The organism is Slackia equolifaciens (assembly GCF_003725995.1).
GTDB lineage: Bacteria > Actinomycetota > Coriobacteriia > Coriobacteriales > Eggerthellaceae > Slackia > Slackia equolifaciens.
Genome location: NZ_QIBX01000002.1, coordinates 173,015 through 225,197 on the forward strand (window position 1 = coordinate 173,015; position 52,183 = coordinate 225,197).

The window sequence follows — 52,183 nt, forward strand, 5'->3', positions numbered from 1 at the left end:
TGTTCGCGGAACTTATTCCCCAGCTCAAAGAGGAACTGGGGAAATAAACCAGAACCCACGGCCACCCCGAGATATGCGATTCGTGCCGCATGTGCGGGAACTGGGGAAATAAACCAGAACCCGCGGCGGCCTCCCCTTCCGCTCTTGCACTCTTTTGGCGCAGAAGGCCGCGCGAAAAGGCTATGCCTCCACGCTCTCGCCGTACGCCTGCACGACGCGCGCCTCGAGCGAAGAGAGGTCGCCCGCCGTGAAGCGATAGTTCACGCATTGAGGTTGACCGGGATATTCGCGATCCTCCTGCTCGACGCGAACGAACGTCGCATCCACCGTCTCAAACCCTTGCAGAAGCGCCGCATACGCATAGCAGCTCGCTTGAAGCTCATGCTTCGCCCGCAGCGCGTCTGCGCTCTCGTCCGGAGAGCCGCCGGTCTTGTAATCCACGATATACGCGACCCCCTCGCCCCACGCGTCGCACGCAAGGAGGTCGATCGAGCCTTCGAGATAGAACGGCTTGGGGCACAGATCGGCGCCCATCTCTACGAAAAACGGCACTTCAGCGCGCACGATAGGATGAGAGGCAACATCGGAGGCCGCCTCACTGGATGCCCAGCGATGCAGCGAGACGCCCAAACGATTTTTCGCATTGCCGCCCAATCCTAGACGCGCGGAGATGCAATCGATAGCGTTTTCGTCGGGGACGACAAGCGCTCCGCCCTGCCTGCCTTCGACCATCCGTTGCGCGAGAAGATGAAATGCCGTTCCCACGTCGGTCGCCTTATCCGCATCGGCAGCGAGGCTCGCACACAGCGCGTCCCAAAACGCGTCGTCCTCATCGCGTGCAAAGCCGCTCTCGGCGCAGGCTTCGCCCTTGCCGGCCACGTGCTCTTCGCCTTGAGCAATGGCGGAATAGCTTGTCACATCAACCCGGCTCGACCGCCATGGCGCCTCCGCGAGCGAACCGCGGCAGCAAGCATCGAGGTCGGGAATGGCGAACGAAGTCGCAAGCGACTCCTCTGAACAATCGGAGGTAGCCGCACCGCCCTCGACGCACCCGTCAACCTGGGCGTTCGGCATCAATTCGTAAAGGGCGCCTTCGCCTAGATACTCAACGATGTCTGCCTCGGTCGCATCGATCCTGCTCACCAGCGCCGGAGCAGAGCCTCCGAATTCGATCAGGGTATCCCCCGCCGCGAAATCCTCCACGCCGCACAACGCGCTTCGCACATCATCGTACACGCCGAAATCGGTGCCGGATGTAAAGCCCGATGCCCTAGACGTCGTTGTCATAGCGAAGACGAGCGCCTCCTTGGCACGCGTAAGCGCTACATAGAGAAGCCGCCTGCGCTCCTCGGCCTCCTGTTGCTCCGCATACGCATTCATGGCGCAAGCGCGCGTGAGGGGATCGGGTGCATCCTCGACATCCGAGGGCGAGGCTCCATCGATGTAGGTGGGAAGCGCCTCGTATCCCTCGGGAGCCTTCTTGGGCTTCCACAATCCCTCGCGACCCGCAACGCTCTTATCGGGAAGAAGCGACACGTATGCGTTGCCCTCGATCACCTCGCAGGCAAGGCCGCTCCCGCCGCGCATTTTTCCGCGCTCCATCTCGGCAACCGCCACGATGGGGAACTCGAGGCCTTTGCTCGCATGTACGGTCATGATTCTCACGAAATCACCGCCCTTTGCCGAGAGGGCGCCGGGGGCCTCCTTGGACAGCGCAAGCCTATCCTCGAACGCTTGCGCCGTCTTTGACGGACCGTATGCGTTGTCGTTTTCGATTGCGCCTACAATGCGAATCGCCTTCATCACGTTGCCGGCAATGGAGAGGCCCTCCGCGCCTTGCGCATCGAGACGCGCGAGCCAGCCGGAGTCACGCACGGCATCCTCCATGATGCGCGCCATGGGTACGCGACCAGCGCGCGCCGCGAGAGAGCGCACCACGTGCACCGCATGCGCGAGGTGAGGGCTTACCTGGGCGCCAGACGCAATCGACCGCTCTAGCTCGACGAAGCCCTCGTAGAGGTCGCGCCTGCGCGGCGCATGAGATCGCTCGTCGATCTTCGTGGAAAGCTCTATGAAATCGTCCGCCGAAAGAGCGAACATATCGCTTGCCAAAAGCTCGAAGAGTGACGACGTGGCGCGCGGGTTGGCGATGACCTGCGCCAATCGCAGCATGATTTTCGTTTCCGGCGCCGAGGCGAATACCGAGCCCCCCGCGATTACGCAAGCAAACCCTTCTGCACGAAGCGCCTCGGCGTAATCGCCCGCGTTCACCATGCGCCCGAGCAGAACCGCCATGTCGCTAGGCCTGTGCCCGATTTCGCGCAATTCGGCAAAGCGGCGGGCAATGCGGGCAGCCTCGATGCGACGCGCCGCCGCGCTGTTCACGCCGCCGCGAGACGGATGCGTGGTCAAGAGGACGTCGATGCGCCTGTCCCCTTTGAACGGAACCTTGACCGGCTCTTTTCTCGACGCAGCAAGCGACATGAACTCGTCGCCGAACACCTGAGGCTGACCGAAGATGCAGTCCACGAACTTCAGCACATCGGCGTGACTGCGAAAATTATCAGGAAGGGTAATCATGCCCGAAGGATTGGATGCCTTGACCGCATCGAGGCGCCGCCTGTACACCGAGATATCGGCTCCGCGGAACCGGTAAATGCTCTGCTGCGCATCGCCCACCGTGCACAGGCGACATGCGCCTGGGCCGGAAAGCCTCGTGATCATGTCCACCTGGAGCTGATCGGTGTCCTGGAACTCATCGACCATCACGAGCTTGAACTTATCCGCAAACTCACGCGCAATGTCCTCGCGCTCCAGCGCACGAGCCGTTTCGATGAGAAGATCGTCGTTATCCATCATGCCGATGGCGCGTTTGCGGCGGCAATACCCCTCGTATGCTCGCCCGGCAAGCGCCATCAGCTCATCCAAAAGCGGCATCGCAATGAGATGGCGCGCTTCCGCCACAAGCGCCACGCACACGCCCTGTGCCTCCTTGGCGCGCTCCTTGAACTCCTTTGCCCCGAATGCTGCAGAAGGATGCGGGCACTTTTCGAACAGGTCGATAAGGGTTGACGCCTCTATATCGCCTTTTGCGAAGGCGGCTTCGGCATCCTCGAGGAACGCCTCGGCATTCTGAAGCCAGGCATCACGTGTTTTGCCGGACTTTTGCGCCAGCGTTAGGTCATGCAGCTCTTGAATCGTGTCCACCAAACCGCGCAGGAGCGTGCCGGCAGAGCGCGTCGGAGGCTGGGCGGCATAGCACGAGAACCCTTGCGGACTCGCCACGGCACACCGAACGAGCATGCGGACCATGCTCTCCACCGAAGAGGCGTCGAGCCCATCGTTCGCCCTCGCTTTGAATTCTTTGAACAGCGCATCCGTCCCGCACGGCTCGACAAATTCGTTCGTGCCCGACAGGGCCTCCTCCACCGCCTCGTCCATAAGGCGCTCCGCCTGGGCTTCGTCGATCACGCCAAAAGACGGATCAAGTCCAAGCTGCACCGCATGGGAATGAAGGATGCGCGAGCACATCCCATGAATGGTAGAAATCCACGCCGCATCGACCTTGAGCGCCTCAGGCGCCATTCCCTCGGCACGCAAGACGCTCTTTACGCGCGCCTTAATTTCGCCCGCCGCCTTCTCGGTGAAGGTGATGGCAAGCACCTCATCGATGCTGTTCAGGTATCTTCCGCCGTCTTTGGCGGAGCCCTCCATGAGCGCCCAGGCGATGCGCTGAGTGAGCGTAAACGTCTTGCCGCTGCCCGCGCCCGCAGACACGGCGACGGGTGCGTCGAGCGTAGTCACGCATGCGAGCTGTCCCGGTTTGAACGTACTGAAATCCATAGCGTCTATCCTCGTCGTTGCGGGCAGGAAATTTCTGGACAATGCTTGCACGACTCTTTGCGCGCAGGACGCGGGGCCACCTCGCCCGAAAGGAGCTCGTCAAGCGCATGCGCCACACGAAGCTCAGTGGCATCAAGCAGATCCGATAAAGGTCCCTGGGCGAACGTACAGGCTTTGGCTTTTATGCCGGGAAGGTGACGCGGCTCGAGCCGCACGTCAATCGCGCCCGAAATCTGCGCCGCACGCCCGTAGCTCACATAGATCGCGCCTACCACGTCAAGCCCGAGCAGACGCTGCACCGCCTGCGCATAAATGAGCGCCTGAACTTTGCCGCCGCGTTCCTTTCCCTCCGAATCGTAGAGATCATAATCGTTCGAAAGGCTGCCTTTGTAGTCAATGATCACTGCGTGACCGGCATCGTCCATGTCAATGCGGTCTATGGAACCGATGAGCTTATAGCCAGCGTAATCCACCGCTCCAGACACCGGAATCTCGTACTCGAAGTGCGTCGGATGAAAGCCCGGCAAAAGACGCGACTCAAGATCAAGGTAGCCCTCGAGGCGCGCCATGAGCTCCTGCACCTGGCGTCGCTCCAGCTCCTGGACCGGCACCAGTCGGTTATCCGAGGGATTGCGGGCTTCCTGCTCAGCGGCAAGATCGGCGGTAACCTCATGCATGATGGCACGCGCCGCCGGAAGAAGCTCGCCGGTGACCTTGGGCGCCACCTCCTCCCGGAAGCGCTCGTAGAACCTTTTGAGCGCATGATGAGCGAAATCACCCATCTCCAAGGCGCCGAATCCTTCGTCAAGGTCGTCAAGCCGCAACCTGCGCTGAGAGAACCACTTCTGCGGACATTCCAAATAGCTCTCGATCTGAGACGCAGAGAAACACGGCACCTTGAGAACCCCGCCGTCGGGAAGGAATCGAGGAAGCACAAGATGCGGCAGCTTGCCCTCGCTGACATGGGCAAGAGAGGGCTCCTCGTCAACCAACGACGCGGGTTGCTCGCCATGCGAAACCGCACTGTTTTCGTAGAGGCTTTCTTCGCCGCGCTCTATGATGCTGCTCAAAAAACATGACGGTAGAGCGTATTGATTGTCTATCTCATCGGCATCGGTCGGATCGTTTCGATAAAGATCGACGAATTCCTCCACAACGGCAGCCGGATACGTTTCGGCGGCATCTTCGTTTTTCAGGCACCGCTCGATGACAAGCTCCCGAGCAGGCAGCGCCACCGCAGCAGCGAAAACGCGCCGTGCGTCGGCGAGAGTGGAATGCCCGACATCGATGCCCACCGCCTTGAGCAGCGCCGCGGCCGCGTCGGATCGTTCGTTGAGCGGATACGCCGCACTGGTCATATCGCACAGAATCACGCCACCGAATGAACCCGACTCAAGCAACGCGGCTCGACGCGAATCCATAACGCGCACGAGCGGATCGCTCTCGCCCGCAATGCGCGAAGACGGCACCTGCGCCCCCTCGAGCGCCGCAAAACAATCGTCCATGCTTGCATCGAGGCGACGGGCATCTTCGGCCACGGAGCGAAACATAGACAACGCCGCAAGCTGCTCCGCACGGTACGCCCCACTGACGCCCCCGGCGGCACGCACGCGATCCTCGACCACCCCGCTCAGCACGCTTGCATCGGGCGACGAGATAAGCTCTTCGAAGTATTCGAAGCTGCTGCTCATTGCGCGCATCTTGTCGATGCATGCCTCCTTGGACGTGAGGCGGTCGGCTCGCGCCCATGCATCGAACGCATACGCCGCATCGCTCGAGACGCCCGAAAACGGATTGAGCAGGAAATCGGTGCAACATGCGACAACCGAATCGGACGTCGAGATATCGCGCACACGTAAAAGCGCCCTGCCAAAATCGGTCGCAGAAAACGGGACACCGCCCTCAAAGGCAACCGAGACAGATGCCTCGGCCAACGAAGGGGCGATTGATTCGTACAAAACACGAGGGTTGCGCGCGGCGACCACGACACCGCCCTCGGAACAGCCGCTCTCGAGCATCTCCTTCAGCAGGTCGCACAACAACAGCGAACGGGCATAGCCGCCTGCGGGGAAGGCGAATCGGACACGCACGCCGGCAGGTGCGGGGAAGATCTGCGCGGAGCCCTCCCCCTCAAGCTCGATGCCGGGCTGAGAGTCGCAAAACGCAGTCAACGAGTTCGAGGCCTCCATGCCCAAGACGCTCACGCGCATCGGGCGCGAAACCAGCTCACGACGCGCAAGAACGCCCCACGCACGTCCGGGGTCTACCAAATTTGCCCCCGCAAGGATGGCTTCGTAGGCACGCAGGGCATCAAGCAACGGCCCAAACGACTCCTCGAGAACGCATTCGCCCTGAAGGGCGGCATCGAGCTCGCGGCTGCCAAGCCCCCCATTGGCCAAACGCATGAGCATGGATGCCATTCCCGACGATGAAGAAAGATCCGGCGTGTTGTCCAACGCCTTGAAGAACCCGAGCAGACGCTGAGACCTTGTAGCAATCGCTCGCCCATCGCCCCATACATCCCAAAGTTGCTCGAGCCACGAGGCGGGAGTGGTGACCGTTGCCCCGAACGAAAGCGCATCGTGCCGCCGCGCCGCTTTTTTTCGGAACGCCTCAACCGCCGACTGCCCCGGCATCAATATCACGTGATCCACGCTGCCTCCTAGAAAATCTTTGAGACATTGTATCGCAGATTTCCGTCAAGTTGCTCAAAAACAAACATTTGTTCTCAAATAATGAATATCATCGAACATGCGAAGGGCCCCATCCTTATCGTTCAATTCGCCCCATCCACCATTTCGCAACCTCGCCTCATCTTGCGCCCCATCGCCTCGCGGCCCCGCCGCCATCTCGCGGCGTCCCACAACGCAAAAGGGCCGCCTCTCGGCGACCCAGGATGACAGTATCGACAATGCCCGCACGCAGCGCGTCCAAAACCTCAAAGAGCATGCCTGCTCGCAGGCTACTGGCGATAATGCGCGAAGAAATCGGCCAGGTCCTCCATCGCTTCGTGCAGGACCTCCATACGAGGCAGGTACACGATGCGGAAATGGTCGGGCTCGTGCCAATTGAAGCCGCCGCCGCGCGTGATCAGGATGCGCTTCTGATGCAGAAGATCGAGCGCGAACTGCTCGTCGTCGGTGATGTTGAACTTCTTCACATCGATCTTGGGGAAGATGTAGAACGCCGCCTTAGGCTTGACTGCGCTGATGCCGGGAATGGAATTGAGCGCCTCATACACATAGTTACGCTGTTCGTAGACGCGACCCCCGGGGCGAACGTATCCCTCCACGCTCTGATGGCCCCACAGCGCCGTTTGCACGATGGACTGCGCCGGCACGTTGGAACACAGGCGCATGTTGGAGAGCATGTTTACGCCGTAGGTGAAATCCTCCATGCAGCGCCGGTTGCCCGAGAGAATCATCCAGCCGATGCGGTAGCCCGCGATCATGTGGCTCTTGGACAGGCCCGAGAACGTGACACAGGGCAGGTCGGGTGCGAGCGAGGCGATGGAGATGTGCTCGTGGCCGTCCATGCACAGACGGTCGTAGATTTCATCCGAGAAGATCATGAGCTGATGCTTGCGCGCCACCTCCACGATCTGCTCCAGAATCTCACGCGGATACACTGCGCCCGTGGGATTGTTGGGATTGATGATGACGATGGCCTTGGTGCGCGAGGTCACCTTGGATTCGATGTCGGCGATATCGGGACACCATTCGGCCTGCTCATCACAAATGTAGTGCACGGGCACGCCGCCCGAAAGCGTGGCGCAGGCGGTCCACAGCGGATAGTCGGGGCTGGGAATCAAAATCTCGTCGCCGTTGTCGAGCAACGCCTGCATGCACAGATTGATGAGCTCCGACACGCCGTTGCCGGTATAGATGCCATCCATGCTCACATTGGGGATATGCTTGATCTGGGCGTACTGCATGATGGCTTTGCGAGCCGAGAACAGACCGTGCGAATCGGAGTAGCCCTCGCAGTCGGGCAGCTGGAGGCGCATGTCCTGAATGACCTCATCGGGCGTGCGGAACCCGAACGGAGCCGGATTACCGATATTGAGCTTCAAGATGCGCAGGCCTTCGGACTCCATGCGGTTCGCCTCGTCGGCCACGGGGCCGCGCACGTCATACAACACATTGTCGAGCTTGGAGGATTTCTTGAACTGACGCATGATGGGACTCCTTTGGGGTTGAGCGGCCGCAGCAGACGGTGCGGCATCAGTAGCAAGAGCAGCTGCATCGGCACGATTGGAGCCGGATGCAACCACGGATTCGGCAACGGGGAAAGCGGACGAAATCCGCTCGGATGCTCGCTCGCCCGGCGTTATCGCACCGTGGCCCAAGGCGCCTTGAACGGAAGAAGCCGATTCCGAAGGCGAGACGACGGAGCTTGCTACCGATGGTGCATCATCGTGCTGCGGTGAGACCCCTCGCTGCCCCTCTCCCTCGGCGAGCCATGCAACGTTCACGCCCAGAGCGTTTGCGAGCGCGCTCATCACGTTGGCGCGCGGCACCGTTTTACCGCTTACGTATTGGCTTACTTGGCTTTTTCCCAGCTTCACGCCGAAATCGGCCGCCGCACGTATGAGGTCGGCTTGCTTCATGCCGGCCGCGTCCATCGCTTCATGCAGACGGTCGGCGAATTCTTTCTGGAGCATCTCACCCTCCTTAGGGTTCAATTCGCCATAAATTGAACCAATGGTTCAAAGTTCAATTTTCGGCAGTATACCATTGATGCAAATTGAACCAATCATAGTTTTCCAAAGGTTCATTTTTCTTGCGAGCGGGAAAGACGAAACAAAAATGACGTGCCCTCCCTGGAATACCGCATGTTAATCCACGGCATTGATAAAACCGACGGGTAATGCCCCAAAACGCAAAGAAGCCCGCCATCGTGCGGGCTAAGAATGACAAGGCCCGCACGATGGCGGGCCTTGTCTGCTTTTTGCTTAAAGATTGGGTGCGCTATGCGCAGATGCCACTATTCAGCGGCCTGCTCCTCGGCAGCGGGAGCCTCAGCGGTCTCCTCGGCGGGAGCGGCCTCCTCGGCCAGCTTGGCAGCCTTAGCGGCCTCGGCCTCAGCCTTCTTGGCATACTCAGCGGCACGAGCGGCCTTCTCGGCGGCCTTCTTCTCGCGCTCGGCCTTCTTGGCGGCCTCGAGCTCGGCAGCCTTAGCGGCCTTAGCGGCCTTCTTGGCGGCCTCGCGCTCAGCAACGGCAGCGGAAGCGGAACCGAACTTGTCGGCGAAGCGCTGGACGCGTCCACCGGTGTCGATCAGCTTCTGGGTGCCGGTGAAGAACGGATGGCACATGTTGCAGATGTCAACCTTGAGCTCCGGCTTGGTGGAGCGGGTAACGAAGGTGTTACCGCAGGTGCACTTAACGGTGCACTCCATGTACTCGGGATGGATACCCTGTTTCATATTGGTTTCTCCTTTTCAGAAGGTCTTGGTTTCCGACCAAGACAAGACAGCCTGTGAATCTTACCACGCAAAACGCCCTCCGTGAAGAGGGCGTTTTATGGATTTATGGCGAACCGCTATTTGAATTGCGAAGGGTGCTTTGCGAAGAAATCGGTCCTGGGCGGCAGCTCCTTCACGGCGTGGCGGCCGGCCGCAACCTCGTCGGCCTCGCACAGCTCCTCCATGCCGTCGAACGGCGCATTCCAGCTGAACACGCGCTCGGGAGCGATCTGCAGGTACTCCGCGATCATCTCGCAGCCTGCAGGCGCAATCGGATGCATGAGCAGCGCCGATATGCGCAGCGCGTAGAAGCTGTCCAGCAGCACCTGGCGGCGCAGCTCGTCGTCGCCTTCCTTTTCGGCGCGCTTGATGCCGTCCGACCAACCCTTCTGGGCCCAACGAATAAACTCATCCGCGCAGGTGAGCGCCGAATGCAGCTCGGCTTTGTGCATGATGGCCTCGAAATCGGCCAACGCCTTCTGCGCGCGAACCACCATCTCCTCGCTCACCGCGCCCAGAGGCATAAAGCCTTCGAAGTTCTTCTGCGCCTCATAGAAGCAGCTGCGCGCCAGACGGTTGAAAACGTTGGTAAGCAGCGCGCCCTCTTTGAGCGCCGGATCGGCCACGCGCGGATCGGTGCGCATCTTCTCATCGGGGTTGAACGGCTTCGGGCTGAATCCCACAGACTTTTGGTCAAGTCCCAGCGCAACCCAGTGCGCGCGCAGCTGCTCAACCGTGTAGTGCTCCAGCAGGTCGTCTGCCGAAGGCGGCTTCACCGCTCCCGACGACGATGCCTTGGTCTTGCCAAACAGGATGTGATGGTTGGCTATAAGGCGCGTTTGCTGCAGCTGCCCCGCCTCGGGCTTGGCCTGCATCGCGTTGCCGTCCTCAAGCGCCATCCACAGCGCCGGCTGCGCCACTCCGTAAAAATACAGGTTATCCTGCCCGATGAACTGATACACGCAGGCATCGGGAGAGCACCACCAGTCGCGCACGTCGGACAGGTCGCCGCCGCGCGCCTCGAGCGCCGCCGCGCTGAAGCTGATGGGCGCCCACAGGCTCTCGGGCCAGCACCACACGGTAAGGCCGTCCACGCCGTCCATCGAAGGCACCTTGACGCCCCATTCGACGTTGCCGGAAATGCGGAACGGCACGAGCGCCTTACCGGTGCGGAACCGCACGCCTGCCTCCGTGAGCACATCGCGCGCCACATCGCGGTCTTCGATGCACGTGAACTCGATTTCGAAGGACTGCTTGCCGCGTTCGGCCTCGCGGAACGTGTGAGCGGGCAGCTTGTCGGCCACTGCGCGATAATCCTCTTCAAGCTCATTCTTGATGAAGATGACGGGCGCACCCAAAAACTCTTTCACCGTACGCCACACCACAGGACGAAGCTCGGCATCATGCTCCATCTCGCCGGTCAGCTCGCACAGAGGCTCGCGGAAATTGGGCAGGTCGAAATACCAGTTTTGCACCGGACGCATCTCGGGCGTTTCGCCGGTGAGCGTGCTCTTTGGGGCAATCAGATCCTGCGGGGCAAACTGATGGCCCAGATCGCATTCGTCGGCGTATGCCTTCTCCGACTTGCAGCCCTGCACGGGGCAATGCCCCAGCACCTGGCGACCGTTGAGGAACTTGCCCGCCTTGGCGTCGTAGAACTGCAGCGTGGAGTCGAGGCTCAGATGCCCGTTCTCATGCAGGCGCTCGAGCACTGCGTTGGTAACCAGCTGATGCACCTCGCCCGCACGGCCAAGGCCGCTTCCTTCATAAATCGAAAGCGAGATATCGTACGCGTCGAGCGTGGCCTTTTGCTTGTCGTGGTTGCGCTGCACGTAATCCGAAATGGTGCCTTCGAACCCCTCGTTTTCGCACGCCTTGCGATAGCCCTCTTCGATAGGCGAGCCAAAGCAGTCGGTGCCCGATACAAACAAGACGTTTTCCGCGCCAATTCGGTCGCGCAAAAAGCGCGCGTAGGCGTCGGCCGGCACGAACACGCCGGCCACATGCCCAAAATGCAGGGTCTTGTTGCCATAAGGCATGCCCGCCGTTACCACGGCGCGCGAAGGCCAAGATTGCGTAGATGTGTAGCTCACGAAAGAACTCCCTCTTCCTTCAACAGATTAACCAGGTCCTCAGCGGAAAGCTGCGACAGGTCGATGTTCTCCGCCGCGCTGCCCGAATCGGCGCCCAGCAGATCCATAAGATAGCTCAGGTCGCTTGAAGTGGAGGTCAGATTTACCACCTCGTAGCCATCCCCGGTAATGCCGCCCAGCTCGGCAGCCTTGCCAAGCGCGTCGTCATAGGTGCCGATCTCATCGGCGATGCCGTTCTCCACGGAGGTCTTGCCGGCGAACTGCATGCCCGTGGCCAGCTCGCGCACCTCCTCCACCGACATCCCGCGGCCGTCGGCCACGTTTTGGATGAAGGTCTCGTTGATCTCGTCCACCAAATCCTGGTAGTACTGACGCTCTTCATCGGTCAGCGGGCGCGTGCCGTAACTGGAATCCTTCGAATCGGCACTGGCGATGTTCTCGATATTGATGCCTAGCATATCGAGCAGGCCAGAGATGTCCTGCACCTGCATGATGGTGCCGATGGCGCCAATAGCCGTGGTCTCGTTCACGTAGATGTAGTCGGCCTGGCTTGAAATCTCATAAGCCGCGCTGCAGTTCATCGATGCGCTGGACACCACGATAGGCTTGGAGAAGTCGCGCACGTAGGCCGCCATCTCTTCACCTGCCGTAGCCGTTCCGCCGCCGGAATCAACACGTAGAACCACCGCCTTGATATCGGGGTTCTCCTCGGCCTCTTTGAGCAGCTCGCGCAGACCCTCCGGGCTGCAGGAGCTGCCGTCGTACTGGATGGTGCCCATCATGTCGATCACTCCGACGCTATCGCCCGAAGTAACGACCTCCTCGCTCATGCTCGAGAACGCATCGGCCCCCGACGTCAGGCTGGACACGGTGTGCGAGCACGAAAGTGCGCCGATGGTAAACACGAACACGATGGCGAAAAGGATGATGCCGAGCGCGATCCATCCGCCCTTGCCGCCCTTCTTGGGCTGGGCCGCCTGTGCCGACGCATACGCGTACTGTGGCGCGGCGTAACCGCCGGCATAAGGTTGCTGCACATACGGCGGCTGCGGGGCGCCCTGGCTCGAGTAGCCCTGCGTCGAGCCGAATGAAGAAGACGCCGCCTGCTGGGGCTGCCCCTGCGCCTGCGACTGCGCGGGTTGAGCGGCCTGAGGCTGCGCCTGCTGGGCGTTCGTGCACCCCGCCGCCTGGGGCTGCCCGGATTGAGAAGCCTGGCCTTGCGGCGAAGAAGGCCCAAGGGGCGCCGCCGAGCCGTTCGGCTCAGGGGTTCCCGGAATCATGCTGGGGTTGTCGGACATATTCGATCCTCTCTCCTCATGTCCTCGCATCGAAAACGCCGGTCGCCCGCGAATAACGCCCCTCCCATCGTGCAAGGGCACTCGCAAACGTCGAGCGGACGCGCCTGCATTTTCGCATGCGCACGCATTCCTCATGCGAACGCACGATGAAGACATGGTAGCGGAAAGAACAGGCGGCGGCATGCGGCAGAGGGATTTTGATACAATCCGCTGCTATGAAATCCATCGCACAGACACCCGAAAGCGCTCATCGCCGCACCGCATACGTCGCCCTCTCCTGGGTTGCCGCGGCTGCCATGGCGATCGTCATCTTTTGGATGAGCGCCAAAGACGGCATCACGCTTGATGAGAACTCGGGCATCATCTCGCTCGTAAAGACATGGCTCGCCGCCGCCGCACAGGCCGCCCTCGGCCATCCGGTGGATGTGTCGCCCGTGGGCCACTTCGCCGAATACCTGGCGTTCGGCGCGCTGCTGGCGAACGCCCTGCGCTGGCACGTGCCGCTACGCCGCGCCGCCCTATTCGCCGTCATTATCGCGAGCGCCTACGGCGTGACCGATGAGATCCACCAGATTTTCGTGCCCATGCGATCGTGCGACCCCGCCGACTGGGCGGTAGACACGGTTGCCGCTGCCATTGGCGCGCTCATCGCCTTCGCCGCCTTGAGCAAGGGCAACCGCAATCAACCAGAACGCTAGACGAGGACCTTGAACACGGCCTTCTTGACCGGAGCAGACTCGCCCACCGCGATGCCCGGTTTGTGGCCATCGCCCGGGAAGCACGCCACGAACAGCCCCGGGGCCATGACCACCGAAGCGTTGGCGTGACCGCCGAGGAACATGTTGTCAGCCGCCTCGTCGAACGGCTCGGCCTCCAGTTTTCCAATCGGCTGCACGTCGATGCGCTCGGCGCCCCGCACCACCATCTGCACGTCGATATAGCGCCTATGCGCCTCAAACTTGCACTCCTCGAACGGCTTGGTGGCATACTCCGACACGTTCACGAACAACGCATCGCCATCAATGGCATGGCGGCCGGGCTCAAGCGCCGCTAAATCATGCGTGCGCGCATATTCGACAGCACGACGCACGCCTTCATGACCGATCTCGTTAAGGTCAATTTCATGTATCGAACCGAAAATCATGGGTTTCCCTTGCCTCCTGGAATGAAACTAATTCAAAAGCTTGCGGCCTGCCGCCTCGAGCGCATCGAGCAGGGCTTCCGCTCCGTCGCGGCTCTCATCCTTGGCGAACAGATACAGCTTGATCTTGGGCTCGGTGCCGCTGGGACGCACGATGACCTTGCAATCGCCCTCCAGGCGGAACTCCACCACGTTGGCACTCGGCAGACCCGTTTTATCGTGGGCGTAATCCACAACGCCTGCGACTGCGCGACCGGCGATCTTTGCCGGCGCCTCGGTGCGCAGACGTGCCATGATGTCTTTCATGCGCGCATCGCCATCGGCTCCGGGATACGCGATGGATACAGTACGGTTGAGCCACCAGCCGTACGCGGCATACAGGTCGCGCATCGCATCTACGAGCGTTTTGCCCTGAGCGCGCCAATAGCGCGCCATCTGGCAGATGAGCATGCTTGCCACCACGGCATCCTTGTCGCGCACATGCGTGCCGGCCAGATAGCCGTAGCTCTCCTCGAAACCGAACATGAAGCGGTCGGCCTCGCCCGCCGCCTCAAGGCGCCCGATGACCTCGCCGATATACTTGAAGCCGGTGAGCACGCGGCGCAGCTCGAATCCGTATTCGGCGGCGATCGAATCGGCCATGGCGGAGGAAACGATGGTGGTCACCGCCACGCTACGCGAGAGGCTCTCGCCGCGTGCCGCCTTCTTGCGCGCGATGAAATCCATGAGCAGAATGCCCATCTCGTTGCCCGTGATGAGCGTGTAGTCGTCGCCGTCCTCGCAGGCTACGCCCACGCGATCTGCGTCGGGATCGGTGGCAAGAAGCAGATCGTGGGGCCGCCCGGCAGCCTTGGCAGCACGGCACGCGTCGATGCCCGGCTCGAGCGCATCGCGCTCCTCGGGATTGGGGTATTCGCACGTGGGGAAATCGCCGTTGGGCAAATCCTGGCCAGGCACCACGTTCACGTAGGGGATGCCGATACGCTCAAGCGTCTGGCTTACGCACTCAAGACCGGTGCCGCACAAGGGCGTGTATAAAACCGAAAGCGGGGCTTCCGAATCGCCGGGCTCCTCCTGAGACTGGGCAAGAACCGCGTCGATGAAGCGAGCGATGGTGTCCTCGCCGATCCACGAGATGGTGCCATCGAAAGACGCCTGCTGAAAATCGACGGTCTTGGCGCATGGAGCGCCCTCGCCCTCGAAATACGCCAGCCGCGCGATGCGCTCGGAAATCTCGGATGCGGCCTCGCTGGTGATCTGGCAGCCATCGGGGCCATAGACCTTGTAGCCGTTGTACGCAGCGGGGTTGTGGCTCGCCGTCATGTTGATGCCGGCCGAACATCCCAGATCGCGCACGGCGAATGAAAGCGCCGGCGTGGGCTCAACTCGAGGATAAATAAGCGCTCGAATGCCGTTCGCCGCCAGCACGCTCGCCGCCACGTCCACGAACAGCTCGCCCTTGTGGCGCGAATCGCGCGCAATGGCCACGCTTGGGTTCTCGAAATGCGCATTCAGGTAATCCGCCAGCCCCTGGGTGGCTCGCGCCACCGTATACACGTTCATGCGGTTGGTGCCTGCTCCGATGACGCCGCGCAAGCCCGCCGTGCCGAATTCCAAATCCTTGAAGAAGGCGTTCGTCACATGGGACGCATCCCCTGCCTCGAGATTCCGCGCCATTGAGGCAAGCTCAGACGAAAGCTCCTCGAGCTCTGCAAACTGGGGAGCGAACCCGCATTGTAGCGTTTCGCCTTCCACGTTGTCGCGCCACTCCTGCAGCATTGATTCAATGCTTTTGTCGCTCATGCCTAACCTCTCTCTTCATACGATTATGGGCCAACGTGCCCACTCCGAATTCATACCCAAAACGCTCGACCGGCGCCGATACCCGCTTTGCAGCCCCCTCGGCGTCCCTACTCCCCTGCATCCAGGAAAATCTTGCGGGTGACGAAGTTCCACACCATCACAATAGCGGTGGCCCCTATCTTGGTAATCAGGTAGTGAACGCCCAGAAGCTCCACGCCCGCCCACATGCACAGGTTGTTGATGATAAGACCGATAACCGACAGCACCACGAAGATGACGAACTCGCGGCGCCGGCTCATGTCCTCCTTATGAGTGAACACGTAGCGCATGGATGCCACATAGTTGAATATCACCGAAACCGTGAACGAGATCGTGGCGCTCACCAGATAGTTTACGCCGAACGCCTCGGTGAGCAGCGCAAGCAGACCGTAGTCGATGACGAACGCAATCGCGCCCACCACGCCGAACTTCATGAATTGTGCGATAAGGTTTTTCATGGCCGCCTTTCAATCAGAGCTTCCAACCATGGGCTCAACGTTATTCCTCTCCGAACAGCAGAGAGCCGTGTTACGTCCAGAATTGGAACACCTCCAGCAGCGCCTGATACGCCCACGGATACGCCTGGCTCCACCATCCGGCCTCATCGACCAGGCACAACAGGCATGAATACACCACGCCCACCGCAACCACCAAAGGCAGCACGCCCACAAATAAACGCTGCGGCGTCGATCCCGGCTTTAGGTTCTCGTTGAGAATGAATGCCAGAAGCACCGCCGCCATCAGAAGCATGATGCTGAAATCGGCGAAATAGCGCTGCAGAATGCCCGCCACCTCGGCATCGGCGATGCCTATGATCACGCCCGACGCAATAAGCACGCCGATGACGCCCGCCACGGTACGCGTCTTACGCTGGGCCGTGCGCATCTTGAGGATGCGGCGAGCAAACACCAGAATCCACAGGATGGGGAAACAGGCGAAAATGCCCCCGAACGTAGCCTCTTTAACCGTTTGGCCCAGATACGTGGTGTCAAACGGCACGGCCTGCAGGTATGGGAACACCCCGCTCGTAGAAGGCGTCTGGAAAAAGTACGCGAACAGCGCCGGAGCGATGCGTCCTACCGCCATGCCGCGTTTGGTCATGTCGTTTACTGTAAGGTTGTAGTTGGCGCCGAAATCAAGGGGGCTCCCAAAACGAGCGTAGTTGTACCACATGATAAACGCCAGCACGATGGCATATGGCGCAATCAGACATGCGAACTGGCGCACACCCGCGGCAGTCTTGATGTGGCCCTCGGTAATGAACAAACGCCAGAACAGCGGGAACGCCAAAAAGCTCAGCATCACAATCTGAGGACGACAGCCAACCACGAGCGCCATGCACAGCGACCCCGCGAAATACCACCCTTCAGGACGCTTGCTGGAGCGCCCCACCATCCAAAAGTACAAACCCCATACGGAAAACGCCAAGGCCAGCATGATAGGAAGCGAATAGAACGTGGGGAATTTGAGCAAATACAGCACGCCGCAGCATGTGACGAGCGCCACCTGGAGAAGCAGGTACACGCCTACGCTCACGCGCTTGAAGTGATACCGCGCAAAACGGTCAAGCAGCGCCGACACGCCCGCCACGAATGCAGCCATGCCGATAATCACCCCGATTGCCGTGGGGAAATTCGCCCCGGTGAGCAGATAGAACGGAAGATAGAACACAAGCATCGGCACCACTCCGAAATACACGTAGTAGTGCCCCTCGTAATACGCCACGTCCCACAGGTAGTTCTCGCCCGTCTCCTTGACGGCCTGGTCGCGCGCGCCGCGGTCGTAGGGGTCTTCCATATTCTGAAGCCAGTTGGGCGGCTCCTCCTCAAGATACAGCTTGCCGTTTGCCATGCTCTTCGCAAGCTCGGCGTACTGCTGGGCGTTGTCGCCTCCGGCTTCGAACGTGTTCACGACGCTCACGCCGTCCCACGACCCGCTGTTGTACGTGGCGGTAGCAACCCCCACCAGGTTGGATCCCATGAGGGTGAACGATGCAGCAAGCCAAATCTCCACCACCGCAGCGCCGATGACGGCAATCTTGGAGCGGTGCGGATGCTCTTTGATATAGGTGCGATAGAGGCTGCTCTTGGGGCGGAACGCATAGCACAACACCAGGACGAACGCTGCGAGCCCGAAACGCATCATGTTAAAGGAGAACGGCTCGGGCGCATTGATCTGGATGCTGTTCAGGTATACCGGATATACCGTTTCGTCGTCGCCAATCTGGATGCGGAGCATGCCCATCTCGCCCGAAGCGTTCAGGTTGAGATACTCGCTCTCGTCGTTGTTGGTAGCCACATAGGTCACGGGCACGCCGGACGTGTATTCGGTATCGTCGAAATAGGTGGAATGCGCGTCGTCGGTGAACCAGATTTTCACGGGCACGTTCTGGGCCGATTGCCCACCGTCGAAATCAAGGCGCACATTATGCACCTCAACGCCTAAATAATCGAATTCGACCGTATTATCGGATGCCGCCACACGGAAGCGTCCGTCTGAAGTCTGGGCAAGGTCGATTTTGGCATCCAACGTGACCGTCTCCCATGAGAGGGAGCGCCAGTGGTTGAAGTTGAAAACGAATGCCTCGCACAGGGCAGCGCATGCCAAAATAACGCAGACAACCTTGGCGAAATGCCGCATCTGCGGGTGATGGGTGGCGATGAACTCGCGCAGCAATGTGAAAAAGGCACGCATGGGGGATATTATACCGTCGTTCCGCCAATCGACAGCAATTCTCAATGAAACGCTACGACCGAGGCCGCAGCGCATCGTCTCATGGACGAATCGTACGAAGGTCTTCCAGACATAAAAGAACCTCCCGTTTCTCATGTCCAAGAAACGGGAGGCAGTTCACGCACGGGGCGTTGTTCGCTTTAAGCCCTTTTGCCCTAAAGCTTGAGGAGCTTCTTCACGTCGGCATACACCGTGTCAACGGGGCGATCGCCATCGACGTCGACCAGAACGCCCTGCTCCTTGTAGTAGCCGATGAGCGGAGCGGTGCTCTTCTCGTACACAGCGAGGCGGTTGCGCACAGTGGCCTCGTTGTCATCGTCGCGCTGGTACATCTCGCCGCCGCACTTGGGGCAGGAGGCGTCGGCGGTGGTGCCGATATAGCCGCATTCCTTGCAGCAGCGACGCTCGGTCAGACGCTTCACGATGACTTCAAAGTCTACGTCGACCAGCAACGCGGCATCCAGCGGGCGCTCGATCTTCTTGAGCAGCTCGTCCAAGGCCTCCGCCTGGGCGGTGGTGCGAGGGAAGCCGTCCAGAATGAAGCCCTCGGCGGCATCGGGCTGCTGCAGGCGCTCGTTCATCAGGTCGATGATCAGGCTGTCGGGCACAAGATCGCCCGCATCCATGAATGCCTTGGCCTTCTTACCCAGCTCGGTCTGGTTTTTCACCGCGGCGCGCAGGATGTCGCCCGTGGAAATGTGCGGAGTACCGAACTCCTCGACGAGCTTGGAGGCCTGGGTGCCCTTGCCGGCGCCGGGAGCGCCCAACAACACGATGTTCATAAACCGGTTCCTTTCGTTTTGTTCACAGTGTTTCTATTGTACGACGCGAGTAGCAAAAATGACAGCCTCGCCAGGCAAGCGGTACAGAAGTCTCAAGGCTGGCAGACCCTCAAGGCAATGCGTTCGTACAGACATCTGCAGCATTTCGGCCGTTACGCTGAAACGCTGTTAAGCTCATGAAGATCCCAAAGACCTTTCAGCAGCAGATCGGGGTCATGCACCGCCGCCCCCCGACAGGCGGGCACGATGAGCTTCGACACACCGCCCGTGACAACGGCAGTCACCGGCTCCCCGAGCTCGTCGGCGATGCGGGCGGTAAGCCCGTCGATAATCGCCGCATTGCCATACACCATGCCGCTGCGCATGCAATCCACCGTTTCGCGGCCGACAAGACGCTTCGGCTGCTCGAATTTGATGAACGGCAGCTGCGAAGCCTTCGCGGTGAGCGCGTCCTGCGAAATCACTACGCCCGGCATGATGATGGATCCCATGTACACCTTGTCGGCGCTCACCACCGAGCAGGTGGTAGCGGTTCCCATATCGTAGATCGCAAGCGCGCCGTCGTAGTCGTTCACGGCACCGGCTGCATCGGCGATCATGTCGGCGCCAAGACGCTCGGGCGTATCCATGTCGATGGAAAAGCCCAGATTCATATCGTGGCGCACCACCATGGGGTCCTTCCCCGCCATCGCATGCACCGACGCCACCACCGAATCGGTGAGCTCGGGCACGACGGAGCTCACTATGGCTCCGTCCACGCTGGAGAAGTCAAAATGCTGCATGGCAACCAGCGCTTCAAAGCTCTCCATGAATTCTTCCACCGTGCGACGCTTATCGGTGGGAAAGCGGATATGCGAGGCCAGCTGACCGCGCTGAGGCATAAGCCCCATGACCACGTTGGTGTTGCCTATGTCTACCGTGAGAAGCATTGAAGTCTCCTTGTCCATGCATCCATGCGCCCGGCTACGCCAGGGGCTCAATCGAGAAAAGCTCGGTTAGCAGCCTGTCTGCCGCTTCCTCTTTGTCCATAAGGGGCAGATCCACCTCGCCGTGGCGCGTGATGAGCGTCAGATGATTGGTGGCGGTGCCAAAGCCGGAGCCGTCCTCTTTAAGGCAATTCGCGCAAATCATGTCCACGTTCTTGCGGCCGAGCTTTGCGCGGGAGTTCTCCAACACGTCACGCGTCTCCATGGAGAAGCCGCACAGCCGCTGGCCAGGTATGCGATGCGCTCCGAGCCACGCGAGAATATCCTGCGTGCGCTCCAGCTCGATCGCCATGTCGCCATCCTTCTTCTTCACCTTGTCAGACGCAACGGTCTTGGGGCGATAGTCCGCAACCGCGGCGGCCTTGACAATGGCATCGCATTCGGACGCGCGCGAGGTCACGGCCCCGAACATGTCCTGCGCGCTCACGATGTCCACGCGCTCGACCCCAAGCGGGGTCTCAAGATTGACCTTACCGGCCACAAGCGTCACGTTCGCACCGCGCATAGCCGCACGCTTTGCGATGGCGAAGCCCATACGACCCGTGGAATGGTTGGTGATGTAGCGCACCGGATCGACGGATTCCTGCGTGGGCCCGGCGGTCACAAGAACGCGCTTGCCTTTAAGGTCCTTTTTGCCCGCGCAGGCGTAAATCACGTAGTCGCGCAGCGTTGTTTCGGGGGGAAGCTTGCCCGCTCCCACCGCGCCGCACGCAAGCACGCCCGACGCCGAGGGAATCACCGTTATGCCCCGCGCCGCAAGTGTATCCAGATTGGCTTGAGTGGCCGCGTTGGCGAGCATATTGGAGTTCATGGCGGGAGAAACCAGCACGGGACAGCTCGAGGCCTGCACGGCGGCGCACACCGCGTCGTCGGACATGCCCAGCGTCAAGCGCGCAGCCGTATTCGCCGAAAGAGGCGCCACGATGATGGCGTCGGCACCCTCGCCCGCCTCGCGAGCCGCGGCAACCGCCTCGGGAGCAAAACCCACGGGCACCTTTTCATGCGTAAGAGCCTCGAACGTCAGATCAGAGATGAACTTAGTGGCCGCCTCCGTCATGACCACGCGCACGCGCGCGCCCTGCTTCATCAGAAGCGATGCCAGATTGGCAGACTTATAGGCCGAAATGCTTCCAGACACGCCCAGTACGACGGTCTTCCCCTCGAGCATTCCCATGGATGCCCCTTTCAGTGTCACAGCAAATGATCTCAAGCATTATAAGATGAACGAGCGCAGAGATGGCAAAGTCTCGTCCGCGCCTGCCTGCATTCGCATAAATAACAGCGAAAGGCCGTCCGGTGCCCCAGGCAGACGTGATGGGGCGAGCGTAGCGTACTTTGGTACGTGAGCTCACGCCAGCGCGGCTGGATGGGGTGCCCGACGGCCTTGCAGCGTTGTAGCGCCTCAAACGAAAAAGCGCCGTCCGGATAGGACGGCGCAATCACTACTTGAAGAAGCCTTCGTAATTGTGCATCTTGAGCTGACTTTCAATCTTGCTCATGGTGTCAAGGGCAACGCCGATCATAATCAGAATGGAGGTGCCGCCAAACGCCGAAATGAGCTGATTGCCGGTGAAGCTGAACAGGATGGACGGGATGACCGCGATAAGTGCGATGTAGAGGCCGCCCGGGAGCGTGATGCGATTGATCACGTTCTTGATGTACTGCGTGGTGGCGGAGCCAGGACGCACGCCGGGGATGAAGCCGCCCTGCTTGCGCAGGTTGTCGCTCGTCTCCTCGGGGTTGAACACCATGGAGGTGTAGAAGTACGCAAAGAACACGATCAGCACCAGGGTGAGAATCCAGTTGATCCAGCCCTGGCTGATAGCGTCAGCCGCAGCGGTGAGCCAACCCACGTTGAACAGCGCCGCAAGCTGCGCCGGGAAGTACAGAAGGCAGCTCGCGAAGATGATGGGAATAACGCCCGCAGCGTTCACCTTCAGCGGAATGTAGGTGGTCTGACCGCCCATCATGCGACGACCCTGGATGCGCTTGGCGTAGTTCACCGGGATGCGGCGCTGCGCGCGCTCCATGAAGATGATCGCAGGGACGCAGGCAAGCACCACGATGATGATCAGCGCGGTCACCGCCAGGCCCATGCCGAAGTCACCCGTCAGGTTGAGGGACGAGAAGATGGCACCGGGAACCTGCGACACGATGGACGTGAAGATGATCAGCGACATGCCGTTGCCCACGCCACGCTGCGTGATGAGCTCTCCCATCCACATGATGAGCGCCGTACCCACCAGAAGTGAGAACACCACGATCACGTTGGTCACCATCTCGGGCACCTGATCGGAGAACACCACGCCATAGGCGCTGCTCTTGAACAGGAACAGGTAGCCGATGGCGTTGATCAAGCCCAGAACCAGCGTCAGGTAGCGGGTGATCTGGGTGATCTTGCGGCGACCCGTCTCGCCCTCACGCGCCCAGCGGCCCACAGCGGGAATGACGCCCTGCATGAGCTGCATGATGATCGACGCGGTGATGTAGGGCATGATGCCCAGCGAGAACACCGAGAAGTTGGACAACGCGCCGCCGGTGAACAGGTCCAACATCACCATGCTGGCGCCGCTGTCGGCAAATGCGTTGGCGAATTCATTAAACGGAATGCCCGGCACCGGAATGCCCGCACCCAGGCGGTACAGCGCCAGGATGCCCAAGGTGAACAGGATCTTCTTGCGAAGCTCCGGCACCTTGAAGGCTTCGATGATCGACGTTAGCAAGGCTGCTCGACCTTTCCTCCGGCCGCTTCGATCTTCGCCGCGGCGCTAGCAGAAACCTTATCGACCTTCACGGTCAAGGGCTTGGTGATTTCGCCGTCGCCCAGCACCTTCACCAGCACGTCGACGTTCTTGATGATGCCGGCATCCACCAGAGCCTGATGGTCAACCACGGCACCGGCCTCGAACCTGAGGTCGAGACGGGAAACGTTCACGGGAGCGTACTCGACGCGGTTGGGGTTGCGGAAGCCAGGCAGCTTAGGCAGACGCATAGCCAGAGGAGTCTGGCCGCCCTCGAAGCCATTGCGCTTGCCGCCACCGGCACGAGACTTCTGACCGTTCATACCACGGCCGGCGGTCTTGCCGTAGCCAGAACCATTGCCGCGACCGACGCGCTTGCGCTTCTTGGTAGAGCCCTCTGCGGGAACGAGATCCTTGAGTTCCATGTTTCATTTCCTTTCGCTTTTTTCGGACGAGGAATTTCCCCGCCTCAGCCGACAGCTCGCTCGTCGGCCAACTCAAATTGCCTGCTTGCGCCAGGACGCACTTCGCCCCTTAAAACGCAAGCTTTGCAATGATACAAGAAAATCCCGCCTCAAGGGCGAGATTTTTTAGGATTTCATGCTTTCATCTCTGCTTTCGAACGCCGCCTCCCCACGGGCTCGAAACTCGCGCATCCAGCGCTTCACGATGTTGCGGTTCGTAATCCCATAACGCTCCATCACGTCCACGGTTGCGATGCCGTTGAGCCGGTCGCGCACAGCGGCTAGCTTCACCTCGCTGGAATATGCGATATGCCTACTGCTGCAAATGCAACACTGCTCGGTGCCGATCGCTTTCCAGGCGTACATCCAATCGCGAACCGCCTGCCGATTGATACCCAACCCGGTCGAAACCGCTTTGTAGCCCCATCCCTGCTCAAACAGCAGCGCTGCGTTTCGCCTCTCTCTGCTCCCCTCCCCGCCACAATCCCCTCCCCTTTGCCATGATACGATTTGATGCAAACAAAAAACGCCGGCACTGTAGCCGGCGCAAGCTTGTACATGAAAAGAGGCCGCCCATTGGACGGCCTCAATAATTAGTCTTCCACAACCTCGACGAGGTGTTTGACCTTGAAGATCATGCCACGGATGGACGGATTGTCCGGCTGATCGACGGTGCGGCCAATCTTGCCAAGGCCCAGAGCCTTCAGGGTCTTGCCCTGATCGGCCTTGCGACCGATGGCGGAACGGGTCTGGGTGATGTGGAGGGTCTTAGCCTCAGCCATGGTTTAAGCCTCCTTCTTCTCGGACCAGCCGTAGATCTCGCCAACGCTCATGTTGCGGCGAGCAGCCACTTCATTGGCGCTGGAGAGGCCCTTGAGGCCCTCAGCGGCGGCCTTGACGATGTTCATCGCGTTGTCGGAGCCCAGAGACTTACCGAACACGTTCTCGACACCGGCGAGCTCCATCAGAGCACGAACCGGGCCACCGGCGATAACGCCGGTACCAGGGGCAGCAGGCTTCAGGAACACGCGGCCCGCACCGAACTCGCCCATGATCTCGTGAGGCAGGGTCTTGCCTTCGGTCAGAGGCACGGTGAACATGTTCTTCTTAGCGTCTTCGATGCCCTTCTTGATGGCAATAGGCACTTCCTGGCTCTTGCCCATGCCAACGCCAACACGACCATTGCCGTCGCCCACGACCACGAGCGCAGTCAGAGCGAAGCGGCGGCCGCCCTTGACGACCTTGGAAACGCGGTTGATGTAGACCACGCGCTCCTGAAGCTCAGGAACGGCGGACTGATTCTTTTCTTCTTTACGAGGAGCCATAAATGTCCTATCCCTTCCTAGAACTTCAGACCGGCTTCGCGAGCGGCCTCGGCCAGCGCCTTGACGCGGCCATGGTACAGGTTACCGCCACGGTCGAACACGATCTCGGTGATACCGGCGGCCAGAGCCTTCTCGCCAGCGATCTTGCCGAAGGCAGCAGCGCCCTCGACGTTAGCGCCGGACTTGCCGGTTGCCTTGAAGTCCGGGCCGAGCGTGCTCACGCCCAGCAGGGTCTTGCCGGCTACGTCGTCCACGAACTGAACGTAGATGTTAGAGTTGGAGCGCGTGACGCAAAGCCTCGGACGAGCGGCGGTACCGGAAATCTTACCGCGCACGCGACGATGGCGACGAGCCAGCGCAGCTTGCTTCTTCATGAGTTTCTTCATCGTAAAAATCCCTTCACGCCTTTAAGCTACTTGTCGCCCTTGGCGGCCTTGCCCAGCTTGCGGCGGACAACTTCGCCCTCGTAGCGGATGCCCTTGCCCTTGTAAGGCTCAGGCTTGCGCCACTTGCGGATGACAGCGGCGGTCTCGCCCACCTGCTGCTTGTCGGCGCCGTTCACGACGATGTGGGTCTGATCAGGCACCTCGAACGTGATGCCCGCGGGGGGCTCCACGATGACGGGGTGAGAATAGCCCAACTGCATCTCGAGGTTGGAACCCTTGAGAGCGGCGCGATAGCCGACGCCCACGAGCTCGAGCTTCTTCTGGAAGCCGTTGGACACGCCCTCGACCATGTTGGCGATGAGGGTACGGGTCAGACCGTGGAAGCTCTTAGCCTGACGGGAATCATCGGGACGGGTCACCACAATCTGGCCGTCCTCGAGCACGACAGTCATCAGAGTGTTGAAGTCGTAATCGAGCTCGCCCTTGGGGCCCTTGACGTGGATGTGGTTGCCCTCGATGGACACTTCGACTCCGGCAGGAACCGGAATGGGGTGCTTACCGATACGAGACATATCTAGCTCCTTCCTTTCCTACCAGATGTACGCGATCACTTCGCCGCCGACGCCGGCCTTGCGGGCGTCGCGGTCGGTCATAACGCCCTTGGACGTGGACACGATGGCGGTGCCCAGGCCGCCCAGCACGCGGGGCAGCTCGTCCTTGCCGGCATAGATGCGCAGACCAGGCTTGGAGATGCGCTTGATGCCGCGGATGACCTTGGACTTCTTCTCGCCGTACTTCAGCGTGATCTCGAGGATGTCACGAGGCTGGTTCGGGATGATCTCGAAGCCCTGGACATAGCCCTCTTCGGTCATGATGCGGGCGATTTCGGTAAGCTTCTTGGAAGACGGCATGGAAACCGTAGCCTTACCGGCAGAGTTAGCATTACGCACGCGCGTAAGCATATCTGCGATGGGATCGTTCATGCTCATGTGTTGTTTCTCCTTTGGTTCGTGATGAGCGCGATCGGAGGTACGCAATGGCGCCCTTAGCGCGTGCGCCTTACCGACCGGCACATGGACGCAACTTCTAGCTTACCAGGAAGCCTTGGTCACGCCGGGCAGTTCGCCTTTGTTAGCGAGTTCACGCAGGCACACGCGGCAGAGTCCGAACTTGCGATACACAGAGTGCGGACGGCCGCAGCGAGTGCAACGGGTGTACTTGCGAGTCGAGAACTTCGGCTCGCGCTTCGCCTTGGCGATCATCGACTTTTTTGCCATGCTTTTCCTTCTTTCCTATTTCTTCACTCGACGGCAATCGAGTAGAAACCAAAATCAGTGGGACGCCTACTTCTTGAACGGGAATCCAAGGGCGTCCAGAAGGGCCTTGGCATCCTCGTTGTTGTCAGCGGTGGTAACGAACGTGATGTCCATACCGCGGGTACGATCGATCTTGTCGTACTCGATCTCGGGGAAGATCAGCTGTTCGGTGATGCCGAGGGTGTAGTTGCCGCGGCCGTCGAAGGACTTCGGCGAGATGCCGCGGAAGTCGCGCACGCGGGGTAGAGCCGTGGACAGCAGGCGGTCCAGGAACTCCCACATGCGGTCGCCGCGAAGGGTGACCTTGCAGCCGATTGCCTGGCCCTGGCGAATGTGGAAGCCAGCGATGGACTTCTTGGCGCGCGTGGCGCAGGGCTGCTGGCCCGTGATCACGCGCAGGTCGGCCATGGCGGCGTCGAGCTGCTTGGAATCGTGAGCGGCCTCGCCCACGCCCATGTTCACGACGATCTTCTCAAGGCGGGGAACCTTGTTGATGTTGTCAATGGCAAGCTCTTTCTCGAGCTTGGCGACGATTTCGGTGGTGTACTTTTCCTTCAAACGAGGAGTAGCCATCTTGTATTTTCTCCTAACCGATGAATTAAACGCAGGATTTCCGACCCCGCGTCCCTACACCTGCGTGAAAACACACAGGGAGGGTCATTCTACCAAGTAAGCGGGGATTTTGAAACCCCCGCTCACAAAGTACATTTATTTCTTCTTGGGCTCGTCGATATCGGCGCCGCACTTCTTGCAAACGCGAATCTTCGTGCCGTCCACGCGCTTGTTGGACACGCGGGTGGGCTTGCCGCACTTGGGGCACACCAGCATCACGTTGGACACGTGAATGGGGGCCTCCACGCTCATGATTCCGCCCTGCGGATTCTGCTGCGTGGGGCGCATGGCCTTCTTCACGATGCCGCAGCCCTCAACGACAACGCGCTGCTTCTGCGGAAGGCTACGCAGGATAACGCCCTGCTTGCCCTTGTCCTTGCCGGCGATGACCTCGACCTTATCGCCCTTCTTGACGTTCATCTTCATGTCTCGCACCTCCCTTACAGCGTTTCAGGTGCCAGAGACACGATCTTCATGTACTTCTTGTCGCGCAGCTCGCGGGCAACAGGCCCGAAGATACGGGTGCCCTTGGGAGCGCCGGAGTTGTCGATCAGGACAGCGGCGTTCTGATCGAAGCGGATGTAGCTACCGTCGTTGCGACGGACCTGCTTCTTCACGCGCACGACGACGCAACGCACGACGTCGCCCTTCTTGACGTTGCCGTTCGGCATAGCTTCCTTGACGCTGCAGATGATGACGTCACCGAGGCCAGCGTAGCGGCGCTTGGAGCCGCCGAGGACCTTGATGCACTGCACCTTGCGTGCGCCGGAATTGTCGGCAACGTTCAGCATGGTTTGCATCTGAATCATTGTGCAATCCTTCCGATACTATCTCAACCTGCAGCGAGATTACTTGGCCTTCTCCACGATCTCGACGAGGCGCCAGCGCTTCATCTTAGACAGCGGACGGGTCTCCATGATGACCACGGTGTCGCCCACGCCGCACTCGTTGTTCTCGTCGTGCGCATGGAACTTCTTGCTGGTGGTCATCATCTTGCCGTACACGGGGTGCGGCTTACGCTCTTCGGTCTTCACCACAATGGTCTTGTCATTGGCCGCGCTCACGACGACGCCCTGACGGACCTTGCGGGAGTTACGGGTCACTTCACTCATATTTCCCACCTAATCCTTACTTCTGTGCGCCGGAAGCGGCGATCTCACGGGCGCGCTGCTCGGTCAGAAGACGCGCGATGTCCTTCTTGACCTGCTTCACGCGAGCGGTGTTGTCCAGCTGGCTGGTGGCCATCTGGAAACGCAGGTTGAACAGCTCGGCGCGAGCCTCTTTGAGCTTCGCGGTCAAGTCGTCAGAGGAAAGTTCACGAATCTCGACGGCCTTCATTATTCAGCCACCTCCGTTTCCTTGGAAACGATCTTGCACTTGATGGGCAGCTTATTGATGGCCAGACGCAGGGCTTCCTTGGCGGTAGCCTCGTCAACGCCGTCGATCTCGAACATGATGCGGCCCGGCTTCACGACGGCAACCCACGCCTCGGGGTTGCCCTTACCGGAACCCATACGGGTTTCGGCAGGCTTCTGCGTGATCGGCTTGTCGGGGAAGATGGTGATCCACACCTTACCGCCACGCTTCATGTAACGGGTCATAGCGACACGAGCAGCCTCAATCTGGCGGTTCGTGATCCAGTGGGCCTCTTGGGCCTGAATGCCCCAGGAGCCGTGGTTGAGCTTGGTGTAGCCCTTGGCACGACCCTTCATGGAGCCACGTTGCACCTTGCGGTGACGTACGCGCTTAGGAGCTAGCATTGCTGAGCACCCCTTTCTTAGCGGTCGTGGCGGTCGTTATTGCGGCGACCGCGGGACGGACGGGAGCTGCCTTCCAGAGCGGGCTGAGGAGTCTTGCCGCCAGGAAGCTTTTCGCCGTGGTAAATCCACACCTTGACGCCGATGGAGCCCATGGTGGTGGCGGCGGTGGAGAAGCCGTAGTCGATCTTGGCGCGCAGGGTGTGCAGAGGCACGCGACCCTCGCGATACCACTCGCGGCGGCTCATCTCGGCGCCACCCAGACGGCCGGCACACTGAATACGGATGCCCAGGGCGCCAGACTTGCGGGCGGACTGGACAGCCTTGCGCATCGCGCGGCGGAACGCCACACGACCCTCGAGCTGCTCGGCGACAGACTGGGCAACCAGCGTGGCATCGAGCTCGGGGCGCTTGACCTCGACGACCTCGATGTTCACGGGGCCACCGACGACCTTGGCGAGCTTCTTGCGAAGAGCCTCAATCTCGGCGCCCTTCTTGCCGATCACGACGCCGGGGCGGGCGGTGGTGATGATGACCTTCACCTTATCGCCAGCACGCTCGATCTCGATCTTGGCGACGGCAGCCTTAGCCAGCTGCTTGTTCAGGAACTTGCGGATCTCAAGGTCGTTCGCCAGGTTCTTGGCGTAGTCCTTGTCTGCGTACCAGCGGCTGCGCCAGTCTTCGGTGATACCGAGGCGGAAGCCGGTGGGCATTACTTTCTGACCCATGCTTTATGCCTCCTCTCGCGGCGCAACGATGACGGTGATGTGGCTGGAACGCTTGCGGATGCGCGAAGCGGAGCCCTTAGCACGCGGACGAATGCGCTTGAGAGTGGGACCCTCGTCGACATAGGTGGCCTTGACGACCAGGTTGCGGGTGCTCATGTGATGGTTGTGCTCCGCGTTGGCAACGGCGGAGTTCAGAACCTTCTCCACGACCTCGGCGACGGCGCGGTCAGAGAAGCGCAGAATCTCACGAGCGGATTCAACCTTCTTGCCGCGGATGAGGTCGACGACCATGCGTGCCTTGCGGGGGCTCACACGCACGTACTTAGCGACAGCTTTTGCTTCCATGTGTGCTTACCTCCTTACTTCTTGCGCTTGTCGGCATGACCCTTGAACGTACGGGTGGGGGCGAACTCGCCCAGCTTGTGACCGACCATGGACTCGGTGATGTAGACGGGCACATGCTTGCGACCGTCATGCACGGCGATGGTGTGACCCACCATTTCCGGGAAGATGGTCGAAGAGCGGGACCACGTCTTGATGACGTTCTTTTCGCCGGCAGCGTTCATCGCAGCGATGCGACCGAGGAGACGCGGCTCAACGAAAGGACCTTTCTTCAAACTTCTGCTCACAGTTACTCCTTAACGTTTAAGTCGCTTACTTGGTCTTGCGGCGACGGATGATCAGGCGGCTCGACGCCTTCTTGGGATTGCGGGTGCGATGGCCCTTGGTGGGAACGCCCCACGGAGTGACGGGATGACGACCAGCGGACTTGTTCTTGCCCTCGCCACCGCCGTGCGGATGGTCGACCGGGTTCATGACGGTACCGCGGACGGAGGGACGGATGCCCTTCCAACGGTTACGACCGGCCTTACCGATCTTGATGTTGGAGTGCTCCGCGTTTCCAACCTCGCCCACAGTGGCGCGGCAGGTGAGCAGCACGCGGCGCATTTCGGAGGAAGGCATACGCAGGATGGCGTACTTGCCCTCCTTGCCCATCAGCTGGATGGAGGTGCCGGCGGAACGAGCCAGAGCGGCGCCCTTGCCAGGCTGGAGCTCCACAGCGTGGATCAGAGTACCCACGGGGATGTCGGCCAGGGGCAGCGCATTGCCGGGCTTGATGTCGGCGTCAGAGCCGGAAACCACCATGTCGCCCACCTTCAGGCCCTTGGGATGAAGGATGTAGCGCTTCTCGCCGTCGACGTAGTGCAGAAGCGCGATGCGGGCGGAACGATTGGGATCGTACTCGATGGTCGCGACCTTGGCGGGCACGCCGTCCTTGTTGCGCTTGAAGTCGATGATGCGGTAACGGCGCTTGGTGCCGCCACCCTGATGACGCGTGGTGATACGGCCATAGTTGTTGCGACCCGCTTTCTTGTTAAGCGGCGCAAGCAGCGACTTTTCCGGGGTGCTTCGGGTGATCTCGGAGAAATCCGAAACCGTCTGGAAGCGGCGACCCGGGCTGGTCGGCTTGTATTGCTTGATTCCCATCAAACAACCTTTCTTCCTTGGAGCCCTGCTCGCGTGCCACTCCATGCACGTACCAGGAACTCCCCTTACCTACTGGGAAACGATTGCCGAATGAGGCGCTTATCGAGGAGTGTGCGCCCTCGACTCCGTTTCCACGCGTCCGGGTGTATCCATACACCGCCAGACGCAAATACGACATTATAAAGGCCGATATGGGCCGATGCAAGGATTGTTTTGTCTTCACAAGATGTGCGGATTTAGGAGGGGCGAGCGCCCGACGTTGGAACCGGCGGGCGGAACGCCCGCTGAAAAAGACGCGTTTAGCGTTCCCGCCCAAACGATTCAAGCTCTGATTCCTTGGCATTCGCCGCAGTGCATCGGCATAATGCCTGATGGAACGAATGGCGTCGCAATGGCATATCGAACGGATGCGGCAACATGCGAGAGAGGCCCTCGCTAAACGCGACTTTTTCAGCATAAGGAGGTCTGATTCTCGCTAAACGTGAGTTTTTCAGCATTGCGGGACTCAGCCGAGGCAAAGGCAAGGCAAGGGCCAATTCCGAGGCCGGGCCCAATGCCAACGCCAATTCCAATGCCGAGGCCGAGGCCAATGCCAACGCCAAGACCAATGTGACTAGCTTTCGTCTTTAGCAATTTCGAAGCAACATTGGCCCATCTGCCTCTTTCGATTGCGAACCAGCCCTTGTCCATTGCCCCGCAAAGCTGCCAACGCCCTAAGGTCTGCTACAACGTTGCCAACATGCTTTTAAGGTCTTCCGCGGACGATTGAAGCTCGGAAAGCTCCTCCGCGTTCAAATCGAGCTCGATGATCTCTCGCACACCTTCGCGGCCGAGCACCACGGGCACATTCATGCACATATCATGTATGCCGTATTCGCCGTCAAGCTTCACGCATGCGGTCATCTCCACGCCCGTATCGCGCAAAATGGCCTCAACCATATAAAAGATGCCTGCCGCGGGGCCATAGAACGACGAGCCCGTTTGGAGCAGGTCCACAATCTCGATGCCGGAGTTGCAGGCACGCTCGCACGCTTCGCGGATGTCCTCGGCGCTCATCACGCTGGCAAGCGGCTTGCCGTCAACCGTGCAAATACGCGGCAGGCACACCATTCCCTGCCCATGATTGCCGAGTACCCAAGCCTCCACACGGCTGGGATGAACGCCGAGCTTTTCGCAGATGGCGAACTTGAGGCGCGCGCAATCGAGCCTGCCGCCCATGCCGATCACGCGCGAGGCGGGAATGCCGGCGTGGCTGCAAGCCAGATAGGTGGTCACGTTGAGCGGGTTGCTCACGCAGATGACGATGGCGTTGGGGCTGAGCGCGATTGCCTGCCGCACAGATGAGGTCATGATGCTCGCGTTGGTGGCAAGCAGGTCTTCGCGCGTCATGCCGGGCTTGCGCGCGATCCCGGCGGTTATCACCACCACGTCACTTTCGGCGGTATCGGCGTAATCGGATGCACCGCGCACCTTGAGCCCCGAATCGAGCACCGAGCACATGTGCATCATGTCGAGCGCCTTGCCGCGCGCGATGCCCTCGTTGATATCGAGCAGCACGACATCCGCAAGCCCCAATGCCGCGATATGCGATGCCGCCGTAGCGCCCACGTTTCCCGCGCCGATGATACTGACTTTGGCCATTGCCCTCCCCCGTTCACTCTTGCGCGGCGCGTAGACCCGGCCGTCTTGCGGCTCCAGCGCAAGGCCCACCGATCTTCCATCCATCGAGATTGCGCGCCGCAACCGGTTTTTGCTACCGCAGCGCACGCACCGCGCTGCATGCGCTGCGTTTGATTTCCCGGCAGGATATCCCATTGCGCACATAGCAAAGAGACGATAGGCTCCTTTCCATTACATTTATAATGATGGGAGTACGGCGACGCCGATGGATCGTGCGATGCGAAAAGCCTACGCAACGGATGCGCATGGGGCTTGGGCAGCGGGACCGCAGGCGCTAGACGGCGCGCATGGGGCCTGGGCAGCAAGACCGCAGATGCCGGACGGCGCACATGGCGCTCGCATCATTTGCAGAGAGGCGCGAAATCATCGCGGACAAATTCGACGCCCGGGAAGGAGACCCCGCAATGAACCACCGTTTCAAACTCGGCCTTATTCGTGTGATCACCTGCGACGAGCCTGGCCTTGGAGCACACGGTCGGCTTCTCGAGGCGGCATATCCATTCCTTAGCGTGGAGAGCCGTTGCATTCCCGGCCAGCCCGAAGGCATCCATTCGCATGAAATGGAGTTGGCTGCCGTGCCGAAGATCGTCGACCTGGCACGCGAGGCGTTCGCAAGCAAAGACGCCATCCTGGTGAGTTGCGCCGAAGACCCGGGAGCGCCCGAGATTCGCGCCGCCCTGCCGCGCACCCCTGTGATTGGCGCCGGAGAGGCCGCCTGCGCGATGGCGCTCAGATACGGCAGACGAGTGGGCGTGCTCGGCATCACAGACGTGGCGCCCAAGGCGTACATCCGCATGCTAGGAGAGCCGCTCTTTGACGAAAACGGAGCGCGCATTGCCGATGAAAATACGACGCAAACAGCGGGCAACGGATGCCTAATTGCCAACATCCGCCCGCATGGCGTGCATTCGACGCTCGACCTGCAAACGCCCGAAGGCCGCACGGCATGCATCGAGGGCGCGCGACTCCTGAGAAGGCTCGGCTCCGAGGTCATCGCGCTCGGCTGCACCGGCATGGCCACCATAGGCATCGCGAGCGAACTCGAAGAAGCGGTGGGGCTTCCCGTAATCGACCCCGTGCTCGCCATGGGCGCCTTTGCCGCATTCGAGGCAGCAAAGCGATTAAGCCAATAACATCTGCAACAACGAGCATCCTGCTCCAAGCTCGCGAAGGTTCCAAGCTCGCGAAGGCTCCAAACTAATGAAGGTTTCGGGATCAAGAAGCCGGCAGAGGCGATGGAGCCGCGAAGAGGTCGTCTCGGAATCATAAAAGTCCGGAATCATGAGGCGCCTTAAAACCTTCGCGCATCAGCCAATAGCGAGAAGAGAGTTCAATACTTGCTTCTTGCGTAGTCGATTATCGTTCGAGACAAGTATTGAACTCTTTCGCTCGATTTTTTCAACTTTCGATACGGCTTAGAACGCTAAAGACCAGATGACGAGAGGCGCTCATTTCAGCAACCAGCTCAATAGAGTTCAATACTCGCATTTCGCGCAGTTGGACTGCATTCAGGAGCAGTATTGAACTCCTTTTGCATTTAAGACCAGTTTCGAACTCCGAAACCGCACATGGCAGTTTTCATGCAAACGGCGCAGCGTCCCACTTCGATACGTGCGAAATACTGAAACTAGAAGCCCAAATCCTCCGCGATAAGAATCACCTTGATGCGACCGGCGTGGCGGTTGTGACGCGTGACGACGATGTTGCAGCACATACAGCCCTCGTCGTGGCAGTTGCCGCATACCCCGATGCGCTCGCAGGGCGTTCCCGCATGCAGACGCGTGGCGTTGGGCGGGCAGGACATGGTTCGGATACGCTTCACGCCTGCATCTACATCCTCCACCACCTTGTTCATGCCCACGAGCACGATGACCTGGCGCGGACCGTAGAGTAGGCAGGCCAGACGGTTAGAGTTACCGTCGATATTCACCAGCTCGCCGGCACGCGTGATGGCATTTGCGCTCATAAAGAAGCAATCGGCGCCGAGATGCTTCAGATACATGTCGCGCAGGCCCTCGGCATCGCCGGCAGCCACCGTGGAGCGATCGAGCAGGCGGTAATCCCCCGCTTGGAGCATGGCCTTCACGCCCGTCTGCTCGAAGGTGACCGTGCCGCCCCAGCCGATGGACGACCCCTGCGGCACAAGCGACCTCACCAAGTCGACGGCCTCCTGGGAGCTCTCGCAGAAATAGCCTTCCATGTTGCGGCGCTCGAGCTGCTTGATGATGGTTTTCGCGGTTGCGGCAAACGCCTCTTTGCGCGGATCGGTCATGACGCCCCCTTATTATTTTGCAGTAGCCTTCTTCGAACTAGCCTTCTTAGCGGTCGCGGACTTCGCCTTGGAACCGCCCTTCTTCGCAGCAGCCTTGGCCTCTTTCTCTTCAGCCTCTTTTTCCTTGCCGGGGCAGTTGAAATTGGGGCACAGCTTCCACGGGCCACGCGCCGTTTTCACCACCACCATGGGCGCGCCGCAGTGCTCGCACACTTCCTCGGTGGCGATAAGCTCGCCGTACTGAGGCAGCGGGTAACTGGTGTTGCACTCATCGTAGTTTTCGCAGCGGATGAAGCGCTTCAAAGTGCGCGGGTTCTTGGACGCGATCAGCTTCTTGTTCAGCCCCTTGGCAGCGCACGTGGGGCACGTGCCCACCACCACATCGGGTTCCTGGTTGGTGGGACAGTTGGGATCGATGCACATGATGCGCGGCTTGGAGCGGAAGGCTGTCACCTTGATCTGCGGCATGCCGCAAGTGGGGCACTTCTCCTCCACCGCCTCGATCTTGCCCTTGGGCAAAGGATAGGTCACATCGCAGTCGGGCCAGCCGGCGCAGCCGATGAACATAGAACGCGTCTTGGAGGAGGCGCGCAGTTGCAGATCCTTGCCGCACTTGGGGCACGGGCCCACATACGCGTCGGCGGCCACGGCGTCTGACAGCGCCTCCTTGACCTCTTCGGAATGCGGCAGGAGCTCGCGCAGAACGTCATTCAGAATATCGCGCGACAGATCCACCACCTCACGGCGCGTCTTGGTGCCGTTGGCGATGCCGTCCATGTCCTCTTCGAGCGTTGCCGTCATATCGGGCGTAGTGATTTGCGGTGCGAAACGACCCAGCGCATCGCATACTGCAATCCCCAGCTGACTAGGCTCGATGGGGTCGTTTTGAATGTACTTTACAGTGTATAGACGTTCTATAATCGCATGTCGCGTGGCCTTAGTACCAAGCCCCAGACGCTCCATCTCCTGGATGAGCTTGCCCTGGCTATAGCGCGCCGGCGGCTCGGTCTGCTTCTTGGTGCACGTGGCGCCCTTAAAGTCTACCGTCATGCCCTCGTCGAGCGCGGGAAGCTGCTCGTCCTTCTTGAGACCATAGGGATAGATCGCGCGGAAGCCCGGCTTCACCAGCACGTCGCCGCGCGTGACGAACGGCTCGCCGTTCACATCCACCGTGACCTTGGTGCCCTCCACCACCGCCGCGTCGGAAAGCGTGGCGAGGAAGCGACGGGCGATCAGGTTGTAGAGCTTCCACTCCGGGCCGCCCAGTTTATCGGGATCGGCCGCAGCGGTGGGATGAATGGGCGGATGGTCGGTGGTCTCCTTCTTGCCGCGCGTAGCCGTGAGCGTTCCCTTTTTGAGCAGCTCTTGGCAGTACGGGCGATACGCCGGCACATCGGACAGGCGCTTGACCGTACCCGCCAAATCCAGCGATTCGGGATACACGGTGTTGTCAACACGGGGATAGCTGATGTAGCCATCCATGTACAAGCTTTCGGCGATACGCATGGTGCGCGCAGGAGAAAGGCCCTCGGCTGCTGCGGCGGCCATAAGCGATGTGGTGTTGAACGGCACGGGGGCCGCCACGGTGCGCTTGCGCTTCTCTATTGAGGTTACGGTACCCTTCGTCGCGCCTTCCACGTGCGCCATAACGGCATTCGCCTCGGCTTCGCTCTTGAAACGCGCCGTGGCATGTGTGGCCTCGAACTCGTCGGCGTTATGCGCAAAGCCCGCCTTGATGACCCAATAATCCTCGGGCACGAACGCCATGCGCTCGCGCTCGCGCGCCACGATGAGCGCGAGCGTGGGGGTTTGCACGCGACCGGAGCTGCGCACGTTGCCATAGCCCGCGAATTTCACGATGGTGAGATAACGCGTAAGCACCGCGCCCCAGATGAGGTCGATGTCCTGGCGGCTCTCGCCCGCCTGGGCAAGGTTCTCATCCAGCGCCACCAGATTGGTGAACGCATGCGTAATCTCCTCCTTGGTGATGGCGGAATAGCGCGCACGCGACACGGGAGCGGTCGTGTTGACCTCCTTGATGCAGCTCAAGGCGTCGGATCCGATGAGCTCGCCCTCGCGATCGAAGTCGGTGGCTATGATGATGTCATCCGCCTTCTTGGCGAGGTTTTTCAGACTGCGGATGATGTCCTTCTCTTTAGGGAGCTTCTCGATAGGGGCATAGGCCAGATACGGCAGCGCATCCATCTTCCAAGCACCCATCTGCACGCCGTCGGCCGTGAAAGGCTTGCGCTTGGTCTTGAACGGCGGCTTAGGTAGAAAATCGGGAATGTTGGCCGGACGCACCTCTCCTTCGGCGTTGACGCCCTGCCAACCGTCCTTCTTGCTGTACACAATGGACGGCATGAAGTCGGGTTCGAGGATATGGCCACGCAAACCGATGGTCACCCATTCCTCGCCGGCGCGCTCAAAGCGATAGACGGGCGTGTTGTATACCTTGTCGGCCTTGGGCTTGCCCACTCCCAACAAGTCGGCGATCTTTTGCGCCGCAATGTTCTTCTCGGTAACGACCAGCTTCAACGTGAATCCCTCCGATGCTGATGCGAAATGTGCTCAAACCGCGCGCGGCCGACGGCCTACCAAGGCGGCAAATCCGCGCGTCACAGACGAATCGGTGCATTAGGATACACGATTTTGAGGGTATGATGCCAAACCGAAACCTCGAAAGCATATATATGTAGAGGGAAGGGGCCGATAAAATGGAAAGGGCCCGACTTGCATCGAGCCCATAAACTATGCGGTGCAGAGCTAGCCAATGAGCGACATCACCGTAGTTGCTAGCAATGGCGCATGAACGCCGGCCGCCAAGATCAGGAAGCGCAGCTCGCATCCGCCTACAAGCGCTCCGATGGCGCCCACTGCCATGACGGCATCCTTCGCCCCGTCTTTCTGCTTGTGCAGCGCAAGGCCGGCAATGGCCATCACCAACGGCACGGCCAGGCCGCACGCCACCACCATACCCCAGAAATATGGAGCGAGAACGCCCGAATACAGCATAGTGGCCGACTGGGCGGCGGTTGCCCCGGCTGCGGTTGCCGCATCGGCACCTAGCATGGTGGCCAAGAAGACCGCCAGCACGATAACCTCGAGCACGACAAGCGTCACCACGATGCGCTCCATGAGCGAGCGCGCCTTGGGCGCCAAGCGATCGCGCTTGCCCAATACCACCGAGATGACCTCCACGAGCGCCACGCCGGTATCGAAGGCCGACACCGTAAACAGCGCCGGCAAAAGCAGCGTATCCCACAGGGGCACGCCGCGCGAATCCATGAGCAGCATGCCCGTGTACACCGCCACGAACGCGCTCAGCACGATGCCCACGATGGCAAGCACGCGCCGCAGACCCGCGCCGCGCTTGACGTACCACTTCCAGTGGGCGGCAAGCCATTTGGATGCAGGAGGCGTAGCAAGCACCGCCGAGATGGCGAACACAGCCACCGCACCAAATGCGCCCCATGCGCCGTAGGTCATCCACGACGTGAAATGGTCGAACGCGCTCCACATAAGCATGCCGCGCAACGGGTGGATAAGCTCGGAAAGCAAAAGCATCAGACCGACGCCCAAACTCACCGTGGCGGCCCACATGGAGACGCACACAATCAGCCTATGACGCGTGCGGTCGATGAGGAAGAGCACGGCTGCCATGATGAACGCTCCGGCGCCCATGCCGCCCAAAAACAGGTAGAGCGCAGGCTGCCATCCCCATACAGTCTGAAGCATAAAATCACCCCCTTGATGCGTACGAGATGGAATTACGGATGAGACACGACGGGTTGTTGATTTCCGCCACCAGCACCGCATCGGGCGCCTTGGCCTTCAGCTCCTCGATGGGGCCGTACTCGAGCGCTCCGAAGATGCATGCGCGCACGCAGTTGGGGACATCCCCAGGAGCCACGCCTGCGCCCAGGCAGCAATCGCACTTGTCCATGCCCTCGGGCGTATAGCGCGGCACGTCGTAGGGACACGCCTCATAGCAGTATTTGCAGCCGATACAATCGTTCTTGTTGACCGAAACGATGCCCGCATAGCCCTTGACGATGGCGCCCGCCGGGCACACACGCAAACAGCTGGGCTCGGCGCAGTGCATGCACGAGGTGGACACGGTTACGTCCTGCCCGCGGCTGTCGGTAAAATGCTGGATATGGCGACGATCGGGTTGCCCCTCTTGGATGCCATTGGCCTCGCGGCAGGCGGCTACGCATTTCTCGCAATCCACGCATTTGGATATGTCCACCAGGAAGCCGTATTGGACGCCCTTAGCGTTGGGAGCGTCCTGCGCTTCCTGGGTGTCCTCCGCGGAGGCAGGCGCAGGCAGCGTGACGGCGCCCACGATGAAGGCGGATGCGCCGACAAAAGCCGCGCCCTGCAAAAGCCTCCTTCTTGTCAGCATGTCGTCTAGCATGCTCTCCCCCATTTCTTCTCGCCCCGGCACATGGCCTTGCACGAACCTCGCAATTCTTGCAAACGCCATGCGCCAGGACAGGAGTTACCGTATTTCAAGTTCGATGTGAGCTGACTCCGGGCTCACTTGCCCTGCATCGTTCACGGACCTCACGAGCATCGTATACAGACCGGCGTTTTCCGGCGTGAAAGTGAATGCCCACGTAAGGTTTTGATAATCGTTAGTCCCCTCGGTCGCATAGCGTGTCCAATGCGCTCCGTCGTCTAGTGAAAACTCGATAGCGGAAATTGCATGTCCGAAATCGTAGGCATTGCCCTTGAGCGTCAACGCTTTCCCAACGCGACCGAAAACCCGAGGAATCATTGAACGTCTCCTCCGAACATCACGCCTATATTGGGGAGGTTGCCATAGCCGGCGCGTGCCTCATCGGAATTGGGGCTCGGCGGAGGAGTCTGACGCTCCTCCAACGTGATAGAAACGATATCGCGCGCAAAATAACTCGCCGCAGTAGATCCCAGCCAGAGCTGATTCGTGCCGCCCATAGACTCCGCCAGAGGCGCCCCATTCACGTCGAATACAATCGGACAATAATGCATCTGGATATAATCCAAAGGAAGCGCCACCTCATAGCCATCGGCAGAAGTAAACACTACGGTATTCGCCTCCGCGCTCGGCTCCGCCATGCCGATCATAACAAGAGCGGAAACGCCCGTTACCTCAGCGTTAGCGGCGGCTCGGCCATCTGCAGGATTGCCGGCACATGCGCAACCCAGCAAAAGCGACTGTACGTCATCAGATTGGACGAACTCATCATAAGTTGCCTCGTAAGGATTCGAAACCGCCCCGCTGACTGAAATCGTCCAATCTTCCACCGGCTCCTCAGCATCGGCTACGGCATGAGCGCCGCATAGGTACTTCGACGCGTCACCAAGATTTTTCTTGATAACGTCGTTTGCCGTTGTTTCGCCTTGCGTAAAGGCAAATTCCCCTATGACCTGGCTAACTTGCACGACGTTCGATTCAGCACTCTGCTGATTCTGCTCTTCGGCGGATGCTGTCGGCTGATCGACATCCGCCTGCGTGGCAGCAAGCGCCACCCCGCCCATGCCCGAGAGGGCCATGATGGAGCTCGTCCCTATAACGAGCGTCTTCTTTAAGGCTTTCATCGTTTATCCTCCAATCGGGGCGCCCAGTTGGCCAGACGCCCCGTAACGGCATCCGTTATTTCGCGTTGAACATAACCTGGTCGGGATACTTGCTCACATGGCCGTCTGCAGTGGTCGCGCGCACACTGAGCACATATGAACCCTCTTCTTCAGGTGTGAACGAGAAGTGCCAGTACACCCATTTCGTCTTGTCGGAATCGGAGGTGTCGAGCTTTTGCCAAGTCGCACCATTATCGAGAGAGAACTCCACCGACACAATCTGCTCGTCATAACCCTGGGCATAGCCCTCAAACTCGTACGCCTCCCCAACAGGAATAATCTGGCCCTCATGGAAATGCGCGATACCAGCATTGGGCTTGTTGAACCAGGTTCCCTCCTCGCTTTCATCGAGCGAATTGGCCTCATCGAGCTGCCAGCCCTCAAACACCGTAACCTCAGAGGGATCAGTATCCACGACTTCGAGCTCAGAAGTCCAGCGAATCGACGAAGGAACCCCTCGCGCCTGATACCAAATACGCACCGGGTAGCCGTCTTCCCAGGAGAGACGTTCACCATTAATCTCGTACACCAGGTAGGCGCCGTTCTCGGCCAAGGTCTCAAGAGTCTCACCACGCGACCATCCATCGGGAGCAGTCGCCATGAGCGCGGTTGCGCCGTCTTGCACGCCGGCTTTGTCAAGCAGCCACGATACCGGAATACCCGTAATCTCGACATTGCTGACCATCTCACCGCCGGGAGCATTCATCACGCACTGCGTGGTCGAAATCAACGTTTCGCTCGGAGCCTCAGCAATCAGCTCAGGAAGCGTCATGGTGAACGGGTTGTCCACCAGACCCGTCACACTAATCTCCCAGTTATTAAAGGTCTCCTCGTCTTCTTCCTTGCCCTGCATGGCATTGTCAACCGCTTCTCGATTGGTGTCGCCCGTATAGAACGTCAAATCAAACATATCATTGGTGGTTTCCTGCTCGTAGGAGATATCGGCAGTGAAACTCTCGCTATCCAGGGATGTAATACCCTGCATGACGCTGTACTTTGCCTCTTCCCACAACATCAAGCCCTGGCCATCCGCCGTAGCGGTATGACAGCTCATGCAATCACCCTTAAAAGAGTCTTTGCTATGAATGCCATGGATAAGCGTTCCAAATTCAAAGTTCTTGGTCACGTAACCGGTACCCACATCGTGGCAAATGCGGCAATCCATAGGCGTCGCATCGGTGCCCATGTTGTTGGTGATGTCGATATGCTCATACGCGATATTGTTCATAACCAAATCGTATAGACCATCGGTGTGACATGAAACGCATCCGCGATTCTCCGCGTTCAGGTAATAGGTGTTGTACGAGTTGGGTTGTTCGCTCAGATGCCAATATGAGAAATCAACATCAGGCACAAGCTGCACCTGAGTGCCATCTTCAAGCGTGCGAACGATCGGCATATTCTCTTCGTGGGTCGCCTGTAACGACGAGTACACATCCTCAAGGCTATTGCGGTCGCCGTACACACCTCCTTGAGGCACTGCGTTTTCCGCAGCAGCATCCGCAGATGAGTCGGCCGCACCCTCTACGTTCGGAACGCATGCGGCTAACCCGAAGGACAGCGCTCCGCAGCAAGCCAGAGTGACCAATACTGTCCGCTTTTTGCGCATTCCTTTCTCCTTCCCTCCTTCCGACGCAGACGACTCCATCGTGTGGAGCCATCGACCTTCGTCGGAGACTACAGGGGGGACGATCAGGCATGTCGCCTCACATCACACAATTTCGGAACGCATCTTACGCCCCGACACATCCCCCTTCTTCGATTCATCATATTATCATAAATCATACTAATTTATGATTCTTATCCTATTATCATATGATTCTTTTTTGAGAATAAAAGAGCGGCCCCGTAGGGCCGCCGATAGTTGCACGAAAGCCGCCTGGCGCATCGACGCAAGAAACCCGTTCATGTCGATCGGATCATCTTGCCGGGCCATTCGCGCCAACGATGAGCTTTGCGCCCGGTACTTCTGCATACTTTCCGATAACGCCTACCTCCGATGAGTTGATATCGTCGTTTTCAATTTGGAAAATGGGCGACTACGCCACACCCATAGATGCATGGAGAAACAAACTTGGCAACGAATGCCATCCCTAAGCACGGAAAACTGTGGTATAAAGACCCTGGAGGCTTCGCAAGAGCTTCTACCGAGTCGCCGGGAGCTACCTCCCGGCATTTTTTATAGGAGGCCCATGCGCGAGCTGAGCATATTCGTAGATGAATCAGGCGGGCAAAGCGGCATATCAAAGTATTGCCTTGTGACCCTCGTATTCCACAACCAGGACGATTCCATTGCAGAACCGGTTCGTGCCTACGAAAAGGCGCTGAGCGATAAAAGCCTTCCCGATATTCCTTTCCACGCATCGCCCCTTATGTATGGAAAGGGCGCATACGGCACGCTATCGCACGAGACTCGCCATCGTCTATTCTCGTCGTTCTTTGTCTTAGTGCGCAAGCTCCCCATATCGTATAAAACCTTTGCCTATCGTCGAAACGAACTAGATACGCCTCAAGCATTTACCGCCAGGCTCAAGCGTGACCTCACGATATTCCTTGTAGACTACCTCGAATACTTCCAGTCGTTTGATCAAATAAAAATCTACTACGACAACGGCCAGCATATGGTCACGGAAGCCCTGCATGGCGCAATAGAGTTCGTTCTGGCTAAAGAAGCAATTCGATATACACGCGCTTCTCCGCTCAATTACCGACTCTTCCAAATTGCCGATTTCCTCTGCACAATTGAGCTTTCCGCCATCAAATTCGAGAAGCACGAAGAAACGGCGAGCGATACCAAGCTGTTCGGCAACAGTAGAATGTTTACGAGAAACTACCTCAGGCTCATAAGGAGAAAAGCGCTCAAGTAGGCGTTATTATTTCGTCAGCTTCTCAAGCCCCTCGAATGCCTCGGAAAGCGAGCTGGGGACCACCACCAGGCCTCCCCTCTCCTTCACGCTTTCTGACACGAAGCTCATAGCGCGCAGCTGTAGCGCCGCATCGGGACGACCATAGGTCTGGGCGGCGTCCACGAACATCTCGGACACTTCCTTTTCGACTTCGGCCAAAATGATACGCGCGTTGTACTCGCGCTCAGCTCGCGCCTCAGCGGAAAGAGCCTCTTGCAAATCCTCGGGAATCTCGATGTCGCGAATTTCAACCGACGCCACTGTGATGCCCCACTCATTGGTCTTACGCTCAAGGATATCGGCCACCTCTTTGTCTATCTGGGTACGCCGCGTGGAAAGCTGCGCGATGCTCACGCCGCCCATCACGTCTCGCAGCGTGGTTTGCGCCACCCAATACACCATGCGGCCGAAGTGATCGACTTCGGTGCATGCCTTTCCAGCATCCCACACCGTCCAAAACAGGACGGCATCGACATCCACCGGCACAAGGTCGCTCGTAAGCACATGCTCAGCCTTAAACGCGGTGGAGCGCATGCGCATGTCAACCGTCGAGGAGGCATATTCAACGAACGGAATCATGAAAACCAGCCCCGGGCCCGCCACGCGATTGAACTTGCCGAACCGCATGACCACGGCGCGTTCCCACTCGAGCACCACATGCATGCAACTGAAAAGCACGATCGCCGCCACTGCACCCACAAGGGCAACGGGCCACGCGCCCGTACACGCGGCAATCACGGCAAACAGGACGAACACCGCCGCAGCTATGACCCAGCGCAGCGCAATCGCGCCAATTCGGCTGGTCACCGGCCGATCGAAACCCTCTTCGCCGTTGATGACCGTCTCTTCCGACACCATGCCTTCGTCGTCGTCAAAATAAGATTTCTCGGTTTTGTCGCTCATCGTGAAACCTCTCGTTTGCACTCTCCCCCAAAGACATACGGGCACATCCGTCGAGCCGCCGCTTCAATCACGCGGCATCTGGCTACAGCGCTCCAAAGCAGACCAGCCTCCAAGGCATCGTTTGACAGCCGAAATGCATCAGCTTTCCCATCCATCCAAACGCTCTTTCAGGCGCATCATCAAATCGTCCTTGGAAATGTTGCTCTCTTTGGCAACGCGTATCAGCTCGTCGATCACCACGTCAACAGGCGAGCTGGGCAGCTCTATCGATTCGCTTTTCACCTCGGCCACCGTGGTGCGTTTGCCGCGACCGGAATTCACGAGGCCATCCGCCTCGAGGTCCTGGTACACCTTATGCACCGTGTTGTAGTTGACGCCCAGCTTCACGGCCAGTTCGCGCACCGTAGGCAGAACATCACCCGGTTTGGCCTGCCCGGATTTGATCAGGAAGTAAATGTGGTTGCGGATTTGCACCCATACAGGCACGCCCGATTTCTCATCTATTTTCAGCGAATCAAACACGAGTTGCGCAGCCCCATTCCATAAATCCTACGCGCGTATGATACCACAGCCGTCTTATATCGCTGCCACGGCGCCTTCCACCATACGATGGAACAAGCCCGCCATCTCTTCGGGCGACTCCTTCATGCCCTCTTCGAGCCACGCCACAAAAACGCTGAATGCGGCGCCCGAGTAGAACGGCAGGCAATAGCGGCGGATATCGTCATAGGGCATATCACCCGCCACATCCTCGATAAACTCCGAGAACATGCTCAGGTACAGTGCCGTGAACCCCGCCCTATGCAGCGTCAACAGCGCCGCGCGATACGCTCGAAAATAGCGAAACATGCGCAGAATGCTCTCGTATTCGAGCACGCTGCGGTTTTCTCCCACGGTCTTCTGACGAAAGTCGTCGATGATGATGGCGCCCGCCGAAGCGATGACGTCTTCCTTGGAAGAGAAATTGCGGTAGTACGACGCCCGCGCCACGCCTGCCCGCGCCACGATATCGCTCACCGTGATATCGGAGAAATGCTTCTCGTTCATCAGACGCAGCAGCGCACGGATAATGCGCCGCTTGGTGCGCTCGTTGGCGAGCACGCGCTTATTGCGCGGCTTCGAAGTCGCGCCCGAAACGTCCGCGTGCACGATGCCCCTGCGCTCATCGGATTTCCCCTTCGATCCGGAGCCCACCTCAGACGCCTCGCCTTTGATCGATTTCCCCACCGCGCCTTCCTTTCCTGCAATGCCCCGCTACAACGCGAGACATTAAGCACGCAACTGTATCACGTAGCATCATTGACGCGCTCGATGCCGTTGCTAAGATAGTATATGAGACATTTTGTATCATATAGGATACTGTCCGATTTTTTTCTGCGAGGCCATGTCGCCTTGAGAGAAATCGGACGGAATTGGCGCAATAGCCGCGCGGAACCGTAGCGTTCACCCGCGCAGAGGAGATGACATGGTCATAGTAACCGACACGGCATCGGATATTCTTGAAAGCGAGGCCCGGGAGCTTGACGTGCGCCTGGCGGCGTTCGACATATCGTTTGGCGAGGAGCACTGCAGCCGAAACACCCCGCAGGACCTGGCACGGTTTTACAATCTGCTCACCACGAGCGAGGTATTTCCCAAAACCAGCCAGCCCTCCCCCGAAAGCTACCTGGAATACATCCACGAAGGGCAAGAGCGCGGCGAAGACGTGCTGATCATTGCGCTTACGTCCACCATCTCGGGCTCGGTGGAGTCGGCACGGCTGGCGGCGAAGCTTTCGGGATATGACCGCGTGGCCGTCGTCGATTCTCGCCAAGCTATCGTGAGCGAGCGCATGGTAGTGGAGTACGCATGCCACCTGCGAAACGAGGCAAAAACGCTCGAGGAGACGGTTGCCGCCATCAAGGATTTCAGCGAGCGCATCCAGATCAGTGGCATTCTTGACACCCTCACCTATCTGCAGAAAGGCGGGCGCATTCCTGCGTCGCTCGCACGCATCGGAAACCTGCTCAAAATCAAGCCCCTTGTGGCCGTGGAAGACGGCGTGCTCATGAGCCCCACTGCCGCACGCGGAACCAACGCGGCGAAAAAGGCCATCTGGAAGCGCCTTGACCCGGAGCATCTGGACACATCGTGGCCCATCTACTTCGTCTATGCCGACCGCCGCGATCTAGCTGAGAAATTCGCCGCAGAGACCGTCGAAAAGTTTGAGCTCGACCCTCAGAACACGCGCATTTGCCAAATAAGCGGCACTGTCGGCGCCCACCTTGGCCCCGGCTGCTTTGGCTACGCGTTCTTGACCAAGTAGACGGGGTCCAAAACGATAATCAAAATATAAAAAGCCATTTAACCAGGGCAAAACAGTGAGGCCCGCTCTTGTGCCGAAGATTCGTGGGTTCTCGGAGGCGCCGCATATTGCGATACGAAAGCCTGCGAGAACGCGCGAAGATTCGGTGCGAGAGCGGGCCATAACGTCGCAGCGCCTCATAAAGCAGTTACGCCGGCGGAAAGCCGGCGTAACGATTAATCTTCCTGAATGCTCTTATAGAACTTGGCATCGCCGTAGACATCCTCCACGGACTTGCCGTCCAGCCACTTCAGAGCCATGAACTCGCTCAGCGTGGGAACGAGGTCGGAGCAATCGGTGAAGTGCCCCTTGTCGTTCATCACAGCGCAATCCTGCGCACGCCAATACCCATCGGTGTGGGTAAGATAGAACGTCTTGCCTTCGACTTCCATGAACACGCGCGTATGCGCACGGAGGTAATTGGAGAGCTCGTCGAAATCCGCTATTCCAAGCGTCTCCTCAGCCTGCAGTCCCATGGCGTCTCCTCTCATTGAGGGCATTGGCGAATGGATTCGCGCGCCCTTTTCTCGGTTGCCCTACGACGCCCAAGCGCCGCTTCCTAACGATGAGCCTATCTTACTATAGAAAAGGCCGTCGTGCGCTTCGCTTTTAGGTTTTCTCGGAGACAGCAGCCCTACTCCTCGCCGAACACCTTCGCGCATAGCTTGGCCGACTCGGCGGCATCTTTGGCGTAGTAATCGGCGCCAACCATCTGCGCGTACTCAGGCGTGAGCACGGCGCCGCCCACAAACACCTTTACGTCGGGCGCCTGCTCGCGCAGCAGGCGGATGGTCTCCTCCATGCCGCGCACCGTCGTGGTCATAAGGGCGGAAAGGCCCACCAGCTTAAGACCGCGCTCGCGCACGCAATCCACCACCGCCTGCGGATCAACGTCGCGACCGAGGTCGTACACCTTGTAGCCGTAGTTTTCGAGCAGCATGCGCACGATGTTCTTGCCGATGTCGTGAATGTCGCCCTTGACGGTGGCCAAGGCCAGTTCGCCCTTGGAGGCAGTGGCGTCGGCCGGTGCGGCCTCGCGAATCACGTCGAAGCCCGCCTTTGCCGCCTCGGCGGAAGCCATAAGCTGCGGCAAGAAGAACGTCCCCCGCTCGAATTTGATGCCCACTTCATCGAGCGCGGGGATAAGCATGGCATCGATGATATCCATGGGGTCGCGCGTTGCCAGAAGCTCGCGCACCGCATCCGCCGCCTGCGCGCGGCGTCCCGACACGATGCAGTGGCGCAGTCGGGATTCGGGGTCGGCGCACGCCCCTTCCGCTTCCGCACCTGGCGCAGATGCGGAAGCACCCGTGGCCGCGGCGCCCGTCTTCGCGCTCTCCATCGCAACCGACGCGCCCGCCGGAGCCGATGATGGGCTCAGCGTGCGCCCGGCGTATTCCTCCACGTAGTGACGGGCACCCTCGTCTTGCCCGCACAGCACGCGCCAAGAATCGACCGCCTCGCGATAGCGCGCCGAATTGGGATTCAGGATAGGCATATCAAGACCGGCCGCGAACGCCGCGGAAAGAAACGTGGCGTTTACCACCTCGCGAAGCGGCAGCCCAAAGCTCACGTTGGACACGCCGAGCACGGTGCGCACGCCCAGGCGCTCTTTGCACATCGTGATGGCGCGCAGGATCTCGACCACCTCGGATTGGTTGGTCGCCGCAGCCATAACCAGGCAGTCGATAAACACGTCCTCGCGCGGAATGCCGTAGCTTTCGGCCGCGCGCACGATGCGTTCCGCGATAGCAAAACGCTCTTCTGCCGTGGGCGGGATGCCGCCCTCATCAAGCGTAAGGCCCACTACCACGCACCCGTAATGCTTGACCACGGGCAGCACGGCCTCGAGGTTTTCGGCCTTGCCGTTCACGGAGTTCACGATGGGCTTGCCCGCATACACGCGCACGGCAGCCTCAACCGCCGCCGGGTCGGACGAGTCGATCTGCAGCGGGCATCCCGTCACGCCTTGGATGCGTCCCACCAAATCGCGCAGCACGGCGGCCTCGTCGAGCTCGGGCAGGCCGGCGTTCACGTCCAGAATATCGGCGCCCGCCTCCGTTTGGCCGATGGCTTCGTTCAGAATGTAGTCCACGTTGCCGCTGCGAAGCGCCTCCTTGAGGCGTTTCTTGCCCGTGGGGTTAATGCGCTCCCCGATAACGGCAACGTTGCGCCCTTCGAGCACCACGGCACGGTTCGCGCTGGTCACGCCGCACAGGGGCGCAATATTTCGCGGCGCAGGCCGACGCTTTTCCACAAGCGCAGAAAGGCGCTTGATATATGCGGGGCTCGTGCCGCAACAGCCGCCCACGATGCTTGCGCCCGCCTCTATCAACGCGGCGGCATCGTGCGCGTAGCTCTCTGGCGTGATCTCATACACCGTGCGCCCATCGGCCATCTTGGGAAGCCCCGCGTTCGCCTGCACCATGATCGGACATGCTACGGCACCCGCCATCTCGCGCACGATAGGAAGCAGCTCCGCCGGACCGAGCGAACAGTTCACCCCCAGAGCCTGCACGCCCAACGCATGCAGCGTCATGGCGGCGATACGCGGGCTCGTGCCCAAAAACGTTCTACCGTCTTCTTCGAACGTCATGGTGGCGAACACCGGCAAGTCGCAGTTCTCCTTGGCGGCAAGCACTGCCGCCTTCATCTCCAGAAGATCAGCCATCGTCTCGATGAGGATGATGTCGGCCCCCGCATCGCGCGCAGCATGCACCTGCTCGGCGAAAAGCCCATACGCCTCATCGAACGGCATGGTGCCCAGCGGCTCCAAAAGAGCGCCCGTAGGCCCGATATCGGCAGCCGCATAACGCGCCCCCGCCTGGCGAGCACAGGCGATAGCGGCCCCAAACACCTCGGCGACCTGGGCCTCATCGCCTAGCTTGCGCGCATTGGCGCCAAAGGTGTTGGTGGTTATAACCTGGCTTCCCGCCTGCACGTAGGCGCGGTGGATAGCCGTGACCTCATCGGGGTTGGTCAGGCACAAGAGCTCCGGCAGCTCGCCCGCGGCAAGACCCGCCTCCTGCAGCATGGTGCCCATGGCGCCGTCGAAAAGCAGGTACTCCTCGCCCGCCAGCACGCGCCTTAGATAGTCATCTTTCACGCAAAGGCGCGCCGCATCGCGCAGCACGCCGGCTTCATGCAGCGCGTTCGCATCGCACGGAAGACCTTGCGCAAGGCGCTGAGAGAGTGCATCGGTTATAGGTTGCATGGCGTTCCGGCCTTTCTAAGCACGCAGCGTTCGCGCGCCCTGCACGAATCGCAGAAACTTCTATCTTCGCGTCGCGGGGCCTCAAACAGCCCCACCAACGCGGTTACGCTCTTGGACGGGATGACGAAACCGCCCTCGGTAGGCGCCATCCCCATACGTTTGTCGGCCTTGAGCACGCGCACGATCTGCGGCTGCACCGCAAGAGGAAGATCGCCGTAGCCGGGACTGAAGCGCGATCCCGTAGTGAGGCCGCGCAGCTTTGCGTCTTGCAGGATGTGCTCGCTGCACAGGTCGGCCACCGTTTCGACAAGCGCCGAGCCCGCCGCGCTGAAGAGAGTTGCCATGGTGGGGTCGGTCGCAGCAAGGCGACGCGCCTCGCGCTCGTTGGAAAGCCCCAACGTGCACGCCATCGCGACGCATTCCACCGCCCCCTTCAGGTGCTCGAGGATGTCATCGCCCGGAAGCTCAAGGGTGCTTCCTTCGAGGCGCAGCACGGGGTTGCCTTCCGCATCGCAACCGCCTCGCAGGGGAAACGCACGCCACATGAACCGCGGCGAAGACTCCCTCTGGCACAGCGCGGCGGCGTCCTCGATACGAGTCGAGAGCTGCGGATCGATCTCTTGCCCCGCGTAGCCCAGGTAACGCAGCATTTCCGCGCGATCGACCTCGATGAATTCGGAAAGCGCCGCCGGCTCGCTGCCGGAAAGCGCAGATTCGCCGGAAACGGCGTCGTACACGAAAGGCTCATCATCCCGCGATGAGAGGGGCGAATGCCTCATGCCCGTCATGCCACCAGGCGCTCCGAGCGCAAACCGCTTGCCCGCCTCGTCGGACGCGCCGCTCGCATCCCCCACCGAGGACTCCCCCGCTAGCATGGCGCCCCCTCGCGCGCATCGTGCGCAGCGGGGCCGAAGCCCGCCATGCCGAGCGCCTCCACGGCGGCAGCGGCGACATCGGGCTTGTTCATCGTGTACACATGAACGCCGTCCGCGCCTGCCTCGGCCAGACCCACCATCTGCTTGCAGGCATACTCGATGCCGGCGGCACGCAGGCTCTTGGGGTCGTCCTCATAGCGAGCGAGCAGCTTCACCACAGGCGAGGGCAAGCTGGCGCCGCACATGAATACCATGCGCGTGATCTGGGATTTCGACATGAAGGGCATGACCCCGAGCGTTATGGGAACCTCGATACCGGCAAGATGGGCGTGATCCAAGAAGCGTAATGCCGCCTCGTTGTCAAAAAACAGCTGCGAGACAAAAAACTCGGCGCCGGCATCCTGTTTCTGCTTGAGATGCACGATGCTCTCTTCGAAATCGAGGCAATCCACGTGCCCCTCGGGATATGCCGCGGCCCCCACGCAAAAGCCTGCCTCGCGCACCAGCGGAATGAGGTCTTTGGCGAAGCGAAAATCCTCGGCCGATGCCCCCTCCACGCGGTCGCCGCGCAGGGCGAGCACGTTTTGAATGCCGGCGTCTTTCATGGCTCCAAGCGTCTGACGAATGTTCTCCCGCGTAGCATTCATGCAGGTGAGATGCGCCATGGAGGTCAGATTGAATTCGTCGTTGATCATGCGGGCAACGTCGATGGTGCGCCCGCTGTTGCCGCCGCCGCCCGCCGAATACGTGACCGAGACAAACGCAGGGTCAAGCGGCGCCAGGCCGGAAACCACCTCGCGCGCCTCCTCCAGAGGGAGCTCGCCTTTAGGCGGGAAAATCTCGAACGAAACGGGCAGAGATTCGGCCTGAAAGACATCGGCGATATACATAATGGGCTCGCTTTCTTCGCAAAGGGCGTCATTGCATGCAAGTGATTTATTATACCCACGAGCAGCAGAAAATCCGTATGCGAGGGTCACGGGAAACGCAGTTGAAACGAATAGAAATCGCATGATCGCCCGCCGCTATCGCAAGAAAACATAAAGATCGGGTGTCGCAATCCCGTCGATGCGCTCTGCCGTCCGTTTCCTACTTCCTTATTTATGATTTCGCGCAAAAACTTTCGATTTTCTACTGTAAGCCATATCTAACTCGATGGAATTCACCCTTAAGTGTGGTTCTAATTGCTCATTACGCCCCAAATAAATCATTCAGAACATGCCGAAAAGTAGAAAAGGGACCGCGGACGTTTTCTTGTACATCCTACAGCACCGGATAGCCCAGCGCCGCGCGGCGCTCGTCCGGGGTGAGCCACCCGAGCTTCTGGGATATGCGCCCCTCGCGGAACCAGCGCATCCACTCG

At 59.9% G+C, this 52,183-nt stretch carries 52 protein-coding genes (1 of these 52 only partly in view); 6 read left to right on the top strand and 46 right to left on the bottom strand.

What is annotated here, in order from left to right:
- Window positions 1–47, top strand: the final stretch of a protein-coding gene (locus DMP06_RS02600) for a very short patch repair endonuclease (protein ID WP_274542715.1). Its footprint begins 352 nt before the window's first position; 47 of the gene's 399 nt are visible here — the last part of the coding sequence; the start codon falls outside the window, past its left edge; it ends in the stop codon at window positions 45–47.
- Between the two features lie 133 nt (window positions 48–180).
- Here the strand turns inward: DMP06_RS02600 and DMP06_RS02605 are convergent, their stop codons facing one another.
- From DMP06_RS02605 to sppA, 6 genes are all read right to left on the bottom strand, one after another.
- Window positions 181–3,843: a UvrD-helicase domain-containing protein gene (locus tag DMP06_RS02605; RefSeq protein ID WP_123208183.1), complete on the bottom strand. Its 3,663-nt coding sequence runs from the start codon at window positions 3,841–3,843 to the stop codon at window positions 181–183.
- A gap of 5 nt (window positions 3,844–3,848) precedes the next feature.
- Entirely contained in the window at window positions 3,849–6,497 is a 2,649-nt protein-coding gene (locus tag DMP06_RS02610) for a PD-(D/E)XK nuclease family protein (RefSeq protein ID WP_148042480.1), read from the bottom strand.
- Window positions 6,498–6,805: 308 nt separating this feature from the next.
- On the bottom strand, window positions 6,806–8,506 hold the full coding sequence (locus DMP06_RS02615; protein WP_123208185.1) for an aminotransferase class I/II-fold pyridoxal phosphate-dependent enzyme: 1,701 nt from the start codon (window positions 8,504–8,506) through the stop codon (window positions 6,806–6,808).
- Window positions 8,507–8,829: 323 nt separating this feature from the next.
- A complete protein-coding gene (gene rpmE, locus DMP06_RS02620; RefSeq protein WP_123208186.1) occupies window positions 8,830–9,270 on the bottom strand; it encodes a 50S ribosomal protein L31 in 441 nt (146 codons plus the stop codon).
- A 116-nt stretch (window positions 9,271–9,386) separates the two neighbouring features.
- A complete protein-coding gene (locus tag DMP06_RS02625; protein WP_274542714.1) occupies window positions 9,387–11,402 on the bottom strand; it encodes a class I tRNA ligase family protein in 2,016 nt (671 codons plus the stop codon).
- Complete coding sequence (sppA, locus tag DMP06_RS02630; RefSeq protein WP_245962339.1) at window positions 11,399–12,700, bottom strand: signal peptide peptidase SppA; 1,302 nt, start codon at window positions 12,698–12,700, stop codon at window positions 11,399–11,401. Before sppA ends, DMP06_RS02625 begins: the two co-directional genes overlap by 4 nt.
- A gap of 215 nt (window positions 12,701–12,915) precedes the next feature.
- Here sppA and DMP06_RS02635 point away from each other — a divergent pair, with 215 nt between their 5' ends.
- On the top strand, window positions 12,916–13,398 hold the full coding sequence (locus DMP06_RS02635) for a VanZ family protein (protein ID WP_123208187.1): 483 nt from the start codon (window positions 12,916–12,918) through the stop codon (window positions 13,396–13,398).
- Here DMP06_RS02635 and DMP06_RS02640 read toward each other — a convergent pair.
- From DMP06_RS02640 to DMP06_RS02655, 4 genes are all read right to left on the bottom strand, one after another.
- The gene (locus DMP06_RS02640; protein ID WP_123208188.1) at window positions 13,395–13,844 is read right to left on the bottom strand and encodes a NanQ anomerase/TabA/YiaL family protein; all 450 of its coding nucleotides are present in this window, start codon (window positions 13,842–13,844) and stop codon (window positions 13,395–13,397) included. The two genes, DMP06_RS02635 and DMP06_RS02640, sit on opposite strands and share 4 nt — an antisense overlap.
- Before the next feature lie 27 nt (window positions 13,845–13,871).
- On the bottom strand, window positions 13,872–15,644 hold the full coding sequence (locus DMP06_RS02645) for a phospho-sugar mutase (protein WP_123208189.1): 1,773 nt from the start codon (window positions 15,642–15,644) through the stop codon (window positions 13,872–13,874).
- Between the two features lie 107 nt (window positions 15,645–15,751).
- Complete coding sequence (locus DMP06_RS02650; protein WP_123208190.1) at window positions 15,752–16,141, bottom strand: GtrA family protein; 390 nt, start codon at window positions 16,139–16,141, stop codon at window positions 15,752–15,754.
- 70 nt (window positions 16,142–16,211) lie between these two features.
- On the bottom strand, window positions 16,212–18,212 hold the full coding sequence (locus DMP06_RS02655) for a cytochrome C oxidase Cbb3 (RefSeq protein WP_245962340.1): 2,001 nt from the start codon (window positions 18,210–18,212) through the stop codon (window positions 16,212–16,214).
- Between the two features lie 30 nt (window positions 18,213–18,242).
- Here DMP06_RS02655 and DMP06_RS11675 point away from each other — a divergent pair, with 30 nt between their 5' ends.
- Window positions 18,243–18,425, top strand: a complete 183-nt coding sequence (locus DMP06_RS11675; protein WP_245962341.1) for a hypothetical protein — start codon at window positions 18,243–18,245, stop codon at window positions 18,423–18,425.
- A gap of 146 nt (window positions 18,426–18,571) precedes the next feature.
- Here the strand turns inward: DMP06_RS11675 and DMP06_RS02660 are convergent, their stop codons facing one another.
- From DMP06_RS02660 to DMP06_RS02770, 23 genes are all read right to left on the bottom strand, one after another.
- A complete protein-coding gene (locus DMP06_RS02660) occupies window positions 18,572–19,198 on the bottom strand; it encodes an adenylate kinase (protein ID WP_123208192.1) in 627 nt (208 codons plus the stop codon).
- Between the two features lie 152 nt (window positions 19,199–19,350).
- Window positions 19,351–20,127 (bottom strand): type III pantothenate kinase, encoded by a 777-nt coding sequence (locus DMP06_RS02665; protein WP_123208193.1) that lies wholly within the window; start codon window positions 20,125–20,127, stop codon window positions 19,351–19,353.
- Between the two features lie 34 nt (window positions 20,128–20,161).
- A complete protein-coding gene (gene coaBC, locus DMP06_RS02670) occupies window positions 20,162–21,358 on the bottom strand; it encodes a bifunctional phosphopantothenoylcysteine decarboxylase/phosphopantothenate--cysteine ligase CoaBC (protein WP_245962342.1) in 1,197 nt (398 codons plus the stop codon).
- A 268-nt stretch (window positions 21,359–21,626) separates the two neighbouring features.
- Window positions 21,627–22,907: a preprotein translocase subunit SecY gene (secY, locus tag DMP06_RS02675; protein ID WP_123208194.1), complete on the bottom strand. Its 1,281-nt coding sequence runs from the start codon at window positions 22,905–22,907 to the stop codon at window positions 21,627–21,629.
- Entirely contained in the window at window positions 22,901–23,350 is a 450-nt protein-coding gene (gene rplO / locus DMP06_RS02680) for a 50S ribosomal protein L15 (protein WP_123208195.1), read from the bottom strand. The genes secY and rplO overlap by 7 nt, the downstream gene beginning before the upstream one ends.
- Window positions 23,351–23,515: 165 nt before the next feature.
- Window positions 23,516–23,908 carry a helix-turn-helix domain-containing protein gene (locus DMP06_RS02685; RefSeq protein WP_220092528.1) on the bottom strand — a complete coding sequence of 131 codons (393 nt, stop codon included), beginning with the start codon at window positions 23,906–23,908 and terminating at the stop codon, window positions 23,516–23,518.
- Window positions 23,909–23,982: 74 nt separating this feature from the next.
- Entirely contained in the window at window positions 23,983–24,171 is a 189-nt protein-coding gene (gene rpmD, locus DMP06_RS02690) for a 50S ribosomal protein L30 (protein ID WP_123208197.1), read from the bottom strand.
- 3 nt (window positions 24,172–24,174) lie between these two features.
- On the bottom strand, window positions 24,175–24,714 hold the full coding sequence (gene rpsE / locus DMP06_RS02695; protein WP_123208198.1) for a 30S ribosomal protein S5: 540 nt from the start codon (window positions 24,712–24,714) through the stop codon (window positions 24,175–24,177).
- 17 nt (window positions 24,715–24,731) lie between these two features.
- The gene (gene rplR, locus DMP06_RS02700) at window positions 24,732–25,100 is read right to left on the bottom strand and encodes a 50S ribosomal protein L18 (protein WP_123208199.1); all 369 of its coding nucleotides are present in this window, start codon (window positions 25,098–25,100) and stop codon (window positions 24,732–24,734) included.
- Between the two features lie 26 nt (window positions 25,101–25,126).
- Entirely contained in the window at window positions 25,127–25,672 is a 546-nt protein-coding gene (rplF, locus tag DMP06_RS02705) for a 50S ribosomal protein L6 (protein WP_123208200.1), read from the bottom strand.
- Between the two features lie 18 nt (window positions 25,673–25,690).
- Entirely contained in the window at window positions 25,691–26,089 is a 399-nt protein-coding gene (gene rpsH / locus DMP06_RS02710) for a 30S ribosomal protein S8 (RefSeq protein ID WP_123208201.1), read from the bottom strand.
- Window positions 26,090–26,191: 102 nt separating this feature from the next.
- Window positions 26,192–26,377 carry a type Z 30S ribosomal protein S14 gene (locus tag DMP06_RS02715; RefSeq protein ID WP_123208202.1) on the bottom strand — a complete coding sequence of 62 codons (186 nt, stop codon included), beginning with the start codon at window positions 26,375–26,377 and terminating at the stop codon, window positions 26,192–26,194.
- A gap of 66 nt (window positions 26,378–26,443) precedes the next feature.
- Complete coding sequence (rplE, locus tag DMP06_RS02720; protein ID WP_123208203.1) at window positions 26,444–26,989, bottom strand: 50S ribosomal protein L5; 546 nt, start codon at window positions 26,987–26,989, stop codon at window positions 26,444–26,446.
- Between the two features lie 135 nt (window positions 26,990–27,124).
- On the bottom strand, window positions 27,125–27,454 hold the full coding sequence (rplX, locus tag DMP06_RS02725; RefSeq protein ID WP_452586044.1) for a 50S ribosomal protein L24: 330 nt from the start codon (window positions 27,452–27,454) through the stop codon (window positions 27,125–27,127).
- A gap of 14 nt (window positions 27,455–27,468) precedes the next feature.
- On the bottom strand, window positions 27,469–27,837 hold the full coding sequence (gene rplN / locus DMP06_RS02730; protein ID WP_123208204.1) for a 50S ribosomal protein L14: 369 nt from the start codon (window positions 27,835–27,837) through the stop codon (window positions 27,469–27,471).
- Between the two features lie 39 nt (window positions 27,838–27,876).
- A complete protein-coding gene (gene rpsQ, locus DMP06_RS02735) occupies window positions 27,877–28,140 on the bottom strand; it encodes a 30S ribosomal protein S17 (protein ID WP_123208205.1) in 264 nt (87 codons plus the stop codon).
- Window positions 28,141–28,156: 16 nt separating this feature from the next.
- On the bottom strand, window positions 28,157–28,366 hold the full coding sequence (gene rpmC / locus DMP06_RS02740; protein ID WP_123208206.1) for a 50S ribosomal protein L29: 210 nt from the start codon (window positions 28,364–28,366) through the stop codon (window positions 28,157–28,159).
- A complete protein-coding gene (rplP, locus tag DMP06_RS02745; RefSeq protein ID WP_123208207.1) occupies window positions 28,366–28,788 on the bottom strand; it encodes a 50S ribosomal protein L16 in 423 nt (140 codons plus the stop codon). The genes rpmC and rplP overlap by 1 nt, the downstream gene beginning before the upstream one ends.
- Before the next feature lie 17 nt (window positions 28,789–28,805).
- Window positions 28,806–29,513, bottom strand: a complete 708-nt coding sequence (gene rpsC / locus DMP06_RS02750) for a 30S ribosomal protein S3 (protein WP_123208208.1) — start codon at window positions 29,511–29,513, stop codon at window positions 28,806–28,808.
- A 3-nt stretch (window positions 29,514–29,516) separates the two neighbouring features.
- On the bottom strand, window positions 29,517–29,858 hold the full coding sequence (gene rplV / locus DMP06_RS02755; protein ID WP_123208209.1) for a 50S ribosomal protein L22: 342 nt from the start codon (window positions 29,856–29,858) through the stop codon (window positions 29,517–29,519).
- 14 nt (window positions 29,859–29,872) lie between these two features.
- Window positions 29,873–30,142, bottom strand: a complete 270-nt coding sequence (gene rpsS / locus DMP06_RS02760; protein WP_123208210.1) for a 30S ribosomal protein S19 — start codon at window positions 30,140–30,142, stop codon at window positions 29,873–29,875.
- A gap of 25 nt (window positions 30,143–30,167) precedes the next feature.
- Window positions 30,168–31,001, bottom strand: coding sequence for a 50S ribosomal protein L2 (gene rplB / locus DMP06_RS02765; RefSeq protein ID WP_123208211.1), 834 nt, complete (start codon window positions 30,999–31,001; stop codon window positions 30,168–30,170).
- Window positions 31,002–31,724: 723 nt separating this feature from the next.
- Complete coding sequence (locus DMP06_RS02770; RefSeq protein WP_123208212.1) at window positions 31,725–32,642, bottom strand: malate dehydrogenase; 918 nt, start codon at window positions 32,640–32,642, stop codon at window positions 31,725–31,727.
- Between the two features lie 443 nt (window positions 32,643–33,085).
- Here DMP06_RS02770 and DMP06_RS02775 point away from each other — a divergent pair, with 443 nt between their 5' ends.
- Complete coding sequence (locus tag DMP06_RS02775; RefSeq protein WP_123208246.1) at window positions 33,086–33,814, top strand: aspartate/glutamate racemase family protein; 729 nt, start codon at window positions 33,086–33,088, stop codon at window positions 33,812–33,814.
- A 494-nt stretch (window positions 33,815–34,308) separates the two neighbouring features.
- Here DMP06_RS02775 and DMP06_RS02780 read toward each other — a convergent pair whose 3' ends face one another.
- From DMP06_RS02780 to DMP06_RS02810, 6 genes are all read right to left on the bottom strand, one after another.
- Window positions 34,309–34,953 (bottom strand): lactate utilization protein, encoded by a 645-nt coding sequence (locus DMP06_RS02780; RefSeq protein ID WP_123208213.1) that lies wholly within the window; start codon window positions 34,951–34,953, stop codon window positions 34,309–34,311.
- Between the two features lie 12 nt (window positions 34,954–34,965).
- Window positions 34,966–37,491, bottom strand: coding sequence for a DNA topoisomerase I (locus tag DMP06_RS02785; protein ID WP_123208214.1), 2,526 nt, complete (start codon window positions 37,489–37,491; stop codon window positions 34,966–34,968).
- A 228-nt stretch (window positions 37,492–37,719) separates the two neighbouring features.
- Window positions 37,720–38,691, bottom strand: a complete 972-nt coding sequence (gene nrfD / locus DMP06_RS02790) for an NrfD/PsrC family molybdoenzyme membrane anchor subunit (RefSeq protein WP_123208215.1) — start codon at window positions 38,689–38,691, stop codon at window positions 37,720–37,722.
- A gap of 4 nt (window positions 38,692–38,695) precedes the next feature.
- On the bottom strand, window positions 38,696–39,373 hold the full coding sequence (locus tag DMP06_RS02795) for a 4Fe-4S dicluster domain-containing protein (protein ID WP_245962343.1): 678 nt from the start codon (window positions 39,371–39,373) through the stop codon (window positions 38,696–38,698).
- 359 nt (window positions 39,374–39,732) lie between these two features.
- A complete protein-coding gene (locus tag DMP06_RS02805; protein ID WP_123208217.1) occupies window positions 39,733–40,539 on the bottom strand; it encodes a molybdopterin-dependent oxidoreductase in 807 nt (268 codons plus the stop codon).
- Window positions 40,540–40,594: 55 nt separating this feature from the next.
- Complete coding sequence (locus DMP06_RS02810) at window positions 40,595–42,187, bottom strand: molybdopterin-dependent oxidoreductase (RefSeq protein WP_161957799.1); 1,593 nt, start codon at window positions 42,185–42,187, stop codon at window positions 40,595–40,597.
- Window positions 42,188–42,770: 583 nt separating this feature from the next.
- Here DMP06_RS02810 and DMP06_RS02820 point away from each other — a divergent pair.
- Window positions 42,771–43,445 (top strand): DUF3800 domain-containing protein, encoded by a 675-nt coding sequence (locus DMP06_RS02820; protein WP_123208220.1) that lies wholly within the window; start codon window positions 42,771–42,773, stop codon window positions 43,443–43,445.
- Window positions 43,446–43,451: 6 nt separating this feature from the next.
- Here the strand turns inward: DMP06_RS02820 and DMP06_RS02825 are convergent, their stop codons facing one another.
- The 3 genes from DMP06_RS02825 to DMP06_RS02835 all read right to left on the bottom strand — a co-directional run bounded on the left by DMP06_RS02825 (window position 43,452) and on the right by DMP06_RS02835 (window position 45,614).
- A complete protein-coding gene (locus DMP06_RS02825) occupies window positions 43,452–44,387 on the bottom strand; it encodes a slipin family protein (RefSeq protein ID WP_123208221.1) in 936 nt (311 codons plus the stop codon).
- A 138-nt stretch (window positions 44,388–44,525) separates the two neighbouring features.
- Window positions 44,526–44,909, bottom strand: a complete 384-nt coding sequence (locus DMP06_RS02830) for a GntR family transcriptional regulator (RefSeq protein WP_123208222.1) — start codon at window positions 44,907–44,909, stop codon at window positions 44,526–44,528.
- Between the two features lie 54 nt (window positions 44,910–44,963).
- A complete protein-coding gene (locus tag DMP06_RS02835) occupies window positions 44,964–45,614 on the bottom strand; it encodes a TetR/AcrR family transcriptional regulator (RefSeq protein WP_123208223.1) in 651 nt (216 codons plus the stop codon).
- 238 nt (window positions 45,615–45,852) lie between these two features.
- On the opposite strand from DMP06_RS02835, the gene DMP06_RS02840 reads away from it, so the two are divergent.
- Complete coding sequence (locus tag DMP06_RS02840; RefSeq protein ID WP_123208224.1) at window positions 45,853–46,692, top strand: DegV family protein; 840 nt, start codon at window positions 45,853–45,855, stop codon at window positions 46,690–46,692.
- Window positions 46,693–46,907: 215 nt separating this feature from the next.
- Here DMP06_RS02840 and DMP06_RS02845 read toward each other — a convergent pair whose 3' ends face one another.
- The 4 genes from DMP06_RS02845 to DMP06_RS02860 form a co-directional block, all read right to left on the bottom strand.
- Window positions 46,908–47,207: a CDP-alcohol phosphatidyltransferase gene (locus tag DMP06_RS02845; protein ID WP_123208225.1), complete on the bottom strand. Its 300-nt coding sequence runs from the start codon at window positions 47,205–47,207 to the stop codon at window positions 46,908–46,910.
- Between the two features lie 158 nt (window positions 47,208–47,365).
- Window positions 47,366–49,945 (bottom strand): homocysteine S-methyltransferase family protein, encoded by a 2,580-nt coding sequence (locus DMP06_RS02850; RefSeq protein WP_123208226.1) that lies wholly within the window; start codon window positions 49,943–49,945, stop codon window positions 47,366–47,368.
- Window positions 49,933–50,820, bottom strand: a complete 888-nt coding sequence (locus DMP06_RS02855) for a vitamin B12 dependent methionine synthase (protein WP_245962344.1) — start codon at window positions 50,818–50,820, stop codon at window positions 49,933–49,935. Before DMP06_RS02855 ends, DMP06_RS02850 begins: the two co-directional genes overlap by 13 nt.
- A complete protein-coding gene (locus DMP06_RS02860) occupies window positions 50,814–51,710 on the bottom strand; it encodes a methylenetetrahydrofolate reductase (protein ID WP_123208227.1) in 897 nt (298 codons plus the stop codon). Before DMP06_RS02860 ends, DMP06_RS02855 begins: the two co-directional genes overlap by 7 nt.
- Window positions 51,711–52,183: the final 473 nt, after the last annotated feature.

Coding starts and splice junctions, on each gene's coding strand:
- rpmD (WP_123208197.1), bottom strand. CDS start 24,171: ATGGCTGAGGCTAAGACCCTCCACATCACCCAGACCCGTTCCGCCATC.
- DMP06_RS02715 (WP_123208202.1), bottom strand. CDS start 26,377: ATGGCAAAAAAGTCGATGATCGCCAAGGCGAAGCGCGAGCCGAAGTTC.
- rplR (WP_123208199.1), bottom strand. CDS start 25,100: ATGAAGAAACTCATGAAGAAGCAAGCTGCGCTGGCTCGTCGCCATCGT.
- rpsQ (WP_123208205.1), bottom strand. CDS start 28,140: ATGAGTGAAGTGACCCGTAACTCCCGCAAGGTCCGTCAGGGCGTCGTC.
- DMP06_RS02845 (WP_123208225.1), bottom strand. CDS start 47,207: ATGGGACTGCAGGCTGAGGAGACGCTTGGAATAGCGGATTTCGACGAG.
- DMP06_RS02820 (WP_123208220.1), top strand. CDS start 42,771: ATGCGCGAGCTGAGCATATTCGTAGATGAATCAGGCGGGCAAAGCGGC.
- rplP (WP_123208207.1), bottom strand. CDS start 28,788: ATGCTAGCTCCTAAGCGCGTACGTCACCGCAAGGTGCAACGTGGCTCC.
- rplX (WP_452586044.1), bottom strand. CDS start 27,454: ATGAAGATGAACGTCAAGAAGGGCGATAAGGTCGAGGTCATCGCCGGC.
- DMP06_RS02775 (WP_123208246.1), top strand. CDS start 33,086: ATGAACCACCGTTTCAAACTCGGCCTTATTCGTGTGATCACCTGCGAC.
- DMP06_RS02840 (WP_123208224.1), top strand. CDS start 45,853: ATGGTCATAGTAACCGACACGGCATCGGATATTCTTGAAAGCGAGGCC.
- DMP06_RS02810 (WP_161957799.1), bottom strand. CDS start 42,187: ATGCGCAAAAAGCGGACAGTATTGGTCACTCTGGCTTGCTGCGGAGCG.
- DMP06_RS02850 (WP_123208226.1), bottom strand. CDS start 49,945: ATGCAACCTATAACCGATGCACTCTCTCAGCGCCTTGCGCAAGGTCTT.
- nrfD (WP_123208215.1), bottom strand. CDS start 38,691: ATGCTTCAGACTGTATGGGGATGGCAGCCTGCGCTCTACCTGTTTTTG.
- DMP06_RS02855 (WP_245962344.1), bottom strand. CDS start 50,820: ATGCTAGCGGGGGAGTCCTCGGTGGGGGATGCGAGCGGCGCGTCCGAC.
- rplE (WP_123208203.1), bottom strand. CDS start 26,989: ATGGCTACTCCTCGTTTGAAGGAAAAGTACACCACCGAAATCGTCGCC.
- rplF (WP_123208200.1), bottom strand. CDS start 25,672: ATGTCTCGTATCGGTAAGCACCCCATTCCGGTTCCTGCCGGAGTCGAA.
- coaBC (WP_245962342.1), bottom strand. CDS start 21,358: ATGGGAATGCTCGAGGGGAAGACCGTCGTACTGGGCGTGTCTGGAAGC.
- rplO (WP_123208195.1), bottom strand. CDS start 23,350: ATGGAACTCAAGGATCTCGTTCCCGCAGAGGGCTCTACCAAGAAGCGC.
- rpmC (WP_123208206.1), bottom strand. CDS start 28,366: ATGAAGGCCGTCGAGATTCGTGAACTTTCCTCTGACGACTTGACCGCG.
- DMP06_RS02770 (WP_123208212.1), bottom strand. CDS start 32,642: ATGGCCAAAGTCAGTATCATCGGCGCGGGAAACGTGGGCGCTACGGCG.
- DMP06_RS02635 (WP_123208187.1), top strand. CDS start 12,916: ATGAAATCCATCGCACAGACACCCGAAAGCGCTCATCGCCGCACCGCA.
- rpsE (WP_123208198.1), bottom strand. CDS start 24,714: ATGGCTCCTCGTAAAGAAGAAAAGAATCAGTCCGCCGTTCCTGAGCTT.
- rpmE (WP_123208186.1), bottom strand. CDS start 9,270: ATGAAACAGGGTATCCATCCCGAGTACATGGAGTGCACCGTTAAGTGC.
- rplB (WP_123208211.1), bottom strand. CDS start 31,001: ATGGGAATCAAGCAATACAAGCCGACCAGCCCGGGTCGCCGCTTCCAG.
- DMP06_RS02780 (WP_123208213.1), bottom strand. CDS start 34,953: ATGACCGATCCGCGCAAAGAGGCGTTTGCCGCAACCGCGAAAACCATC.
- DMP06_RS02605 (WP_123208183.1), bottom strand. CDS start 3,843: ATGGATTTCAGTACGTTCAAACCGGGACAGCTCGCATGCGTGACTACG.
- rplV (WP_123208209.1), bottom strand. CDS start 29,858: ATGGAAGCAAAAGCTGTCGCTAAGTACGTGCGTGTGAGCCCCCGCAAG.
- DMP06_RS02645 (WP_123208189.1), bottom strand. CDS start 15,644: ATGAGCGACAAAAGCATTGAATCAATGCTGCAGGAGTGGCGCGACAAC.
- DMP06_RS02795 (WP_245962343.1), bottom strand. CDS start 39,373: ATGCTAGACGACATGCTGACAAGAAGGAGGCTTTTGCAGGGCGCGGCT.
- DMP06_RS02650 (WP_123208190.1), bottom strand. CDS start 16,141: ATGAAAAACCTTATCGCACAATTCATGAAGTTCGGCGTGGTGGGCGCG.
- DMP06_RS02860 (WP_123208227.1), bottom strand. CDS start 51,710: ATGTATATCGCCGATGTCTTTCAGGCCGAATCTCTGCCCGTTTCGTTC.
- DMP06_RS02665 (WP_123208193.1), bottom strand. CDS start 20,127: ATGCTTCTCACGGTAGACATAGGCAACACCAACGTGGTCATGGGGCTT.
- DMP06_RS02615 (WP_123208185.1), bottom strand. CDS start 8,506: ATGCTCCAGAAAGAATTCGCCGACCGTCTGCATGAAGCGATGGACGCG.
- DMP06_RS02825 (WP_123208221.1), bottom strand. CDS start 44,387: ATGAGCGACAAAACCGAGAAATCTTATTTTGACGACGACGAAGGCATG.
- rpsC (WP_123208208.1), bottom strand. CDS start 29,513: ATGGGTCAGAAAGTAATGCCCACCGGCTTCCGCCTCGGTATCACCGAA.
- DMP06_RS02660 (WP_123208192.1), bottom strand. CDS start 19,198: ATGAACATCGTGTTGTTGGGCGCTCCCGGCGCCGGCAAGGGCACCCAG.
- DMP06_RS02640 (WP_123208188.1), bottom strand. CDS start 13,844: ATGATTTTCGGTTCGATACATGAAATTGACCTTAACGAGATCGGTCAT.
- sppA (WP_245962339.1), bottom strand. CDS start 12,700: ATGTCCGACAACCCCAGCATGATTCCGGGAACCCCTGAGCCGAACGGC.
- rpsH (WP_123208201.1), bottom strand. CDS start 26,089: ATGAGCATGAACGATCCCATCGCAGATATGCTTACGCGCGTGCGTAAT.
- DMP06_RS02805 (WP_123208217.1), bottom strand. CDS start 40,539: ATGAAAGCCTTAAAGAAGACGCTCGTTATAGGGACGAGCTCCATCATG.
- rplN (WP_123208204.1), bottom strand. CDS start 27,837: ATGATTCAGATGCAAACCATGCTGAACGTTGCCGACAATTCCGGCGCA.